Origin of the sequence: Actinomadura atramentaria DSM 43919, from assembly GCF_000381885.1 — a bacterium.
Taxonomy (GTDB): domain Bacteria; phylum Actinomycetota; class Actinomycetes; order Streptosporangiales; family Streptosporangiaceae; genus Spirillospora; species Spirillospora atramentaria.
In genome coordinates this window covers 397,617-452,125 of record NZ_KB907211.1, presented here as the reverse complement: position 1 = coordinate 452,125, position 54,509 = coordinate 397,617, and the positions used below count along the sequence as shown (strand labels likewise).

Annotated in this window: 63 protein-coding genes and 1 riboswitch (1 of these 64 only partly in view); of the genes, 34 read left to right on the top strand and 29 right to left on the bottom strand. The window is 73.6% G+C overall.

The window, feature by feature from the left end; translation table 11 throughout:
• The 9 genes in view from G339_RS0112650 to G339_RS0112610 are tightly spaced (at most 15 nt apart) and all read right to left on the bottom strand, a layout consistent with a single transcriptional unit that may run on beyond the window.
• On the bottom strand, window positions 1-311 hold the 5' portion of the coding sequence (locus tag G339_RS0112650) for an acyl-CoA dehydrogenase family protein (protein WP_019631451.1). It extends 868 nt beyond the left edge of the window; the window shows 311 of its 1,179 coding nt (coding positions 1-311); it begins with the start codon at window positions 309-311; its stop codon lies beyond the left edge, outside the window.
• On the bottom strand, window positions 308-721 hold the full coding sequence (locus tag G339_RS0112645) for a MaoC family dehydratase (protein WP_019631450.1): 414 nt from the start codon (window positions 719-721) through the stop codon (window positions 308-310). Before G339_RS0112645 ends, G339_RS0112650 begins: the two co-directional genes overlap by 4 nt.
• Complete coding sequence (locus tag G339_RS0112640) at window positions 721-1,266, bottom strand: FAS1-like dehydratase domain-containing protein (RefSeq protein WP_019631449.1); 546 nt, start codon at window positions 1,264-1,266, stop codon at window positions 721-723. The genes G339_RS0112645 and G339_RS0112640 overlap by 1 nt, the downstream gene beginning before the upstream one ends.
• Before the next feature lie 15 nt (window positions 1,267-1,281).
• Window positions 1,282-2,475, bottom strand: a complete 1,194-nt coding sequence (locus G339_RS33465; RefSeq protein WP_019631448.1) for a CaiB/BaiF CoA transferase family protein — start codon at window positions 2,473-2,475, stop codon at window positions 1,282-1,284.
• Entirely contained in the window at window positions 2,472-3,320 is an 849-nt protein-coding gene (locus G339_RS33460) for an ATP-binding cassette domain-containing protein (protein WP_019631447.1), read from the bottom strand. Before G339_RS33460 ends, G339_RS33465 begins: the two co-directional genes overlap by 4 nt.
• Window position 3,321: 1 nt before the next feature.
• Window positions 3,322-4,320, bottom strand: coding sequence for an ABC transporter ATP-binding protein (locus G339_RS0112625; RefSeq protein WP_205625532.1), 999 nt, complete (start codon window positions 4,318-4,320; stop codon window positions 3,322-3,324).
• Complete coding sequence (locus tag G339_RS0112620; RefSeq protein WP_019631445.1) at window positions 4,310-5,197, bottom strand: ABC transporter permease; 888 nt, start codon at window positions 5,195-5,197, stop codon at window positions 4,310-4,312. Before G339_RS0112620 ends, G339_RS0112625 begins: the two co-directional genes overlap by 11 nt.
• Entirely contained in the window at window positions 5,194-6,144 is a 951-nt protein-coding gene (locus G339_RS0112615) for an ABC transporter permease (RefSeq protein ID WP_019631444.1), read from the bottom strand. Before G339_RS0112615 ends, G339_RS0112620 begins: the two co-directional genes overlap by 4 nt.
• Before the next feature lie 3 nt (window positions 6,145-6,147).
• A complete protein-coding gene (locus tag G339_RS0112610) occupies window positions 6,148-7,749 on the bottom strand; it encodes an ABC transporter substrate-binding protein (protein ID WP_019631443.1) in 1,602 nt (533 codons plus the stop codon).
• Window positions 7,750-7,960: 211 nt separating this feature from the next.
• On the opposite strand from G339_RS0112610, the gene G339_RS0112605 reads away from it, so the two are divergent.
• Complete coding sequence (locus tag G339_RS0112605; RefSeq protein ID WP_019631442.1) at window positions 7,961-9,625, top strand: hypothetical protein; 1,665 nt, start codon at window positions 7,961-7,963, stop codon at window positions 9,623-9,625.
• On the opposite strand, the gene G339_RS0112600 is transcribed toward G339_RS0112605, so the two are convergent.
• Together G339_RS0112600 and G339_RS0112595 are read right to left on the bottom strand one after the other, a co-directional pair.
• Entirely contained in the window at window positions 9,609-10,787 is a 1,179-nt protein-coding gene (locus G339_RS0112600; protein ID WP_157407538.1) for a hypothetical protein, read from the bottom strand. The genes G339_RS0112605 and G339_RS0112600 overlap by 17 nt on opposite strands.
• Before the next feature lie 338 nt (window positions 10,788-11,125).
• Window positions 11,126-11,752 carry a hypothetical protein gene (locus G339_RS0112595; protein WP_019631440.1) on the bottom strand — a complete coding sequence of 209 codons (627 nt, stop codon included), beginning with the start codon at window positions 11,750-11,752 and terminating at the stop codon, window positions 11,126-11,128.
• 225 nt (window positions 11,753-11,977) lie between these two features.
• Here G339_RS0112595 and G339_RS39815 point away from each other — a divergent pair, with 225 nt between their 5' ends.
• Window positions 11,978-12,724, top strand: a complete 747-nt coding sequence (locus tag G339_RS39815) for an SDR family NAD(P)-dependent oxidoreductase (RefSeq protein WP_019631439.1) — start codon at window positions 11,978-11,980, stop codon at window positions 12,722-12,724.
• A 3-nt stretch (window positions 12,725-12,727) separates the two neighbouring features.
• On the opposite strand, the gene G339_RS0112585 is transcribed toward G339_RS39815, so the two are convergent.
• Complete coding sequence (locus tag G339_RS0112585) at window positions 12,728-13,915, bottom strand: thiolase family protein (protein ID WP_019631438.1); 1,188 nt, start codon at window positions 13,913-13,915, stop codon at window positions 12,728-12,730.
• A gap of 67 nt (window positions 13,916-13,982) precedes the next feature.
• Here G339_RS0112585 and G339_RS0112580 point away from each other — a divergent pair, with 67 nt between their 5' ends.
• Window positions 13,983-14,885, top strand: a complete 903-nt coding sequence (locus tag G339_RS0112580) for a phosphotransferase (protein WP_019631437.1) — start codon at window positions 13,983-13,985, stop codon at window positions 14,883-14,885.
• Window positions 14,886-15,033: 148 nt separating this feature from the next.
• Here G339_RS0112580 and G339_RS0112575 read toward each other — a convergent pair whose 3' ends face one another.
• Together G339_RS0112575 and G339_RS36615 are read right to left on the bottom strand one after the other, a co-directional pair.
• The gene (locus tag G339_RS0112575) at window positions 15,034-15,675 is read right to left on the bottom strand and encodes a hypothetical protein (RefSeq protein WP_019631436.1); all 642 of its coding nucleotides are present in this window, start codon (window positions 15,673-15,675) and stop codon (window positions 15,034-15,036) included.
• Window positions 15,672-16,091: an ATP-binding protein gene (locus G339_RS36615; protein ID WP_051107820.1), complete on the bottom strand. Its 420-nt coding sequence runs from the start codon at window positions 16,089-16,091 to the stop codon at window positions 15,672-15,674. Before G339_RS36615 ends, G339_RS0112575 begins: the two co-directional genes overlap by 4 nt.
• Window positions 16,092-16,580: 489 nt before the next feature.
• Here G339_RS36615 and G339_RS33450 point away from each other — a divergent pair, with 489 nt between their 5' ends.
• From G339_RS33450 to G339_RS0112495, 15 genes are all read left to right on the top strand, one after another.
• Window positions 16,581-17,525, top strand: coding sequence for a Scr1 family TA system antitoxin-like transcriptional regulator (locus G339_RS33450; RefSeq protein WP_084693217.1), 945 nt, complete (start codon window positions 16,581-16,583; stop codon window positions 17,523-17,525).
• Window positions 17,488-17,694 carry a DUF397 domain-containing protein gene (locus G339_RS0112555; protein WP_026341391.1) on the top strand — a complete coding sequence of 69 codons (207 nt, stop codon included), beginning with the start codon at window positions 17,488-17,490 and terminating at the stop codon, window positions 17,692-17,694. Before G339_RS33450 ends, G339_RS0112555 begins: the two co-directional genes overlap by 38 nt.
• Window positions 17,695-17,889: 195 nt before the next feature.
• Window positions 17,890-18,087, top strand: coding sequence for a DUF397 domain-containing protein (locus G339_RS0112550; RefSeq protein ID WP_019631432.1), 198 nt, complete (start codon window positions 17,890-17,892; stop codon window positions 18,085-18,087).
• 25 nt (window positions 18,088-18,112) lie between these two features.
• Window positions 18,113-18,304 carry a DUF397 domain-containing protein gene (locus G339_RS37690; RefSeq protein ID WP_338028923.1) on the top strand — a complete coding sequence of 64 codons (192 nt, stop codon included), beginning with the start codon at window positions 18,113-18,115 and terminating at the stop codon, window positions 18,302-18,304.
• 164 nt (window positions 18,305-18,468) lie between these two features.
• Entirely contained in the window at window positions 18,469-18,678 is a 210-nt protein-coding gene (locus tag G339_RS0112540; protein ID WP_026341389.1) for a DUF397 domain-containing protein, read from the top strand.
• Window positions 18,679-18,983: 305 nt separating this feature from the next.
• On the top strand, window positions 18,984-19,175 hold the full coding sequence (locus tag G339_RS0112530) for a DUF397 domain-containing protein (protein WP_019631429.1): 192 nt from the start codon (window positions 18,984-18,986) through the stop codon (window positions 19,173-19,175).
• A 208-nt stretch (window positions 19,176-19,383) separates the two neighbouring features.
• On the top strand, window positions 19,384-19,593 hold the full coding sequence (locus tag G339_RS37685; RefSeq protein ID WP_084693216.1) for a DUF397 domain-containing protein: 210 nt from the start codon (window positions 19,384-19,386) through the stop codon (window positions 19,591-19,593).
• A 22-nt stretch (window positions 19,594-19,615) separates the two neighbouring features.
• Entirely contained in the window at window positions 19,616-19,744 is a 129-nt protein-coding gene (locus G339_RS37675; protein WP_240489794.1) for a DUF397 domain-containing protein, read from the top strand.
• Window positions 19,741-19,809 carry a hypothetical protein gene (locus G339_RS40390; RefSeq protein ID WP_240489801.1) on the top strand — a complete coding sequence of 23 codons (69 nt, stop codon included), beginning with the start codon at window positions 19,741-19,743 and terminating at the stop codon, window positions 19,807-19,809. The genes G339_RS37675 and G339_RS40390 overlap by 4 nt, the downstream gene beginning before the upstream one ends.
• 168 nt (window positions 19,810-19,977) lie before the next feature.
• Window positions 19,978-20,187 (top strand): DUF397 domain-containing protein, encoded by a 210-nt coding sequence (locus tag G339_RS0112520; RefSeq protein ID WP_026341387.1) that lies wholly within the window; start codon window positions 19,978-19,980, stop codon window positions 20,185-20,187.
• 42 nt (window positions 20,188-20,229) lie between these two features.
• The gene (locus G339_RS0112515) at window positions 20,230-20,607 is read left to right on the top strand and encodes a nuclear transport factor 2 family protein (protein WP_019631426.1); all 378 of its coding nucleotides are present in this window, start codon (window positions 20,230-20,232) and stop codon (window positions 20,605-20,607) included.
• 84 nt (window positions 20,608-20,691) lie between these two features.
• Complete coding sequence (locus G339_RS0112510) at window positions 20,692-21,339, top strand: TetR/AcrR family transcriptional regulator (RefSeq protein WP_019631425.1); 648 nt, start codon at window positions 20,692-20,694, stop codon at window positions 21,337-21,339.
• A gap of 78 nt (window positions 21,340-21,417) precedes the next feature.
• A complete protein-coding gene (locus G339_RS0112505; protein ID WP_019631424.1) occupies window positions 21,418-22,308 on the top strand; it encodes an SDR family NAD(P)-dependent oxidoreductase in 891 nt (296 codons plus the stop codon).
• A 427-nt stretch (window positions 22,309-22,735) separates the two neighbouring features.
• Window positions 22,736-23,032: a hypothetical protein gene (locus G339_RS38745; protein ID WP_157407536.1), complete on the top strand. Its 297-nt coding sequence runs from the start codon at window positions 22,736-22,738 to the stop codon at window positions 23,030-23,032.
• A 420-nt stretch (window positions 23,033-23,452) separates the two neighbouring features.
• Window positions 23,453-24,379 (top strand): hypothetical protein, encoded by a 927-nt coding sequence (locus tag G339_RS0112495; protein ID WP_019631422.1) that lies wholly within the window; start codon window positions 23,453-23,455, stop codon window positions 24,377-24,379.
• 157 nt (window positions 24,380-24,536) lie between these two features.
• On the opposite strand, the gene G339_RS0112490 is transcribed toward G339_RS0112495, so the two are convergent.
• Window positions 24,537-25,256 (bottom strand): phytanoyl-CoA dioxygenase family protein, encoded by a 720-nt coding sequence (locus G339_RS0112490; protein ID WP_019631421.1) that lies wholly within the window; start codon window positions 25,254-25,256, stop codon window positions 24,537-24,539.
• Between the two features lie 97 nt (window positions 25,257-25,353).
• Window positions 25,354-26,223 carry an NmrA family NAD(P)-binding protein gene (locus G339_RS0112485; RefSeq protein ID WP_019631420.1) on the bottom strand — a complete coding sequence of 290 codons (870 nt, stop codon included), beginning with the start codon at window positions 26,221-26,223 and terminating at the stop codon, window positions 25,354-25,356.
• A 147-nt stretch (window positions 26,224-26,370) separates the two neighbouring features.
• Here G339_RS0112485 and G339_RS0112480 point away from each other — a divergent pair, with 147 nt between their 5' ends.
• Window positions 26,371-27,156 carry a helix-turn-helix domain-containing protein gene (locus G339_RS0112480; RefSeq protein WP_019631419.1) on the top strand — a complete coding sequence of 262 codons (786 nt, stop codon included), beginning with the start codon at window positions 26,371-26,373 and terminating at the stop codon, window positions 27,154-27,156.
• Window positions 27,153-27,533, top strand: a complete 381-nt coding sequence (locus G339_RS0112475) for a VOC family protein (RefSeq protein WP_019631418.1) — start codon at window positions 27,153-27,155, stop codon at window positions 27,531-27,533. The genes G339_RS0112480 and G339_RS0112475 overlap by 4 nt, the downstream gene beginning before the upstream one ends.
• On the opposite strand, the gene G339_RS0112470 is transcribed toward G339_RS0112475, so the two are convergent.
• Window positions 27,517-28,143 carry a TetR/AcrR family transcriptional regulator gene (locus tag G339_RS0112470; protein WP_019631417.1) on the bottom strand — a complete coding sequence of 209 codons (627 nt, stop codon included), beginning with the start codon at window positions 28,141-28,143 and terminating at the stop codon, window positions 27,517-27,519. The genes G339_RS0112475 and G339_RS0112470 overlap by 17 nt on opposite strands.
• Window positions 28,144-28,234: 91 nt before the next feature.
• Between G339_RS0112470 and G339_RS0112465 the strand changes: the two genes are divergently transcribed.
• Window positions 28,235-29,383 (top strand): acyl-CoA dehydrogenase family protein, encoded by a 1,149-nt coding sequence (locus tag G339_RS0112465; RefSeq protein WP_019631416.1) that lies wholly within the window; start codon window positions 28,235-28,237, stop codon window positions 29,381-29,383.
• A 6-nt stretch (window positions 29,384-29,389) separates the two neighbouring features.
• On the opposite strand, the gene G339_RS0112460 is transcribed toward G339_RS0112465, so the two are convergent.
• The 7 genes from G339_RS0112460 to G339_RS0112430 form a co-directional block, all read right to left on the bottom strand.
• Window positions 29,390-29,593 carry a hypothetical protein gene (locus tag G339_RS0112460; RefSeq protein ID WP_019631415.1) on the bottom strand — a complete coding sequence of 68 codons (204 nt, stop codon included), beginning with the start codon at window positions 29,591-29,593 and terminating at the stop codon, window positions 29,390-29,392.
• 142 nt (window positions 29,594-29,735) lie between these two features.
• Entirely contained in the window at window positions 29,736-31,316 is a 1,581-nt protein-coding gene (locus G339_RS0112455; RefSeq protein ID WP_019631414.1) for a fused response regulator/phosphatase, read from the bottom strand.
• Window positions 31,313-33,010 carry an ATP-binding protein gene (locus G339_RS33445; RefSeq protein WP_019631413.1) on the bottom strand — a complete coding sequence of 566 codons (1,698 nt, stop codon included), beginning with the start codon at window positions 33,008-33,010 and terminating at the stop codon, window positions 31,313-31,315. Before G339_RS33445 ends, G339_RS0112455 begins: the two co-directional genes overlap by 4 nt.
• On the bottom strand, window positions 33,007-34,035 hold the full coding sequence (locus G339_RS0112445; RefSeq protein ID WP_019631412.1) for an ATP-binding SpoIIE family protein phosphatase: 1,029 nt from the start codon (window positions 34,033-34,035) through the stop codon (window positions 33,007-33,009). Before G339_RS0112445 ends, G339_RS33445 begins: the two co-directional genes overlap by 4 nt.
• Window positions 34,023-34,448, bottom strand: a complete 426-nt coding sequence (locus tag G339_RS0112440) for an anti-sigma regulatory factor (RefSeq protein WP_019631411.1) — start codon at window positions 34,446-34,448, stop codon at window positions 34,023-34,025. Before G339_RS0112440 ends, G339_RS0112445 begins: the two co-directional genes overlap by 13 nt.
• Window positions 34,445-34,810: an STAS domain-containing protein gene (locus G339_RS0112435; protein WP_019631410.1), complete on the bottom strand. Its 366-nt coding sequence runs from the start codon at window positions 34,808-34,810 to the stop codon at window positions 34,445-34,447. Before G339_RS0112435 ends, G339_RS0112440 begins: the two co-directional genes overlap by 4 nt.
• Window positions 34,810-35,643, bottom strand: coding sequence for an STAS domain-containing protein (locus G339_RS0112430; protein WP_026341386.1), 834 nt, complete (start codon window positions 35,641-35,643; stop codon window positions 34,810-34,812). Before G339_RS0112430 ends, G339_RS0112435 begins: the two co-directional genes overlap by 1 nt.
• Before the next feature lie 202 nt (window positions 35,644-35,845).
• Here G339_RS0112430 and G339_RS0112425 point away from each other — a divergent pair, with 202 nt between their 5' ends.
• From G339_RS0112425 to G339_RS0112415, 3 genes are all read left to right on the top strand, one after another.
• Entirely contained in the window at window positions 35,846-37,399 is a 1,554-nt protein-coding gene (locus G339_RS0112425; RefSeq protein ID WP_019631408.1) for an FAD-binding oxidoreductase, read from the top strand.
• A 141-nt stretch (window positions 37,400-37,540) separates the two neighbouring features.
• Complete coding sequence (locus tag G339_RS33440) at window positions 37,541-38,059, top strand: hypothetical protein (protein WP_019631407.1); 519 nt, start codon at window positions 37,541-37,543, stop codon at window positions 38,057-38,059.
• Between the two features lie 73 nt (window positions 38,060-38,132).
• Window positions 38,133-41,024 (top strand): FAD-binding and (Fe-S)-binding domain-containing protein, encoded by a 2,892-nt coding sequence (locus G339_RS0112415; RefSeq protein ID WP_084693232.1) that lies wholly within the window; start codon window positions 38,133-38,135, stop codon window positions 41,022-41,024.
• On the opposite strand, the gene G339_RS0112410 is transcribed toward G339_RS0112415, so the two are convergent.
• A complete protein-coding gene (locus G339_RS0112410; protein WP_019631405.1) occupies window positions 41,021-41,764 on the bottom strand; it encodes an IclR family transcriptional regulator in 744 nt (247 codons plus the stop codon). The genes G339_RS0112415 and G339_RS0112410 overlap by 4 nt on opposite strands.
• A gap of 115 nt (window positions 41,765-41,879) precedes the next feature.
• On the opposite strand from G339_RS0112410, the gene G339_RS0112405 reads away from it, so the two are divergent.
• The 7 genes from G339_RS0112405 (at window position 41,880) to G339_RS33435 (ending at window position 48,269) form a co-directional block, all read left to right on the top strand.
• Complete coding sequence (locus G339_RS0112405) at window positions 41,880-42,776, top strand: acetaldehyde dehydrogenase (acetylating) (RefSeq protein ID WP_019631404.1); 897 nt, start codon at window positions 41,880-41,882, stop codon at window positions 42,774-42,776.
• Window positions 42,773-43,807, top strand: a complete 1,035-nt coding sequence (gene dmpG, locus G339_RS0112400) for a 4-hydroxy-2-oxovalerate aldolase (RefSeq protein WP_019631403.1) — start codon at window positions 42,773-42,775, stop codon at window positions 43,805-43,807. Before G339_RS0112405 ends, dmpG begins: the two co-directional genes overlap by 4 nt.
• Window positions 43,808-43,977: 170 nt before the next feature.
• Window positions 43,978-44,100, top strand: a riboswitch (cobalamin riboswitch).
• Between the two features lie 123 nt (window positions 44,101-44,223).
• Complete coding sequence (locus tag G339_RS0112395; protein WP_019631402.1) at window positions 44,224-45,210, top strand: ABC transporter substrate-binding protein; 987 nt, start codon at window positions 44,224-44,226, stop codon at window positions 45,208-45,210.
• Window positions 45,207-46,268, top strand: coding sequence for a FecCD family ABC transporter permease (locus tag G339_RS0112390; protein ID WP_019631401.1), 1,062 nt, complete (start codon window positions 45,207-45,209; stop codon window positions 46,266-46,268). Before G339_RS0112395 ends, G339_RS0112390 begins: the two co-directional genes overlap by 4 nt.
• Window positions 46,265-47,047 carry an ABC transporter ATP-binding protein gene (locus tag G339_RS0112385; RefSeq protein WP_019631400.1) on the top strand — a complete coding sequence of 261 codons (783 nt, stop codon included), beginning with the start codon at window positions 46,265-46,267 and terminating at the stop codon, window positions 47,045-47,047. Before G339_RS0112390 ends, G339_RS0112385 begins: the two co-directional genes overlap by 4 nt.
• On the top strand, window positions 47,044-47,601 hold the full coding sequence (locus tag G339_RS0112380) for a histidine phosphatase family protein (RefSeq protein ID WP_019631399.1): 558 nt from the start codon (window positions 47,044-47,046) through the stop codon (window positions 47,599-47,601). The genes G339_RS0112385 and G339_RS0112380 overlap by 4 nt, the downstream gene beginning before the upstream one ends.
• Window positions 47,598-48,269: a (2Fe-2S)-binding protein gene (locus tag G339_RS33435; RefSeq protein ID WP_019631398.1), complete on the top strand. Its 672-nt coding sequence runs from the start codon at window positions 47,598-47,600 to the stop codon at window positions 48,267-48,269. The genes G339_RS0112380 and G339_RS33435 overlap by 4 nt, the downstream gene beginning before the upstream one ends.
• Here G339_RS33435 and G339_RS33430 read toward each other — a convergent pair.
• Entirely contained in the window at window positions 48,266-49,066 is an 801-nt protein-coding gene (locus G339_RS33430) for an SAM-dependent methyltransferase (protein ID WP_033322863.1), read from the bottom strand. The genes G339_RS33435 and G339_RS33430 overlap by 4 nt on opposite strands.
• A 165-nt stretch (window positions 49,067-49,231) precedes the next feature.
• On the opposite strand from G339_RS33430, the gene G339_RS0112365 reads away from it, so the two are divergent.
• Both G339_RS0112365 and G339_RS0112360 read left to right on the top strand, forming a co-directional pair.
• Window positions 49,232-49,792, top strand: coding sequence for a DUF4262 domain-containing protein (locus G339_RS0112365; protein ID WP_033322861.1), 561 nt, complete (start codon window positions 49,232-49,234; stop codon window positions 49,790-49,792).
• Window positions 49,793-49,802: 10 nt separating this feature from the next.
• Window positions 49,803-50,315, top strand: coding sequence for a GNAT family N-acetyltransferase (locus G339_RS0112360; RefSeq protein ID WP_019631395.1), 513 nt, complete (start codon window positions 49,803-49,805; stop codon window positions 50,313-50,315).
• Between the two features lie 3 nt (window positions 50,316-50,318).
• On the opposite strand, the gene G339_RS0112355 is transcribed toward G339_RS0112360, so the two are convergent.
• Window positions 50,319-50,750 carry a hypothetical protein gene (locus tag G339_RS0112355; protein ID WP_019631394.1) on the bottom strand — a complete coding sequence of 144 codons (432 nt, stop codon included), beginning with the start codon at window positions 50,748-50,750 and terminating at the stop codon, window positions 50,319-50,321.
• Window positions 50,751-50,814: 64 nt separating this feature from the next.
• The gene (locus G339_RS0112350; protein ID WP_019631393.1) at window positions 50,815-51,513 is read right to left on the bottom strand and encodes a dihydrofolate reductase family protein; all 699 of its coding nucleotides are present in this window, start codon (window positions 51,511-51,513) and stop codon (window positions 50,815-50,817) included.
• A 64-nt stretch (window positions 51,514-51,577) separates the two neighbouring features.
• Here G339_RS0112350 and G339_RS0112345 point away from each other — a divergent pair, with 64 nt between their 5' ends.
• Window positions 51,578-52,642 carry an ATP-dependent DNA ligase gene (locus G339_RS0112345; RefSeq protein ID WP_019631392.1) on the top strand — a complete coding sequence of 355 codons (1,065 nt, stop codon included), beginning with the start codon at window positions 51,578-51,580 and terminating at the stop codon, window positions 52,640-52,642.
• Window positions 52,643-52,659: 17 nt separating this feature from the next.
• Here the strand turns inward: G339_RS0112345 and G339_RS0112340 are convergent, their stop codons facing one another.
• Window positions 52,660-54,363: an alkaline phosphatase D family protein gene (locus G339_RS0112340; RefSeq protein ID WP_019631391.1), complete on the bottom strand. Its 1,704-nt coding sequence runs from the start codon at window positions 54,361-54,363 to the stop codon at window positions 52,660-52,662.
• Window positions 54,364-54,509: the final 146 nt, after the last annotated feature.

Genomic DNA, 54,509 nt, shown 5'->3' with positions numbered 1-54,509 from the left:
TGGGCGAGGCCCGCCCCGCCGAAGACGCCGTAGCAGGGGGTGTAGAGCCCGCCCCGGTGCTGGGCCATCTCGATCGCCAGCAGCGTGCGGGTGACGGTGTCGAGGCCGGGGCCGCCGACCTCGGCGGGCGCGTCCCACGCGGTCAGCCCGAGCTGCTCGACCTTCGCGGCCAGCCGGGCGTGGTCGGCGGGCGGGAGGCTCCCGGCGTCGGGGTCGAGGTCCTGTTCGAGGGGGACGATCTCGTCCCGCACGAACCGGCGGACGGCGTCCACGAGCATCGTCTGCTCGTCGGTCGGCACGAAGTCGATCACCGGTCGGCCTCCCGCCCGGCGCGGCGGACGGTGACGGTGCCCGCCAGCCCGACCTCCCCGCCCGGATGGGTCTCGGTCAGCTCCAGGACGGCGGCGTCCCCGGCGGCCTCGCGGACCCGCGCGCCGTAGACCAGCTCGGTGCCGGGCACGACGGGCCGCCGCACCCGGTACTTCACCTCCGCGATCGTCCAGCCGGGCAGCCCCTCGGCGACGCAGCGCAGCGCGAGCGCGGCCCGCAGGTGCGAGTGGACGAGCGTCCCCGCGTGCCCCTCCGAGCGCGCGTACTCCTCCTCGAAGTGGATGCGGTGCGGGTTCCAGGTGACGGCGCTGTAGCGGAAGAGCTGCAGCCGCGTCGCGGCGTGCCGCAGCGGCGGCAGCTCGGCTCCCGGCGCGGGAAGGGCGGCGGTCATCACGGCTCCTCGTGGGGGTTGCGGCGCACGACGGTGCGGCGGTTGCGGTTGAGGACGGTCCCGTCCGGCGTGCGGAAGACGTGCAGGGCGGTGACGAACACGCACGGCCCGCCGCGGGTGTCCTTGTAGACGACGGCGTCGAGGATCTCGTCGCACAGGACGCGGGTTCCCGCGACGACGGGCGCGAGCAGCTCCATCTCCTCCCCCGCGCCCATGCCGCGCAGGCCCGCGCCGGGGTCGTCGGCGGCGGCGCGCGGGGTGCCGTCGGGGGCCAGCTCGTCCTCGGGGGTGCCCGCGCCCCACTCGAAGATCGCGGCGAGCAGGTTGGGGGGCGCGACGACGTCGGCGTACCCGGCGGCGCGGGCGGCGCCGGCGTCGTGGTGGATGGGGTCGCGCGCGCCGACCGTCAGCGCGTACCGGCGGATCGTCAGCGCGTCGAGGACGCCGAGGTCGCGGGTCTCGCGCTCGCCCTCGCGGGGCTTGGTCGCGGCGTAGTAGCGGCCGAGCGGCGTGTCCGCGACGGCCGGGGGCAGCGGGTGGCTCATCGGGGTTCCTCCTGTTCAGCGCACCGCGCCCGCGCGGTGCAGTTCGCTGATCCGGTCGGGGTCGTAGCCGCAGAGCGCGGCGAGGACGTCGTCGGTGGCGTCGCCCAGGTCGGGCGCGGGCGCGACGTCGGCGAGCGGGGAGTCGTCGAGGCGGATCGGGCAGCCGGGGACGGGCACGGAGCCGCGGCGCGGGTGCTGGACGTCGCGGATCATGCCGCGTTCGCGCAGGTGCGGGTCCTCGCTGACCTCGCGGACGGTCCGGACGGGCGCGCACGGCACGCCCTGCTCGGCGAGCGCGGCGACGGCGGCGGCGCGGTCGCGGGCGGACGTCCACCGCTCGATCTCGGCGTCCAGCGCGTCGATGTTGCGGACGCGCGCGAACCGGTCGGCGAACCGGGGGTCGTCGGGCATTTCGGGGCGTCCGATGGCCCGTGCGACGCCCGCGAAGTGCCGGTCGGAGATCGAGATGACCGCGAGCCACCCGTCCGCCGCCCGGTACACGTTGTACGGCGCGACGGCGAGCCCGGAATGCCGGTTCCCGGTGCGTTCGGGCAGCGGCCGGGACGGGTCGTTGTAGAGCCCGCCGAGCGCGGACGCCAGCATCGGGTACACGGTGTCGTGCATCGACACCTCCACGACCTGGCCGCGTCCGGTGCGCTCGCGCTGGAACAGGGCGCTGGCGATCCCGGCGAACAGGTGGACGCCGCCGGAGAAGTCGATGAACGCCGGTCCGGCCTTGGTGGGCGGGCCGTCCGGGTCGCCGGTGCAGGCGATCGCGCCGGACATCGCCTGGACGGTGATGTCCATCGCGCTCATCCCCGCGTACGGGCCGGTCAGCCCGTAGCCCTTCCCGGTCGCGTAGACCAGGCGCGGGTTGCGTTCCAGGAGCGTCGCGGCGGACAGCCCGAGGCGGCCCATCGTGCCGGGCGCGAAGTTCTCGATGAGGACGTCGGCGGTGTCGACCAGGTCGAGCAGGACGTCGCGTCCGGCGGCCGTCTTCAGGTCCAGCGCGACGCTGCGCTTGTTGGAGTTCAGCATGACGAACTCGTGCGTCTCGGCCCCTTCGACGGAGCGGAACCGCAGCGTCTCGCCGCCCGGCGGCTCGATCTTGATGACGTCCGCGCCGAGCTGGGCCAGGAGCAGCCCGCAGTAGGGGCCGTTGTAGACCTGGCCGAGTTCCAGGACGCGGACGCCGTCGAATGCGTTCACGAGGGAAGTTCCTCCGAAGGGGAGCGGCCCGCGGCGCGGCCGCGCGCGCGGGTGATGTCGGGGACCGCCGCGAGCAGCGCGCGGGTGTAGGGGTCGGCGGGCGCGCCGAGGACCCGGTCGGCGGGACCGGACTCCACGACGCGGCCCCGGTGCATGACGACGACGCGGTCCGCGATCTGGCGGACGACGCCGAGGTCGTGCGTGATGAACAGGAACGCCAGGCCCCGGTCGCGGCGCAGGTCCTGGAGCAGGTTGAGCACCTGCGCGCGGGTGGAGACGTCCAGCGCCGACACGGCCTCGTCCGCGACGACGACGCGCGGCTCGGCGGCCAGCGCGCGGGCGATCGCGATCCGCTGCCGCTGCCCGCCGGAGAACTCGTGCGGGTAGCGGTGCAGGTGCCGGGCCGGGAGGCCGACCCGCTCCAGCAGGTCCGCGACGCGGGCGTCCAGCTCCCGGCCGCGCAGCCCCGCGTGGACGGCCAGCGGCTCGCCCACGAGGTGGACGACCATCTTCGTCGGGTCGAGGGAGGCGTACGGGTCCTGGAACACCATCTGCAGGTCGCGGCGGCGGGCGCGCAGGGCCCGGCCGCGCAGCGCGGTCCAGTCCGTCCCGCAGACGGTGACGGTCCCGGCGTCGGGGTCCAGCAGCCGCGCGACGAGCCGCGCGGTGGTGGACTTGCCGGAGCCGGACTCGCCGACGAGCGCGACGGTCTCGCCCGCGCGGACGTCGAGGTCCACGCCGTCCACCGCGTCGATGTGCCGGGACGGGCGGCCGAGCAGGTCGCGGCGGGTCACGAACCGCTTGCGCAGGCCCGCGACGCGCAGCACCTCGTCGGGTTCGGCCATGTCAGACCCCTTCCAGGACGAGGTCGTCCGCCCGGACGCAGCGCCGGGCGCGGCCCGCGCCGCCCGTCAGCGGGACCGGCTCGGCGCACTCCGCGCGGCGGTGCGGGCAGCGGTCGGCGAACCGGCAGCCGGTCGGCATCAGGTGCGGGGCGGGGACGGCGCCGGGGATCGCGGCGAGCCGGTCCGCGCGGACGGTCGCGCTCGGCACGGCCGCGAGCAGCCCCGCCGTGTACGGGTGGGCGGGCGCGGTCAGCACGTCCGCGACCGGGCCGCTCTCCACGACCTGCCCCGCGTACATGACGGTGAGGTCGTCGCAGTGCTCGGCGAGCAGCCCGAGGTCGTGGGTGACGAGCAGGACGGCCATGCCGTCGTCCGCGAGGGACCGCAGCAGCGCGAGGATGCCCGCCTGCACCGTGACGTCCAGCGCGGTCGTCGGCTCGTCGGCGAGCAGGACGGCCGGTTCACAGGCGATGGCCGTCGCGATGAGGACGCGCTGGAGCATCCCGCCGCTCAGCTCGAACGGGTAGGCGTCCACGCGGCGGTCCGGCTCGGGGATGCCGACGCGGTCGAGCAGTTCGACCGCGCGGGCGCGGGCGGCGCGCCGCGACAGCCGCAGGTGGGTGCGCAGCACCTCTCCGATCGTCCGCCCGACGGTGAACGCCGGGTCGAGGCTGGTCATCGGCTCCTGGAACACCATCGACACGCGGCGGCCCCGGATCGCGCGCAGCTCGCGTTCGCCGAGCGCCAGCAGGTCGTCGCCGCCGAGCCGGGCCGTCCCCGCCTCGACGCGCAGCGCGGGCCGGGCGAGCAGGCCGAGGACGGCCAGGCCCGTCACGGTCTTGCCGGAGCCGGACTCCCCCGCCAGGCCGTGGATGCGGCCGGGCCGCAGGGCCAGCGAGACGTCGTCCACGACGGTGACGCGGCCGTGGTCGGTGGCGGCGGACACCCGCAGCCCCTCGACGGCGAGCACGGGTTCGGGCGTCACGGGTTCAGGCGTCACGGCGCAGCTCCTTTCCGAGCGAGTCGCGCATCCCGTCGCCGAGGAACTGGAACGCGAGGATCAGGACGGTGATCGCGACGCCGGGCGGCACCGACTGGAACGGCGCGGCGTAGAGGTTGTCGAAGCCGCGCCGCAGCAGCACGCCCCAGCTCGCCTCGGGCGGCTGGACGCCGATGCCGAGGAACGACAGGCCCGCCTCCATCAGCACGCCGAAGCCGAGCAGGACGGTGAACTGCACGATGATCGGCGCGGCGACGTTGGGCAGGACGTGGTGGCCGACGATGCGGCCCGTCCCGGCCCCGATCGTGCGCGCCGCGTCCACGAACACCGCGCGGCGCACGGACAGCGTCGCGCCGCGCACGACCCGGAACAGCCGGGGCGCGAACAGCACGCCGACCGCCGTCATCGCGTTCGCGGTGGACGGTCCGCGCACCGCGACGATCGCCATCGCCAGGACGATGCCGGGCAGCGCGAACAGCGCGTCCGCGACGCGGGACAGCAGCCAGTCGACGGGGCCGCCGAGGTATCCGGCCAGCAGCCCGGCGGGGACGCCGAGGACCGCGCCGACGCCGACCGCGATGACGGGCGCGAGCAGCGTGACGCGCGTCCCGTACAGCAGGCGGCTGTAGACGTCGCGGCCGAGGTCGTCGGTGCCGAACAGGTGGCCGCCCCCGGCGGGCAGGTTGCGGGCGGCGAGGTTCGTCGCGTCCGGGTCGTGCGTGGCCAGCAGCGGCGCCGCGACGGCGACGAGCACGAGCAGCACGAGCACGGCCGCCGACGCGACGGCGAGCGGCTGCCGCGCGAGCCGCGTCGCGAACCGCCGTACCGGCCCGGCCGTGGACCGTTCCGGGGCGGTCTTCTCCAGGACGGCCGTCATGCCGCGCTCCTCCGCAGCCGGGGGTCGAACCAGCCGTAGGTGAGGTCCACCAGCAGGTTCGCCACGATGATCAGGACCGCCGTGACGAGCACGATCCCCTGGATGGTCGGGATGTCGTGGGCGCGGACGGCGTCCAGCGAGAGCTGGCCGAGGCCCGGCATCGCGAACATCAGCTCGACGACGACGGCCGCGCCGAGCAGCCGCTCCACCTGGACGCCCGCGACCGTGACGATCGGGATGCCGCTGTTGCGCAGGACGTGCCGGAACGCGATCGAGCGGCGGGTGAGGCCGAGGGCGCGGCTCGTCCGGACGTGGTCGAGCCCGGCGGTGTCGGCGACGGCGGCGCGGGTCTGCCGGGCGACGTCGGCGGCGGACGCCGCGCCGATCGCCAGGCCGGGCAGCACCATCGAGCGCAGCCAGCCCGCCGGGTCGTCGGTGAGCGGGACGTAGCCGGTCGCGGGGAACAGCCGCGTCCGGACGGCGAACGCCGCGATGAGCAGCGCCGCCAGCCAGAACGCGGGGACCGCGATGCCGAGCGTGGTGATCGCGGTGACGATCCGGTCCAGCGGGCGGCCCGCGCGCAGGCCCGCCGCGAGCCCGGCGGGCACGCCGACCGCGACGGCGACGACGAGCCCGAACCCGACGAGCGACAGCGTCGTCCCGAGGCGCTCCCCGATGAGGTGGGTGACGGCGACGCCGTGCGCGGTGGACGTCCCGAAGTCGCCGTGCAGCGCGTCGCCCGCCCACCGCGCGAACTGGACGGGCGGGGACGCGTCCAGCCCGAGCCGGTGGCGGACCTCCTCGATCCGCTGGGGCGTCGCGCCCTCCCCGGCGACCGTGGCGGCCGTGTCGCCGGGGATCAGGAACGTCAGCGAGAACGTGCCGACCGCGATGACCGCGAGCAGCGGCACGGCGGCCGCGAGGCGGCGCAGCAGGTGGGCGGGCACGGGCTACTCGCCCTTCGCGACCGCGACGCCGCGGAAGTCGCGCGCGCCGCCCGCGTAGACGGCCAGGCCGCTGACGGTCGGCGCGAACGCCTCGGTGCGCTTCTGCATGCAGATCGGCGTCGCCGCGGGCGGGTGCGCGATCGTGTCCGCGAGGATCTGGTGGTAGAACGGCGCGCGCTGCGCGGGGTCGGCGGGCGCGGCGGCCTTCCCCGCCAGGTCCACCAGCGTCTTGGTCGCGAGCTTGCCGGGGTTCTGCGCGGCGGTCGGCAGCAGGAGCCGGTCCAGGACGCCCTGCGGGTCGGGCGTCGGGGAGTAGCCGAGGACGGCCGCGTCGGCGGTCTTGTCGATGGTGAACGCCTTGGCGGCCTGCGCGGCCTCCACGATCTGGAGGTCCATCTTCACGCCGACCTGCGCGAACTGCTGCTGGAGCGCTTCGGCGATGGCCGAGTAGCCGCTGATGTTCACCGCGAGCGCCTTGAAGGAGAAGCCGTTGGGGTATCCGGCCTCCGCGAGGAGGCTCTTGGCCTTGGCGGTGTCGTGCGGCCACTTGTCGAGGCCGTCGCCGACGGACTTGTCGTAGGCCCAGCTCGTCGCGGGCCACGGCTGGACCTGCGGGGTGCAGAACCCTTCGAGCAGGCCGTCGCCGATGGCCTTGCGGTCCATCGCGAGGTTGAGCGCGAGGCGGACCTTCTCGTCGTTGAACGGCTTGCTCGCCGCGTTCACCTGGAACGTGTAGAACGTCGGGCTCTCCCCGGCGAGGACCCTCATGCCCATCTGCTGCGCGGAGCCGACCTGGTTCTGGCGGATCAGCGCCATGTTCAGCTCGCCGGTGCGCAGCGCGTTCAGGCGGGTCTGGTCGTCGCCCATGACGCGGAAGACCATGCGCTTCACGCGCTGCGCGTCGGCGTCCCAGTAGCCGTCCACGCGCTCGTAGGCGACGCGGTCCCCGGCGCGGTTCTCCACGACCTTGTACGGGCCCGCGCCGACCGGCTCGGTGGCGAGCCTGCCGCCGTCGATCGCCTTCGGGCTGATGATCATCCCGGCGCGGTCGGTGAGCGAGCCGATGAGCGCGCCGATGCCGCCGGTGACGTGGAGCTTCACGGTGTGGTCGTCCACGACCTCCACGGACTTCACCATCGTCAGCTCGCCCTTGACGACGCTGTCGTCGTCGCGGGCGCGGTCGAGGCTCTTCTTGACGGCGGCGGCGTCCAGCGGCGTCCCGTCCTGGAACTTCACGTTCTCGCGGAGCTTCATGACCAGGGCGCGACCGCCGTCCGTCGTCTCCCAGGACGTCGCGAGCATCGGCTTGAGCGTGCCGTCGGCGGCGGAGTAGACGAGCCGGTCGTACACCGGGTACAGCCAGTTCTGGTCGAAGCCCGACGTGCCCCGGTGCGGGTCGAGGCTGGTCGCGCCGATGGTGTAGCCCCACGAGAACGTCGCGTCGCGGTCGGACGACGCGGCGGCCGGCACCGACTGGACCGTTCCGGTCTTGCCCTGGCCGGCGCTCGTCCCGCCCCCGCAGGCGCTCGCCAGGGCGAGGCAGGCCGCGACGGCGACGGCGGGGCGGACGGTCGAGCGGGCGGCCGGGCGGATACGAGGACGCATGGTCCCTCCTGAACGTATATGCGTACTTCGCTACGCAATTGCATATCGTGATGCGCGCCACAGGGGATGTCAAGGGGTCGTTCCGGGATGACTAGGACGAATCCGCCCCGGTCAGGGGCCGGTCACGGCGGTCCGGGGCCGTGCGCGCGGGCCGGTCGGCCGGGCGCGCTTCGCGGTAGGGTTGCCTGGTTTGTTACGGCACGGGAGGAACATGGAGCGGGACTGGCTGCGCGTGCCGATCGGCCCGCACGCCGCCCGCTGGCGGACCCGCCGCCCCGACCGGACGGTCCTCGCCGTCGTCCACAACGTGACGTCCCTGACCCGCCTGCTGGACGTCGTGGACGTCTTCTCCTCCGATCCGCGGATTCAGGTCGTGTTCACCTGGACGGGGTCGTCGCCTTTCACGCACGACGTCGCGGGATTCCTCGCGGACATCGGCGCGATGACCATTCCGTGGGACCAGGCGCTCGCCGAGGAATTCGACCTCGCGGTCACCGCGAGCTACGGCGGCGACCTGCACCGGATCAACGCGCCGATCCTTTCGGTGTCCCACGGGATCGGATACAATAAAAGGCTTTCCAAAAAAGAGGACGCAACGGAAACGAGTACGGTCTTCGGCCTTTCCTCGGATTGGCTGCTGAACGACGGCCGCCCTATCCCGTCCTCGATCGTCCTGTCGCATCCCGAGCAGCTCATCCGGCTCGAACGGGACTGCCCCGAGGCGGTGGACGCCGCCGTCGTCGCGGGAGACCCGTGTTTCGACCGAATCCTCGCGAGCCTTCCGCACCGCGCCCGGTACCGCGCGGCGCTCGGCATCCCGCCGTCGCACCGGCTCGTACTGGTCAGCTCAACATGGAATGAACGGTCGCTGTTCGGGTCACACCCGGATCTGATCGCGCGGCTGCTCGCGGAGCTGCCGATGGACGAGTACACCGTTGCGGCGGCGTTGCACCCCAACATCTGGCACGGCCACGGCCCCTGGCAGGTACGCGCCTGGCTGGCGGACGCGCGCCGAGCCGGGCTCGTGCTGCTTCCGCCCCGCGACGGATGGCGGGCGGCGCTCGCGGCCTCGGACGTGGTGGTCGGGGACCACGGCTCGGTGACGTTCTACGCGGCGGCGCTCGACCTGCCCGTCCTGCTCGGCGCGTTCCCGCAGAGCGACCTGGACCCGGCGTCGCCGGTTGCCGCGCTCGGCCGCGCCGCCCCCGCGCTGGACACCGGCCGTCCGATGCGCCCCCAGATCGAGGACGCCATCAATTCCCACGTCCTTGGCAGGTACTCAGCCGTCACGATGAGCACGACAGCGGTCCCGGGCCGGTCGGCCGCCCTGCTGCGCACCGAGATGTACCGATTGATGAACCTCCCGGAGCCCACTCGACCGCCCGTGGTACGGCGCGTGCCGGAGGTTCCGCGGTCCGAGGTCGCGACACCGGTGACGGCGGCATTGACGGCGGTCGCCTGGCAGGAGCGAACGGCCGTGCTCGACCGACTCCCAGCCGCCGTCGCGCCGGACGCTCCGGATACGACGGCGGGCCGCCATCTGGCGGTGGACCTGCGGGAGACCGACGAGCGAATGCTGAAGCTCGCCGCCGTCCTGTACGCCGGACCGAACGCACCGGACCGGCCCTCCGATGTGTTCGCGGCGTTTCCCGGTTGCTTCATCATCGCGTTGCAGGACGGTGCCGACGGTTGCGCGATCCACATCCGGGACGCGCCACCCGTCCGCTGCCGCGTCGACGCGCGAACGATCGGCGCGGCCGCGTCAGCCGTCTACACGTGGCTCGTGGACGGCCGGACCCTCGCCGAGCTCCCCGCCGACGCCACGCTGAGCATCGGCGCGGAGCGGCGCGTGGTGGCGTTCACTCCTGCACTTTGAGTTCCGCCAGCCGCGCCGCGACGGCGTCGGCACGCGGCCCGCCGAGCGGCCGCAGTAGTTCACGGGCCTCGATGAGCGCGACCACGGTGGCGGACCGGTCCTCGGCCCGTGCGGCGCGCGCGCTCAGCGTTTCCAGGACGGTGGCGCGCTCAGCGGCATGCCGGTCGGCGGGCAGAAGACCGAGGGCGGCGCGCAGCGGCTCGGCGGCGTCGGCGATACGTCCGGCCCGCAGCAGCGCCTGCCCGAAGTCAGTGAGGGTCTTTCCCTCGTTGTAGTGATCGCCGAGGTCGGCAAAGCGGTCGCGGGCGTAGCACAGGTGCCGGACGGCGTCGTCGTGCGCGCTGGTCGCCGACAGGGCGCGTCCCCGGTGCCGCCAGGCGAGCGCGACGGCGCGAGGATCCTTGGCGTCCTCGCTCATCGCGAGGTTGAGCCGCAGGTTGTCAGTGAACAGGCCGAGGGCCTTCACGGCGAGATCGGGGCGGGTGGCGGTGAGGTCCGGCAGGTTCTCGGCACCGGAACGGCGAAGGAGGACCAGACCCTTGAACTCGACATCGGTGGCCGTAGCGCGGGCGTCCCCGGCAGTGCGGTCGGCGGCGAACTCGACGGTGACCCCGTCGAAGTCCCCGAGTTCGAGCAGACCGAGCCCGTACTGGCAATGGGCGCGAGCCGCGAGTCGGCGATCGGACGCGTCCGGCGCGGCGACGATGGCATGGCGATGGATGGCGAGCCAATGCTCGTAATGCTTGAGCTGGAAGCACAGTGCCCACTGAGCCTCGGCGTGCTGGACGACCAGATCCGCCCAGCGCCGCTCCGCGGCGGCCTCGACCGCGGCGCGCAGTTCGGCGCGATGGCCTTCCAACCAGCGTATTGCCGCACCGGCGTTCGGCTCCGGCGGATGACCGCGGAGCCGTTCGTAGGCGGGGCCGTCCCTCCACCGACCGGGCATGAGCGTGTAGTCGGCCTCAGCCGCGCGGTACAGGTACCAGACGATGAGACGGCGTAGTGCGGCGTCAAACTCCGCGCGGTTCATCAGCGAGCGGCCGTGCTCGCGGACGGCATCACGCGCCCGATAGCCGTCAGCGTCACATTCAACTAAGCCGGCGCGACACAAGTCGCGCAGCAGCGCGTCAGGCCCGGTGACGTCGACGAGCGCGGCGGCCATCGGAACAGTGAACCTTTCGACGAAGAGTACGCCCAGCGTCCGGTGAAGCACCCGGGCGGGTTCCGAAAGTCCGTCGTATCCGGAGGCGAAAGAACCTGTCACAGGAGTCTGCCCTTCAGGACACGGTCAGCCGTTTGGCCTCGCCGGTGTCCGATCATCTGTTGTCACACGCATGGATTTCCGCCAGGCGAAATCCGGGAGCGTCACCGCACGAAAGCTGATCCCGAACGGCGAGTTCCCAAAGCTCTCCTGCTCGATCGACAGGCGTTCCCAGTTCCGGTGATCGAGTCGCAGGGGACTGCGTGGAACGCATCACTTCCTCTGTCATGCCAGGCCCCCTAACTCTCAGGCAGCGCGTCGCCGGACGCGGTGATCGCGCGGTCCAGGACGTGGGTGCTGCGGACGAAGTCCGCGAAGCGGATGAGGGCGAGGAGCCACATCGCCCCGGCGAACGCCGCGATCACCGTTCCGGCGGACGTGCCGACGCGGTGGTCGTGCATGGCCGCCGTGTAGAAGCCGAGCAGCCCCAGCGGGACGGCGGCGAACAGCAGCGGCACGTACCAGTCCGACCGGACGGCGCGGATCAGCCCGGCGGCGCGCGGCGCCCCCGCGCCGGACAGGGCGCGCGCCGACGCCGCGCGGCCCGACTCGACGCGCCGCAGGAACGTCTCCCAGCCGAGGACGGGCCGTCCCGCCGCCGCGCTCAGCCGCGGCGCGAGGTCCACGGCCAGGTACGCGGCGATCTTGTAGCTCGACAGGCACTGGTCCATCCACAGCAGCCACAGGAAGCTCGACACGGCCGCGAGCGCGCCGAGGACGTGGCCGGACTGGTGCAGCAGCGTCAGACCGGTGCCCGCGGCCGCCAGTTCCAGGCCGATGATCGCGTTCATGAAGCCGATGCGGGCGGTGATCTCCTGGCGGAGGGACTGGATCTCGGCGACGTCGATGTCGGGCGGTTCGGCCACGGTGTCCTCCCGGGCGGTACGACGGGTCTCCGATGGGACGCGGCCCGGTCACACTCGGGTTCATTCGGCGCATTAACGGACAAGTCGTCGCCGGGTTCGCGGGTGAGCGAATATCCTGAACGTCGTTCGGTCGACGGGACGCGGGTGTTCATCGGCGAGTCGTTGACTTTTGTTCAACCAGGCCCCACATTGGACTTGTTGTCCAATTAACGGGAGGGGCGCGGCGTGGCGACCTTCGACTCCAGGACCGTCGCGGTGCTCGGGGCGGGCGGCGGCGTCGGCCGCGCGGCGGTGCTCGCGTTCGCCGAGCGGGGCGTCCGGACCGTCGTCGCGGACCCGGACATGGCGGCCGCCGTCCGCACCGCCGCGCTCGCGGAGACGCTGGGGCCGGACGCGCACCCGTTCGCGGCGGACCCGCTGAACGCGGCGTCGATGGCGGCGCTCGCCGCCGGGGTCGCGGCGCTGGTGGGCGCGCCGGACGCCGTCGTGCTCGTCGCCGGGCGGCGCGCGGACGCGGGCGGCGTCGCGCGCGCGTGCCGGCTGTTCGGCCGCGGCGGGCGGTTCGTCGCCGTCGTGACCGGGCCGGACGCGTGCGTCGTCCCGGACCGCGCCGCCGCGCGCTCCACCGCGTCCACCGCGCGCGAGACGACCCGCACCGCGCGCGACACGTTCCCCGCCGCCCGTGCGGAGGCCCGTGCGGAGGCCCGTGCGGAAGCCCGCGCGGACACCGCGCCCGCCGTGTTCCTCGGGCTGGGCGCGGCGCTGCGCGCCGAGCTGGCCGCGCGCGGCGTGGACGTCGGCGCGGTCCGCGCCGGGCGCGGCGTCCCGCCGGGCCGGGTCGCCGCCGCCGTCGTGCGGGCCGCCGAGGACGGCGGGATCGTCGCCGCGACGCCCGACGCGCACGCCGACCACGCCCTCGCCGGGGTGTCGGCGGGGACGCTGCGGCTCATGGCCCGCGTCGCCGGGTCCTGACCGTCAGCGCTCCAGGACGAGCGCGACGCCCTGCCCGACCCCGACGCACAGCGCGGCGACGCCCGTCCCCGACCCGGCGGCCGCGAGCTGGTGCGCGACCGCGCCGGTGATCCGCGCCCCGGACGCCCCGAGCGGATGCCCGATCGCGATGGCCCCGCCGCGCGGGTTGACCAGGGCGGGGTCCAACTCGGGCCACTCGGCCAGGCAGCCGAGGGACTGCGCGGCGAACGCCTCGTTCAGCTCCAGCACCGTCAGGTCGCCGAACCCGCGCGACGCCCGCTCCAGCGCGCGCCGCACGGCCGCGACGGGCCCGAGCCCGAAGTACTGCGGCTCGATGCCCGTCACCGCCGACGCCCGGACGCGCGCCAGCGGTTCCCGCCCGGTCGCCGCCAGCCCGGCCTCGTCGGTGATCAGCAGCGCGGCCGCGCCGTCGTTGAGCGGGGACGAGTTCCCGGCGGTGACCGTCCCGCCCTCGCGGAACGCGGGCCTGAGCTTGGCGAGCGCTTCCAGGGAGGTGTTCTCCCGGACGGTCTCGTCCCGCGCCAGCGTCGTGCCCGGCACCGGGACGCTCTCGACGTCGAACAGCCCGTCCGCCCAGGCGCGCGCGGCCTTGCGGTGGCTGGCCAGCGCGAACGCGTCCTGTTCGGCGCGCGAGATCTCGTGCTTGTCCGCGACCAGCTCCGCGCCCTCGCCGAGCGCGACCGTCCATTCCGGGGCCATGCGCGGGTTCACCATCCGCCAGCCGAGCGTCGTGGAGAACATCTCCGGCGCGCCCGCCGGAAACGCCCGCTCCGGCTTGGGCACGACCCACGGCGCGCGGCTCATCGACTCCACGCCGCCCGCCACGACGACCGACGCCTCCCCGACCGCGACGGCCCGCGCCGCCTGCACGACGGCCTCCAGCCCGGACGAGCACAGCCGGTTCACCGTCGCCCCCGGCACCGATGCGGGCAGCCCCGCGAGCAGCGCCGCCATCCGGCCGACGTTGCGGTTCTCCTCCCCCGCGCCGTTGGCGTTGCCGAACACGACGTCGTCGATCCGCGCGGGGTCGAGGCCCGGCGACCGCCCGACCAGCTCCCGCACGACGTGCGCGGCGAGATCGTCCGGCCGCACGCCCGCGAGCCCGCCGCCGTACTTCCCCACCGGCGTCCGCACCGCGTCCACGACGTACACCTCACGCGGGAAACCCATGCCACCCTCCACCACTCGATGCCGGTCCGTACGTTATGCGCCGCCGGTCGGCCGGTAGGTTCGCGGGGTGGGCGCGGAGTGGGACGCCGAGATCGAGGTCGGTGCGGAAGCGGCGGCGCGGCTGATCGGCGCGCGGTGGCCGGAGCTGCGCGGCGAGGCGGTCGAGCCGCTGGGGACGGGCTGGGACAACACGGTCTTCACGGTCGGCGGCCGGGTGTTCCGCTTCCCGCGCCGCGCGGTCGCCGTCCCGCTGCTGGAACGGGAGCTCGCGGCGCTGCCCGTCCTGGCTCCCGCGCTGCCGCTGCCGGTCCCCGTACCGTCGCACGTCGCGCGGGACGGGTCGCCGGAGTTCCCCTGGCCGTTCTGGGGCGCGCCCCTGGTGCCCGGCCGCGAGCTGGCCGCCCTGCCCGACGACGCGCGGACGCGGGCGGCGGCGGACGCCGGACGGTTCCTGCGAGCCCTGCACGACCCCGCACTCGTCCCGCGCGCGGACCTCCCGCGCGACCCGAACCGCAGGGGCGACCCGCAGTACCGCGCCGACCTGGCCTCCGCCCGCCTCGACGCCCTGACGGACCAGGGCCGCTGGAACCCGGACCCCGCCGTCCACGCCCTGCTCGCCGCCGCCCGCGACGCCCCGCCGCCCGGCGGAACGGCGGTCTGCCACGGCGACCTCCACGCACGCCACCTGCTGGTCGGCCCGGACGGCGCGGCGACCGGCGTCATCGACTGGGGCGACGTGTGCCTGGCCGACCCGGCGGTCGACCTGTCGCTGGCGTACGGCGCGTTCACCGGCCCGGCCCGCGCCGCGCTGCTGGCGTCCTACGGCCGCCCGGTCCCGCCCGGCCGCGAGCTGGCCGCCCGCGTCCTGGCGGTGTTCCTCTGCGCGGCCCTCGCCGAGTACGCCGCCGACGACGGCCGTCCCGCCCTGCTGGCCGAGGCCCTGACCGGCCTCGCCCGCGCGGCGGCCTGACGCGGTCCCCGTCCGCGCCCAGCGCGGGTCGGCGGCGGGCGGACCGGTCCCGCAACAGGGCGGCGCGTTCCGGCGCAGCCAGAGAGAGCAGGCCGCCCGCGAGGACTTCCAGGCGGACGCCGCCGCCCCGCCCGACCGCCCGCGCGGTTCAGACGACCTGGTCCAGGTAACGCCCGTGGACGCTCACGTGCCGCCCGTACTCCGTCTCCCTGCCGAGCGCGCGGGCGAGCACCACGTCCATCCCGTCCGCCGCCATCGCCAGCGCCCGCGCGCCCCCGGCGCGCTCGGCCGCCCGGACGCCGTCCAGCCCATCGGCCTCGGCCGCGAAGAGCACCGACAGGTCCCCCAGGTGGCCGCGCGTGCGCGAGAGTTCCAGAACCAGGCTTTCCAGGACCGCCGCACTCCCCCGCCTCGGCGGCGCGGCGGCGAACGGTGGCAACCGCCGCCGCCACCCGAGCGGACGCGCCGTGTCCTCGACGCCGGTCAGCCCGGGATGCCCGACGCGCCACTGGTCCAGCGCCTCGAACGCCTCGGCCACGTGCTCCGCGAGGAGTTCCGCCACCGCCGCGCGCTCCCGCGCGTTCGCGCGCAGCCGCCCCGCCGCGTCCGACCGGCCGTGTTCCTCCAGTTCCGCCGCCCGTTCGGCGTCGGCCCGCGCGGACCGGACGAGCAGGGCCGACAGCGCGCCGACGACCTCGGCCACCCGCCGCCCGGCCGCGCCCCCGCCCGGCAGGACGAGCCGCAGCACCGGCGCGGCGGCCACGTCGTCGTCCATCCCGTTCGCGGTCACATCTCCACCCAGAGCAGACAGAAGCGGTCGCGCGCGGACGCGATCGTGAATCCCATGTCCCGCACGAGGTTCTTGACGATCAGCAGGCCGCGGCCCGACGTCGCGTCCCCGATCCCCCAGGACCGGACGGGAATCTCGGGTTTGGTGGCGGCGTGCCCGTCGTCCACGACGACGAGCCGCATGACGCGCGCGGCGGGGTCCACGAACAGCCGGACGTCCACGCCGCCGTCGTTGTAGCCGCTGGCCGAGTGCCGCAGCGCGTTGGTGACCAGTTCGGAGACGACGAGTTCGAGGTCGTCGGGGTCCACCCAGGCGGCGCGGTCCCGGCTCTTGCCGACGGCCCATCGCCGGGCGTCCCGCACGATGCCCGGGTGGAAGAAGCGCATCTCGCCGAACATCGTCCAGTGCGCGCTCATGCAAGGTCCAAGAGCTGACGAGCGGCCCGCCCCGGCTGCTCGACGGGAACGCGCCCCGCCCCCCAGATGAAGAGGTGCGCCCCCTGATCGCAAGAAACAAGGACGACGGGACGAGCCGCCGGGAGCAGCCCCGGATGCAGGACGGTCAGCGTGACGGCCGCCGAGTTGCCGTCCGTCGTGAGCCGACTGCCGACACCGAGTTTCCAGAGTTCCCGTCGGAGATGGACCAGCGGCACCAACCGCCGCGCGAGCAGCTCCCCGGCCGCCGCCGCCCCGACCTTGGCGGCCGGGACCGCCCGATCACGGCCGGAACCCGACCCGTCCGGCCCCCGACCAGCCCCACGAGGCACGCTCGCTCTCATCGTTCGACTCCCTACATCCGGTGAAGGCTCCCGCATTCGTTGGATCGGCGGCGCGACCGGACGAAAGACTCACAGCGACCAGTCACTCACGCTAGGGTCAGCATGGCACCGTTGCCCATGCTGGGCAATGTGTTCTCAGAAAACAATTTGCTCGAACGAGGGAGGGATCATGACAGGATCGCCGACGATGAGGAGGCGACGCCTCGCGACCGAGCTGCGGCAGCTACGGACAGCCACAGGCATGTCCGTCACGCAGGTCGCGGGGCAGCTCGGCTGGCAAGCGAGCAAGTTGTCTCGGATCGAGACACGCAAGATCGGTGTCACGACGTCCGACGTACGGCGGCTGCTCGATCTCTATGGCATGACCGACGAAGGGGAGATCGCCCGTCTCCTGGATATCGCCCGGCACGCGAAGGAAAGGGGCTGGTGGGAGTCGTACGGCGCAACACTGCCGAGCGAGACACAGACGATGATCGGCGTGGAGGCGGAAGCTTCCGACGTCCGGGTCTACTACCAGGGCCTCATACCCGGGCTGCTCCAAACTCCCGACTACGCACGCGCCGTGATCCGGGCGACGAGACCGAACGATCCAGACGACGTCATCGCTGAAAGGCTGGATGTTCGGATGGCGCGGCAGCAGGTGTTGAAGGGCCGAGAAGCCCCGCGGCTCCGGGTCGTCCTGAACGAGGGCGTCATCCACCAGCAGGTGGGCAGCCCCGAGATCATGGCCGCCCAACTACGCCATGTGGTCGCGGAGAGCGATCGGCTCGGCGCCGTCGTCCAAGTACTTCCGTTCACCGCAGGAGAGCACGCGGCGATCGTGGGCAGCTTCGTCCTGTACGACTTCCCCGCCACCGATGAGACGGGCGTGGTCTACGTCGAACTGATGAACACAGCGATCATCCTGGAAAAAGCGGATGACCTGACTACCTACCGCGACGCTTTCGAGCGGGCTTCGGCCACTGCGCTGTCACCGCGCGCGAGTAGGGATCTTATGCTGTCGGTAGCGAACGGGTGCGAAGGAGGTACGCAGGGTGGAGTTGCACAGCGTGACATCGTGGCGGAAAAGTAGTTACAGCGGTGGCACCGGGGAGTGCGTCGAAGTCGCGACAGCGCTGACGTCGGCTGCCTGGACGGCCGTCCGGGACTCCAAGGACCCGCACGGGCCGATCCTCGTCATGGACAGCAGCGTCTGGGCGATCATCGCGGGTGAGATCAAGGTCGGCGGGTACGACCTCTAATCAGAAGCTTTTCTTGACGTCGGCCCCCGGCTTCGGTCGGGGGCCTTTGCGCGCACAGGCGCGACCTCCGCAACCTTCTACTCGTTCGCGTCCGACAACGAACAAAACTACTCCGGCAGATGAGCTTGACGCCGCTTGGTCTCCGGCTTCTCCTGAAAGCGACCGTCTGGCGCATCGCGAAGGGAAGTCCGATAGATGACCTCACCGTCCGCTCACGAGTGGCGCAAGAGCACCCGCAGCAACGACGGCGGCGACTGCGTCGAGGTGCGCAACACCCAGCCGTCAGTGAACGTCCGCGACAGCAAGAACCCGGACGGCCCGATCATCACCGTCCCCCGCGCGGCCTGGAACACCCTGCACACCCACATCAACAGCGGCGCACTGGACCTCTAGCAACCACGGGAAGCGGGCAAGCATCGTGAGCCACAACCCCACCTGGCGCGTGAGCAGCCACAGCAGCGGCAACGGCGAGTGCGTCGAAGTCTGCGACGCCCCCGCGACCGTTCGCGTGCGAGACAGCAAAGACCCTGACGGTCCGATCGTGACCGTGTCTCGCGCAACGTGGAGCGCCCTACACGCCCAGATCCAACGCGGAACGCTGGACCTCTAGCAACGACCCCCCCGGGCCGTGACGGTCCGGAGTCTTCGCATGTGCGGATACTGCCCGGCCGCCCGCAACGAGCGGAAGCTTCCGGCAGGGGACTTGACGCTGTTCGGTCCCCGGCATCTCCTGAAAGCGACCGCCTGACAGCGTCGCGGAAGAGAGCCCGAGAGATGACCCAAAGACAGGACTCACCGTCCACTTACGGCTGGCGGAAGAGCACGCGGAGCAACGACGGCGGGAACTGCGTAGAACTGCGCAACACCCGGCCGTCCGTGGACGTCCGCGACAGCAAAGACCCGGACGGTCCGGTCGTGACCGTCCCGCGCGCGGCCTGGAGCGCCCTGCACACCAAGATCCAGAGCGGCGCGCTGAATCTCTAGCCTCACGAAGACCCCCGGACCGTCAAGGCCCGGGGGTCTTCGCATGTGCGGACACTGCTCCGTGCCCTGCCGCCCGGTTCCCGGCCGCCTGCAACGAGCAACAGCTTCCCGGCAAGGGACTTGACGCTGCTCGGTCCCCGGCACCTCCTGAAAGCAACCGCTGATGCGTCGAAGGAGAGCGAGATCGCCGCAGGTACCATGACGTTCGACCACTTGCGGGCCTCAGCGCTCAACACCTCAGACAGTGCTGAGCTTATTCGCGAGGTGGCAGCGCAGATGACGAGTAGGTGAGGGTGGCAGTACCGATGGTGGATGCCCAGTGGCGAGTGAGTAGCTACAGCGGAAGTGGCGGCGGGCAGTGCGTGGAGGTCGCCGGTGCCGCGGGATACCGCATGGCGCGGGACAGCAAGGACTCGGCAGGACCCGTGCTTGCCCTCCCCGCCGAGAGCTGGAAGCAGTTCACGACGGAGATCAAAGAGGGTCGTTTTGACCTGTAGAAGTTCATGACTTGCCTGCTGGACCCCCGGATGTGCCCTCGCTCCGGGGGTCTTCGCATGTGCAAGCAGCAACTCCCGCCCCGCGCACACGACTCCCACCCGCCCGCACCGAGCAAAAGCTCTCCGCCGGGCCACTTGACGCTGCCCGGTCCCCGGCTTCTCCTGGAAGCGATCGCCCAGAGCGTCACGGAGAAGGAGAGCCCGAGCCATGACCCGACAACCGGCTTCGCCGCCCAACGCCAAGTGGCGCAAGAGCACCCGAAGCAACAACGGCGGCGACTGCGTCGAACTACGCAACACCCAGCCTGCCGTGGACATCCGCGACAGCAAGGACTCGGACGGCCCGACCATCGCTCTTCCCCGCTCGGCCTGGATCATCCTGCACACCCACATCAGCAGCGGAGCACTGGACCTCTAGCAACGCGGGAGAAGAAGGCACCGTGAGCGGCGAAACCACCTGGCGCGTAAGCAGCCACAGCAGCGGCAATGGCGCGTGCGTCGAGGTCCGCGACGATCCCGCAACCGTTCGCGTGCGCGAGACAGCAAAGACCCTGGCGGCCCGATCGTGACCGTGCCCCGCGAGGCATGGAGCGCCCTGCACACCCAGATCCAGAGCGGCGCACTGGACCTCTAGCCACAACGAAGACCCCCGGGCCGTGACGATCCGGGGGTCTTCGCATGTGCGGACACTGCCCGGCCGCCCGCAACGAGCGGAAGCTTTTCGGCAGGGGACTTGACGCTGTCCGGTCCCCGGCATCTCCTGAAAGCGACCACCTGACAGCGTCGCGAAAGAGAGCCCGAGATGACCCAACGACAGGACTCACCGTCCACTCACGGCTGGCGCAAGAGCGCTCGAAGCAACAACGGCGGTGCCTGCGTCGAGGTACGCAACACGCAACCAGCCGTGAACGTCCGCGACAGCAAGGACCCGGACGGCCCGATCATCACCGTCCCCCGCGCGGCCTGGAACGCCCTGCACGCCCACGTCAACAGCGGCGCACTGGACCTCTAGGTCCACCGTGATCGGAACGCGGCTCGCTGGTATTACTGGGGCATGCAGGAAGAGGCGGCGCGCTCCGCGATCGACATGTTCATCTCCGCGTTCAACGCCTCGAACGACGGCTACGTGGCCGCCCTGCTCTCCCAGGCCGTGACCTCGGACGTGGTGTTCTGGGGGCCGTTGGGGCGCAGCGAAGGAATCGCGGCGGTTGAACGGTTCTTGCTCGACATCCGGCACCACCCGGCGGGGACTGGCACGATGGCCCGCTGCTCGGCGGTGGACATGCCCGACGAGTGGGCCCGGTACCAATGGACCTTCACCACGCCGGACGGAGGCCCCCGCCTGGCGGGAACGGACGTCGTCCATCTGCGGCGGAACCTCATCGACCAGGTCATCGTCTTCGCGGGGGATATCGAGCCGTCCGCGTCCTGAGTCGTCCTTCCGTCGCTGTCCTTCTCGTGAATCCGTCCCTTTCGGGGACCGAGACGGACCCGTCAACCCACCTGGACTCTCCACATGGCGTCGACCAGCAAAAACCGTACGCGCCCCGGCCGCACGGACCGCCGTGGGCTGCTCATCGAGGCGGCCGCGGAACTGTTCACCGAGCGCCCGTACGACGAGGTCACCACGACCGAGATCTCCCGGCGCGCCGGGGTCGCGTACGGGTTGATCGCCCACCATTTCACCAACAAGCGCGGCCTTTACCTCGCGACCGTGCGGGCCGCCGCCGAACGTCTGCAGGCCGTCCACGAAACGCCGCCCGCGGGCGAGACGGTCGCCGCCAGATTGCGTGACGCCCTCGTCCGCCACATCGCCCACATCGAGGCGAACGCGACGGGATTCCTCGCGCTCATGCACAGCGCGCAGGGATCGGACGCCGAAGTGCGCGCCATCATCGGCGAATACCGCTGGAAAGGTGCGATGCGCCTGCTCGGCGCGGCCGGGGTCACCGAACCGGTCCGGCCCGCCCTGCGGACCACCATGCGCGGCTGGATCGGATACCTGGACGAGGTGACCATCGACCACCTGCAGCACCGCGAGCTGAGCCGGGACGACCTCGCCGAACTCGCCACCGCCACGCTCGCCGCGGCCCTGCGCGCCGCGCACTCCGTCGACCCCGCCATCGGCGTCGACCCCGGCCTCATCGACCAGCTCCACCCTTGAGCCACCGGGCCCCATTGACAGTCCGGAGCGCCCGCCCGTAGTCTCGACTGACTGATAATCAGTCAGTCTGGAGGGTCCATGTCGAGATGGAGCACCGCCGACGCCCGCGTCCCGGCGGCCCCGGCCCGGCGCGGGGCACGGCGCGAGGCGGCCGGACGCCGGGAGCCGCTGCGGGACAAGCGCGTCGTCCTCACCGGCGCGTCCAGCGGAATCGGCCGCGCGCTCGCCCTCACCCTCGCCGGGCGGGGGGCGCGGCTCGCGGTGGTCGCCCGGCGCGAGGAACTCCTGCGCGAACTCGCCGCCGAGATCACCGACGCGGGCGGCCCCGCGCCCGAGGTGCTGACGGCCGACCTCTCCCGCCCGGGCGCGGCCGCCGACCTGGCGGCCCGGTCCGCCACGGCCCTGGGCGGCGTCGACGTCCTGATCAACAACGCCGGCGTCGGCTCCATCGGGGGCCTGGCCGTCCACGGCGACGACATCGAGGCCCGCGCCTGGTTCGAGACGAACTTCTGGTCGCCGCTGGCGCTGACCACGGCACTCCTGCCGACCCTGCTGCGGTCGACGCGCGGGACCGTCGTCAACGTCACCTCCACCGTCCAGGCCGTCCCGCTCCCCCTGCTCGGCTACTACGGCGCCGCCAAGGCCGCCCTCGCGCAGGCCACCCGCTCCCTCCGGCACGAACTGCGCCGCACGCCGATCAGGGTCGTCGAGGTCGTGCCGGGTTCGACGGACACGGCACTGCGCGACATCGACCAGTTGCCCTGGCGCGGCGGAAAGCCACCGCGCACGTTCCCGCCCGTACCGCCCGAGTCGGTCGCCGCCGCCGTGGCGCGCGCCCTGGAATCGGGCCGCACCCGCGTCGTCCACCCCGCGTACTCGCTGCTGCCACTCGAACTCCCGGCGATCGGCCGCACCATCGCCGCACTCGCCGCCCGCCGCATCGAAACTTTCCAGCCCCCGAACCTGTAAGAGACTCTGGGCGACAGACGAGGCCAGACGATCACCGGATACCGGCCAACGTCAGCCAGGTCGTCAAGTCAGCGCGACGGGCAGTTGAAGCCCCCAGAAACGCCAAGCTAATGACCACCCGGCCTCCGGCCCACCGTCACCGCGTAGTGGCAAACGACCGGTAGCCCCGGCCGCCTCCGAAACTACGCGAAGGCTTCAACTACGCCGCCAGGCTCGCGACCCTAACAGTGATCCTTCTGGGCTCATGTATCCGGACGGCGGCCGGGGAATTCGCAACGACAAACGATTTATCTGCGATCGCAACGGAGTCTGCTCCGAACGGCATCCCGGGCAAAGTTACCGGTATAACCCCGATGGAAGTGGCGGACCCGCGTACTCCGGCGGGATCGGGTCGCCGACTACGTCCAGAGTCACGACGAAGTCGTTCATGGGGCCGCGGCACGACAGTGCCGCTGTCATCTTCGCCAACTACATCAAGATATTCCCGCTGCTCATGACGCCAGACGGCGACGGGCCGGTGGACATCTCGATCGGCGTTCCCGAATTCGACCCGACAGGAAAGAAACGCAATGCGATCCCGGGCGGATCTTCCGAGAATCCCGGGATTAATTACGGATATGCGGACGTCATCGTGTGGGGTAAGAACGCCGTCTGGGTTTGGGAGGTCAGGCCGCGGGCGGACAAGCCGAGCTGGCGGGGCCGCCGCAGCTTCAAAACTACATAGTTCATCTCCAGAAGAAGCTGGAAGCGAAGGGCGATAAGCGCCATGTCGTCGCCGGGGACTCGGGCGTCTTCGCCATGGAGGGGCCGAACCTGTGGTATCCGAGCGACAGAGTGAGGGTCTGGTCGGCACCGGAGCGGGAACGCCAAAGCATCGTCCTTTACGAAGGGCTTAGCAATAAGACGACAAGAAATCCCAGGCCGACGCCGTTCAGGATTCCGGTAAGGCATGCCCTTGAAGCCACGGCGACAGGACTCGCCGGTGCGGCGATCGTCGTAGGAGGATTCTTGGTCGGTGCGGCGACACTTGGCGCCGCGACACCATAGTGTATGGTATATAATTTCGCTACGATATGCGGCCTTGCGTCGCACACGCCCGACCGCTTCGTTCTTACCGCTTTATGGCCGATGTTAGGTTTCGACCGTGATCGATGAGTTCCGTGTCGAGATAGACGTTCCCGTACCTGAAGGGGAAACGGAGCGCGCGCGCGTCTACCGACGCTGGTTGCAGGACGGCCTCGATCATCTGGCCGGGGACCTGCTAGACAGGTTGCGTGCCGGACCGCCGCTGGTGAAGTCCGGGAAGTATCGGGTCGACGGCGAGCCCGCCGACGGGCCCCCGGGCTCGGCGTGGGGTGCGTTGACGATGACGGATTTCACCGCGTCCGGTAAGCGTCGGGAATCTCGCCGGGTCTGGTCACCGAAGAACCAGGACTGGTTCTTCGATCAGTTGTCCGATACAACGTCCCGCGCACAGGTCTATCTCACCGAGTTGAATGAAAGGGGCCTTCCGGCACTCCGGAAGGTCAACTTCATCGCCGAACGACCCATGTACGCACCGGACTGGCTGGTGCTCACGATGACGAGCAACTTCGGCCGACCGACCGATCCGTCCCTGCTCCAGGAAGTTGCAAATGAGATGTGCTCGATCCTCGGGGCCTGGGGTGATTCCGTGGACACTTTTCGATTCGGATGCGTTTGCACCGATATTGGCTCGGTGCTCGGCCAGACGCCACTTGAGGACGCACTTCATATCAACCGGGACAAGAACCTCTCCGGCGATCGCACGCAACTGCGTGGTTACAGTTGGGTGACGTTGTGCCCGAAGGAAGTGGTCGACCGACTCGGCGGTGCGGGTCGGATGACGGCGTCCGGGGCGTTCTTCTCAGTGGAGGGCCTCGCCAATGGCGCGGTCCTCGCCCGCGCCACGGAGAACATCGACGAGTACCGCGGTGACGCGGTCGGGCGCGTATTCAGGGCGTTGGCGCCGGCACTCCCGGCGGGCCTCCCGTCCCCAAGTCGCACGCGTGGTTATCTGCTTGCCCATGAGGACGCCGACGAGTATCGATAAGCGCTGTGCGGGTCCGGATTCGTCGGCTACGGCACACTATCCACCGGCACCACGTCAACGATAGTCGCGCTACAGAACCCGGAGATCAACGTGCGTTGAAGAAGGGTCCGTGTGGCCCGGCCGCTCCGCCTGTCGTCGCTCATGTCGCATCGGTGGGTCAGGTGATCGGGGTGTAGTCGAGCCAGGGGGCTTGTAGGGAATCGGCGCGGTGGGTGGGGTGGGCGTGGGTGCTGAGGCGGTAGTAGAGGGCGCGGCGGGTTTTGTTCGGGGTGTCGTTGCCTCCGATGTTGTGGCCCAAGAGGTAGTGCGCCAGGAATAGGTCTCCGGCTCGGCCTTTGATCTGCTCCGGTTCTGGGAGGTCTATCGGGGGGTAGGCGCAGTGTTGGTGGGGGCCGTTCGTGCGGAAGTACTCCGCGTGGGTCAGGTGGGTTCCGGGCCAGATCCAGAGGTTGCCGGAGTTCTCGGTTCGCTGATCGGTCATCAGGATTCCGGCCAGGAGGGTGAAGGTGCCGCGGATCGGGCCGTTGGTGGGTTCGGGGTTGGCGGCGTCGATGTGGGGGCGGCCGGGGCGGTGCGGGTACGGCGGGATGTTCAGGGCCACCTGGACCTGCCACGGGTAGGGCAGTGTTCCGGGGCCGGTCAGTTGTTCGGCGAGCTTGAAGGCGGGGGTTCGGGTCAGCGGGGCTCTCAGCGCCGGCTCGTCCTTGGTCGGCAGGAAATAGAAGTGCGGGCCGCGGGTGCCGGCGGGGGGCGGGTCGGTGGCCACCAGGTCGTCTATTCGGTCGGCTGCCCGGGCCAGGACGTCGTCCGCTACCACCTGCGGGATCAGGAGGAAGCCTCGCTCGGCGAACTCGTTGATCTGCGCGTCACTCAGCATCTGACCGACCGTAGGCGGCGGCGTCCGTGGTGGCCACGGGTTTTTCGGGTGGGACCGGTCGGCTGCCGGGACGCCGGGGGCTTCGTACGGCCGCAGGTCAGAGCGTTGGCTTGAAGTCGGTGTGGAGCCAGGACGCCAGTGGCGTCGGGGTCGTGGTGATGGGTGAGCGTCGTTGTTCGGGGGTGAAGCCGTCGCGGAGGCCCGTGGACATGCCGAGGACGGCTTCCGCCAAGGCGGACGGCATTCCGGCCTTGAGGTATTGGGCGAACATCTCTCCGTCGCCGATTCGGACGGCCGCCACGTCCCTTCCCAGTTCGGCGGTGAGGATGGCGGCCACGTCGTTCCACGTCAGGTCTTCGGGGCCGTGGACCGCTTGGACGCGGCGGCCGTGCCAGTCGCGGTTCAACAACAGCGCCGCCGCCACCTCGGCTATGTCTCGGGGCGCCACCCAGGCCATCGGCGCGTCCAGCGGGAGGACCACCGGGATCGTTCCCGCGCGTACGGCTTCCGCCTGGAGTTGCAGATTGGTGAAGAAGTAGCCGCAGCGGAGGTGGGTCACGTCGATGTCGAGCGCGTCCAGGGCGAGTTCTATTCGGGCCAGGCCGTCGATTTCACCTGCGCCGTGGCGTTTCTCCGCGCCGACGCTGCTCTGGAAGACGACCCGCGCGATTCCGTTCCGGGTGACGGCCTCGGATACCGCGTCGGCGGCACGGGAGTAGTCGCCCAAGGGGTCTTCGCCGGTGGGAGTCGGGGCGACCCAGTAGAGGGCGTCCACGTCCTTCGTCGCGGCGGCGACCTCGGCCGCGTTCCACGAGTCGGCCTCGGCCGCTTCCACGAAGCCGCGCAGTTCCGCGTCCACGCGTCCGATGTCGCGGGTCAGCAGCAGCGGTCGGACGCCCGCCCGGACGAGCGCGCGCGTCAGGGGGCGGCCCACATGGCCGTTCGGAGTGGTGACGGCGATCCTCATCAGGGGATCTCCTTTCCTCGTCGGGAGCGATCCGAACCTAGAGGCAGTTGTGGTCAGTTCCCGGCCACATCAGAGAACCACCGGATATCGGCACCGCCCGCCCAGGACGCGGAGCACGCGACCGCCGCTCCTACTGTGGTGGGTGTGATGTCCGCTCTCACCCCGTTCGTCGCGACGCTGAGCGCGTACGACCTCGGCGGCGCGGTCCACCGGGGCCTGCCGTCGTCCACGGTGTCGATCACGATCCCCGAGGACGCGATCGACGTCGCCTGGCTCGGGCGGCCCGGCTCGCGGCGGCGGTTCCGGGCCGTCGTCGCCGGTCTCCACATGGACGCGGCCGAGTTGACACAGACGGAAAGTCCGCGAGGCGTCTGGCTGACGCTCCACCCGCTGGGCGCGAGCGCCCTGCTGGGCGTTCCGGCGGCGGCGCTGGCCGGGCACGTCGCGGATCTCGCGGACGTGTCCCCGGCGCTGGCCGCGCTGCCCGAACGGCTCGCGGCCCGAAGGACGTGGCCGGAGCGCCGCGCCGTCGTCGAGGAAGCCCTGGCCGCCGCGCTGGCCCGGCACGGCGACGGCGCCGGACGGCTGCGCCCCATGCTGGACGGGCTGGCCGGCGCCGCCCGGGTCCAGGACGCGGCCGAACGCCTCGGCTGCTCCCGGCGCCACCTCGGCGCCGCCGTGCGCGCGGAGCTGGGCGTCACGCCGAAGGAGTACCAGCGGCTCCTGCGCTTCGAGGCCGCCCGGCGCGGGCTCGCCGCCGGAGGCGCCGACCTCGCCCGGGTCGCCGCCGAAGCCGGGTTCGCCGACCAGGCGCACTTCACCCGCGAATGGCGTGCCATGTCCGGCTGTACGCCCGCCGCGTGGCTGCGCGCGGAGGGCCGTTCCCGAACGTTCAAGACCCCGCCGCCCCCGGAGGCGACGATCGGGCCATGACGTTCTTCCCTCGCCTGATCGTGCCCGACCCGGACCTCGCGTCCGCCTTCTACCAGGACGCCCTCGGCGCGCGGCGGGTGTTCCGCGCCCCGTCCGGCGACGACGGACGGCCGGCCGTCATCGACCACCGGCTGGGCGACGCGTTCTTCCGCGTCTCCCCGGCGGTGCGGGCGTGGGGCTGGCTGTCCCCCGCCGACCTCGGCGGCACCCCCGTCCTCCTGGAGATCGAGACCGAGACCCCGGACGACCTCGGCGAACGCCTGACCGCGCACGGCGCGCAGCTCGTCGTCCCGATCGAGGACCGCCCCTACGGCAAGCGCTCCGGCCGCGTCCAAGACCCGTTCGGCCACCTGTGGATCGTCACCGGCACCGCGTGAGGCGCAGCTCCAGGCCGTCGAGCAGCGCCTCAAGGCCCGTCGTGAAGGCGCTCTCGTCGATCTCCTGCTGGCGTTCGGCGAGCAGGTGCGCCTCGCTCAGGTGCGGGTAGTCGGCCGCGTAGACCGTCGCGTCGGCCGGGAAGCTCGCAGCGAAGGAGCCGAGCGCGGACCCGGTGATGAAGTACCGCATCAGCGCGCCGACGCGGGTCGCCTCGCGGCGCGGCCAGCCCGCCGAGACGAGGCCGCCGAACACCGCGTCCGCGAGGCGCAGCGCGTTCGGCCGGTGCCCGCGGCTCTGCGCGAGCGCGGGGACGATCCGCGGGTGCGCGGCGAGCGCGGCCCGGTAGGACCGCGCCCACGCCGCGAGCGCCGCCCGCCAGTCCGGGTCGGGGAACATCGACAGGTCGACCTCGCCGAGGACGGCGTCCACGACCGCGTCGATCAGCTCGTCCTTGGTGGCGACGTGGTTGTAGAGGGACGGCCCGCTCACGCCGAGCGCGGCGGCGAGCCGCCGGGTGGAGACGGCCTCCAGCCCCTCGGCGTCCACGAGCGCGAGCGCGGCGGCGACGATGCGGTCGCGGTTGAGCAGCGGCGTGCGCGGCCGGGCCACGGGCGTCCCCTCCCGGAAAGAGAAACTTGCGCCGCTAGTTTAAGCCGGGCTAGCCTCGACAAAACTTGCAACGCTAGTTTTGGGGTGCCCGGTGAATCTGGAGCTGTCGGAGGAGCAGGACGCGCTGCGGCGCACGGCCGCCGAGTTCGTGGACCGCGAGATCGTCCCGCACGCCGCCGCGTGGGACCGCGCCGAGGAGATCGACCGCTCGGTCATCGGCCGCCTCGGCGACCTGGGCTTCCTCGGCATGACGCTGCCGGAGGAGTACGGCGGCTCCGAGGGCGACCACCTGGCGTACTGCCTGGTCCTGGAGGAACTGGGCCGGGGTGACTCGGCGGTGCGCGGCGTGGTGTCGGTGTCGCTGGGCCTGGTCGGCAAGTCGATCGCCTCCTACGGCACCGACGAGCAGAAGCGCGCCTGGCTGCCGCGCATCGCGTCCGGCGCGTCCATCGCGTGCTTCGCGCTGACCGAGCCCGGCACCGGTTCGGACGCCGCGAACCTCACCACCCGCGCCGTCCGCGACGGGGATGACTGGATCATCACCGGCAACAAGATGTTCATCACGAACGGGACGTGGGCCGACGTCGCACTGGTGTTCGCCCGCAGCGGCGGCGAAGGCCACCGGGGCATTTCGGCGTTCCTGGTCCCCACCGACGAGCCCGGTTTCGAGGCCCGCGTCATCCACGGCAAGCTCGGCCTGCGCGGGCAGGCGACGGCGGAACTCGTGCTGGACGGCGTCCGCGTCCCGGACTCGGCGCGCCTCGCGCCGGAGGGCAAGGGCTTCTCCGTCGCGATGGCCGCGCTCGCCAAGGGCCGCATGTCGGTCGCGGCGGGCTGCGTCGGCATCGCGCAGGGCTGCCTGGACGCGGCCGTCGGGTACGCGAAGGAGCGCGAGCAGTTCGGGAAGCCGATCGCCTCGCGCCAGCTCGTCCAGGAACTGCTGGCCGGGATCAGCCTGGACGTGGACGCCGCGCGGCTGCTGACGTGGCGCGTCGCGGACCTCATCGACCGGGGCCTGCCGTTCGCGACCGAGTCGTCCAAGGCGAAGCTGTTCGCCAGCGAGGCGGCGGTGCGGGCCGCCAACGACGCGCTCCAGGTGTTCGGCGGCTACGGCTACATCGACGAGTACCCGGTCGGCAAGTACCTGCGGGACGCGCGGGTGATGACGCTGTACGAGGGCACGAGCCAGATCCACAAACTGCTGATCGGCCGCGCGCTGACCGGCGTCAACGCGTTCTGACGGCGGTCAGCTCCCCGCCCAGCGCAGCACGACGAACGGGTCGCGGCAGGACGGGTGGTGGACCCGCTCCCGGGTGATGCGGTACCGCGCGGGGCGGTCCCGCCCGGCCGGGTCCTCGACCTCCACGGCCCCGACGTCCTGCTCCACGCGGACCAGCGCCCCCCGGAACGGGCCGTCGAGGCAGAGGGCGTTCACCCGGGCCGCGATCACGTGGCGCACCCACCGGGACGAAAGGGGGAAAGGGCGTCCATAACCCCAATTTACCGGGCCGCGCCTGCGAGGGGACGGCCGGGTAATGCCTGGCGGACGCGAGCGTTTCCGCGCGCTTTCCCCCGCATTCTCTGAACGAGATTCAGCGCGCGTCGCGGCGCAGCACGACGAGCGCGACGTCGTCCTCCCGGTGCCCGAACTCGGCGATGACGCGGTCGCAGAAACGTTCCAGGTCGTCGTCCACCCGCGCCGCGACGACCCGCAGCCGCTCCAGGTTGTCCGCGAGCGGGACGCCGCGGTCCTCGATCAGCCCGTCCGTGATCAGCACGACGGTCCCGCCGGGCGGCACGACGGTCATCTCGATCCCGGCCTTCTCGACGGGGAAGCCGAGCAGCACCCCGCCGCCCGCGCCGTACCGGGCACCCTCGGCGTCCAGGAACAGCGGCGGCAGGTGCCCGGCGTTGGCGACGCGCAGCGCGCCGGTCTCCGGCTCCAGCGTCATCAGGCAGACGGTCGCGGTCTGGTCGTCGTGGTAGCGCAGCAGGACGCCGTTGAGCAGCCGCAGGATCGTCTCGGCGTCGTGGCCCTCGCCGGCGAAGGCGCGCAGCGCGTGCCGGATCTCGGCCATCACCGTCGCCGCGTGCAGCGAGTGGCCCTGCACGTCCCCGATGGCCACCAGGACGTGGTCGCCGCGGTCCAGCACCTCGTAGAAGTCCCCGCCGACCTCGGCCTGGTCGCTGGCGGGCTCGTAGCGGGCCGCGAACGTCCAGCCGGGCACGGCCGGGACGGCGGCGGGCAGCAGGCTGCGCTGCAGCGTCAGCGAGATCAGGTGCTGCTCGGTGTAGGACCGCATCGCCTCCATCGCGAGCGCGAGCGTCTGCCCGAGCTGGCGCAGCAGGTCGCGGTCCTCGCCGCCGGGCGCGCCCGCCACGTGGACGGCCACGCAGATCGGCGGGCGGCCCCGGTTGACCCGCGACAGCACCAGCGCGACGTCCCCGTCCACGACCGTGTCGGGGACCAGCGCCCGCCACCGCGCGGCGGGCAGCGTCAGCACCTCGGTGCCGGTGTCGTCGCCGAGGACGGTCAGGTCGGCCAGCGCCGCGAACTGCTCCGGCGTGGACGCGCGGCGCTCGGTGCCGTCCGGCCGCCCCACGGCGCGGCGCGGCCGCCCGTCCGGCGGCAGCAGGAACACCGACACCGGCACCCCGAAGATCTCCACCGCGCCCGCCGCCGCGACGTCCGCGAGCCGGTCGAAGGTGACCGCCGCGTTCACCGCCAGCGACATGCGGGTGAGCGCCGCCATCCGGTCGGCCATCCGCTCCGCGCGCCGCCGCGCCCGGTAGTAGCGCAGCACGGCGTCCACGGTCGCCAGGAACTCGCCCGGGTCGATCGGGTCGACCAGGTAGGCGTCCGCGCCGCGCCGCAGGCCCTGCGTGCGGTCCGCGACGTCCACCGCCGTCGCGGAGATGTGGACGACGGGCAGCGCGGCCGTCGCCGGGTCGGCCTTGATCCGCTCGCAGACCTCGACGCCGCTGAGGTCGGGCAGCCGGACGTCCAGGACCACCAGGTCCACCCCGCCCTCGCCCAGCCGCCGCCACGTCTGCGCCGCCGACGCCGCCTCCACGACGGTGTGCCCGGCGCGGCGCAGCCAGCTCCCGATGATGTACCGCTTGGTGTCGTTGTCGTCGACGACCAGCGCGGTGATGGGCTCCTCGGCGCTCACGGCGTCCCCCTCTCCCGGCGGTCCAGCGCGCGGCGGACGGCGTCCGCGAGCGTCGCCGGGCCGAGCCGGTCCTTCTCCAGCACGGCGGCCCGGTCCAGCCGGGGGTCCGCCGCGTCCCGCAGGTCCGCCGAGGTGACGAGCACGACGGGCACGTCCGGCGGCAGCTCCGCCAGCACCGCGAGCCCGTCCAGGCCCGGCATCCGCAGGTCGAGCAGCACCAGGTCGGGCGGGTCGGCGGCGGCGAGCGCCAGCGCGGCGGCGCCGTCGGCGGCCTCGCCGATCCGCGCGGCGGCGGGCTCGACCAGGCCGCGCATGACGCGGCGGGCGGCCGGGTCGTCGTCCACGACCAGGACGTGCCCGAGGCCGAGCGCGGCCAGGTCGCGGGGCGCGGGCAGCCGCAGCGTCACCGTCGTGCCCGTCCCGACGACGCTGTCGAGCAGCAGGTCGCCGCCGAGCGCGCGGGCGAGCCGCCGCGCGTACGGCAGGCCGAGCCCGGACCCGCCGACGCCCGTGCCGGGCACCCGGTAGAACTCCTCGAAGACCCGTTCCCGCTCGTCCTCGGGGATGCCGGGGCCGGTGTCGGCGACGGCGAACACGACCTCGCCGTCCGCCGCGCGGACGGTCAGCCGCACCTCGCCCGCGGCGGTGAACTTCAGCCCGTTGGCCAGGACGTTGCGCAGGACGCGGGTCAGCATGACCTCGTCCGCGACGAGTTCGGGCGGTGCGCCGGAGGCGTCCACGACGAGCGCGACGCCGCTCTCGCGGGCGGTCGGCTCCAGTTGCGCGGCGAGCCCGGCCAGCAGCGCGGGGACGGCGACGGGCGCGAGGTCGGGCACCAGCGCGCCGCGTTCGGCGCGGGCCATGTCCAGCAGTTCGTTGACCAGGGACAGCAGCGTCCCGCCCGCGTCCGCGACGAGCGACACCTGGTGCCGCTGGTCGGCGGTGAGCGGGTCGGCGGCCGGGTCGAGCAGCAGCCGCGCGAGCCCGATGATCCCGTTGACGGGCGTGCGCAGCTCGTGGCTGACCGTCGCCCAGAACCGCTTGCGCGTCTCGCCCGCCTCGACGAGCTGGTCGGACTTCTCCTCCAGCTCGGCGTACAGCGCGACGACGCCCCGGTTGGTCTCCTCCAGCTCCGCCGAGATCTCGTTGTAGAGCGCCATGACGCCCCGGTTGGTCTCCTCGAGTTCGGCGTTGAGCGCGCGCAGCTCCTCGCGCTGCCGCCGGACCTCGTCCAGCGCGTCGACCAGTTCGGCGTTCTGGGTGCGCAGCTCCTCCAGCGCGGGCGTCGGGACGAGGTGCGCGAGTCCGCGGCGCAGCGCGTCGGCGTCCGGCGGGCGGACGTGCGGCGGCAGGTTCTTCGCGATGCGCACGACGCGCTCGTCCCCGCTCGTCTCCTGCGTGACGGCGTCCATGAGGCGGGACGCGGCGCGCAGGCCGGGGGTCTCCCACGGGTCGTCCGAGCCGGGCGGGAAGGCCAGTTCGACGGTCAGCGCCGCCACCGCGACGCGGAACACCACCGTCACGCGGCCCCCGGCCGTATACAGCTCGCGGCCCAGCTCGCTGAGCGCGGTCGCGGTCCGGACCTGGTCCTGCGGGTCGAGGCCCACGGCGGCGGCGACCTCGCGGCCCGCCTGGCGGACGGCGAAGACGCCGTCCTCGTCGCGGACGTCCACGCGCAGCAGCTCGCCGGTCACGGCCGGTCCCCGGGGCCGACGACCAGGACGGCCCGGTCGTCGTGCCGCGTCCCGGCGTCGCGGATGAGGACCCCGGCGAGCAGCAGCGGGTCGCGGCCGAGCACGCCGGGCCGGTCCGACAGGTCCCAGCGGTCGGTGAGCCCGTCGGAGTGCAGCACGACCGACGCCCCGGCGGGCAGCTCGTACTCGTACTCGCGGACGGTCCGGGACCGCTCCCCCGCGATGCCCGGCGTGGACACCAGGCCCTGGCGGCCGCCGGGCGCGACGATCCACCCGGCGACGTTGCCGATCCCGGCGAACCGGACGGTCCGGTCGTCGAGGTCGACGGTCGCGACGGCGACCGCGCCGCCGCGCGTGGCGGTCAGCCGCCGGTGGACGAGGTCCAGCAGGTCGCGGGGCCGGATCGGCGCGGTCAGCTCGCGGACCGCCCGCACCGCCTCCGCCGACGCGCGCGCCGCCAGCGGCCCGTGCCCGAGCCCGTCGCACAGCAGCGCGTGGACGGCGCGGCCGAAGACGCGGACGGCGTAGGCGTCCCCGCACTCGCGCTCGCCGTCGATCGGCCGGGTCAGCCCGGCGAACGGCGGGTCGCCCGCGGGCGAGCCCGGCTGCCGGAACCGCGCGAACAGCACGGTCCCGCCGCCCGGGTGCGAGTACAGGCCGCTGCGGTCGGCGAGGCGGCCGATGGCGCCGAGGCCGACGCCGAGCGATCCGGCGGTGGAGAACCCGTCCAGCAGCGACAGCGGCACGTCGGCGATGCCGGGGCCGCGGTCGAGGCAGACGATCTCGACCTCGGCGCGGTCGCCGTCGCGGACGATCCGGACCAGCATCTCGCCGCGCTCGGCGTGCTTGACGAGGTTGGTGGCCGCCTCGGTCGCGGCGAGCTGCACCTGCCCGAGGCGTTCGGCGTCGAAGCCGAGGCGTTCGGCGAGCGCGGTGACGCGCCGCCGGACGCCCGCGGGCGCGCTCGGCTCCTCGACGCGCAGCCAGTCGGCCTCGTCCGGCGGCGGGCTGGTCATCGGCACCATTTGGTCACCGTGACGGTCGTGCCCCGGCCGGGCTCGGTGTCCAGGTCGAACTCGTCCACCAGGCGGCGCGCGCCGGGCAGGCCGAGGCCGAGCCCGCCGCCGCTGGTCCAGCCCTCGGCGAGGGCCTGGTCGACGTCGGGGATGCCGGGCCCGTCGTCGCTGAACACGATGCGGACGCCCGCGCGGGCGCCCGCCCGGGGGCTCGGCCGCTCGACGCGCTCGACGCGCGCCGTCCCGCCGCCGCCGTAGACGAGCGTGTTGCGGGCCAGCTCGCTCGCCGCGGTGACGATCTTGGTCTGGTCGACCAGCGACATCCCCGCCGCGGCGGCCAGCGAGCGGGCGAGCTGCCGCACCCGGACGACGTCGTCGTGGGAGGCGATGGGCAGTTCCCCGCCCGCGGGCTCTCGGCTCACGAGACGCCGGGGACCGGCGCCCCGAGCAGGCGCATCCCCTTCTCCAGGTCCAGCGCGGTGCGCACGCCGCCCAGCGACAGGCCCAGCTCGACCAGCGTGATCGCCACGGCGGGCCGCATCCCGACCACGACGGTCTCGGCGTCCATCAGCTTCGACATGGACGCGATCGTCGCGAACATGCGGCCGATGAAGGAGTCCACGATGTCCACGGCGGTGATGTCGATGACGACGCCGCGCGCGCCGGTCCGCACGATCCGGTCGGCCAGGTCCTCCTGGAGCGCCAGGACCGTCTGGTCCTGGAGGTCGACCTGGATCGACACCAGCAGCACCGACCCGATCTTCAGGATGGGCACCCGGTCCATCAGACCGCCTTCACGACGGACACGCCGCTGCGGTCCAGCGCGTACGCCAGCGCGTCGGCCAGCGTCGCCTTGGTGACGATGTCGCCGAACTCGATGCCGAGCCCGACGATCGTCTGCGCGATCTGCGGGCGGATGCCGGAGATCACGCAGTCGGTGCCCATCAGCCGGGCCGCCATCACCGTCTTGAGCAGGTGCTGGGCGACCTCGGTGTCCACGGCGGGCACGCCGGTGATGTCGATCACGGCGTGCTCCGAGCCCGTCTCGACGAGCATCTGCAGCAGCGACTCCATGACGATCTGCGTGCGCGCCGAGTCCAGCGTCCCGACCAGCGGCACGCCGAGGATGCCGTCCCACAGCTTCACGACCGGCGTGGACAGCTCCAGGAGCTGCTCGGCCTGGTCGGCGATGACCTGCTCGCGCTCGGCGGCGTAGGTCTCGAACGTCACCAGCCCGAGGTCGTCCACGAACGCCGAGAACCGCGCGAACTCGCGGTACGCCTCGGTGTCGCCGGACTCCTCGACGGCCTCGAGCACGGCCTGCTTGACGGCGAACACGCCGACCGCCGTCTCGCTCGGGCTGAAGCCCTGCCGCGCGCGGCTGCGCGACATCTCGGCCAGCGCGGCGCGCAGTTCGCCGCGGACCGTCCCGTCGGCGTCGTCGTGGACGCGCGCCAGCAGCCCGTACAGCTCGGTCAGCTCGGCGCGCAGCTCGCGCTCCGTCAGGCGGCCCCGCACGTTCTCGGCGACCAGCGCGGTCCAGCGGTCCAGGACCGCCTCCTCGCGGGACCCCAGCAACGCCGCGATGCGGCCCTCGCCGCCCGCTCCACCGCTCATCAACCAGGCTCCCCACATGCGTCAACGGCCTCAACAGTGCTGTTCCACCCGGAAGAGTAGCGCCATGTCGGACATGCGTTCGAAGGACCAAGGTCCCTTGCGGACGGCTACCGCGTGTGCCCGGCCGCCGGACGACCGATTACGCATCGTCATGGCCGGGCATGAACCCCGCGGCCCCGTCCCCCGCAGCGAAGGTGCAGCCGTGAACGCAAGCGACCCCCTTAACCCCGCCGCCGCGGTCGTGCGGCCGGGCGACAAGCGCTACCCCGCGCTGAGCCGCGGCTTCAACCAGCGCTGGATCGCCGAGCCCGAGTACGTGCGGCTCGTCCGGTCGCCGGAGGAGGCGCGCGCGGCGCTCGGCCGGGCGGTGCGGGAGGAGCCCGCCGACCCGCGCCGGACCCGGATCACCGTCCGGTCGGGCGGGCACTGCTACGAGGACTTCGTGTGCGGGGACGACGTCCGGGTCATCCTGGACGTCTCGCCGATGTGCGCAATCTCCTACGACGCGGAACTGGCCGCGCACCGCGTCGAGGCGGGCGCGACGAACTGGCACGTCTACAGCCACCTGTACCCGCTGTACGGCGTCGCGCTGCCCGGCGGGTCCTGCTACTCGGTGGGCCTCGGCGGGCACATCACCGGCGGCGGGTTCGGGCTGCTGTCGCGCCGCGACGGCCTCACCGTCGACTACCTGTACGCCGTCGAGGTCGCGGTCGTGCGCGAGGACGGCGAGGCCGAGCTGGTCGTCGCCACCCGCGACGACGACGGCGACCTCGGCGACCTGTTCTGGGCGCACACCGGGGGCGGCGGCGGGAACTTCGGGGTGATCACCCGGTTCTGGTTCCGGGACCTGCCCGAACCGCCCGAACGCGTCCTGCTGACGGGCCTGGCCTGGGAGTGGGACGACTTCGCCCGCGAGGACTTCGCCGACCTGGTCACCGCGTTCGGCGAGTACTTCCGCGACCGCCAGGACCCGGCGACGGCGGCGGGCGGCCTGTTCGCGATGCTCAAGCTCACCCACGTCAGCAACGGCCAGATCGGGCTGCTCGCGCAGGTCGAGCTGGACGACGACGGCGCGGGCGAGGAGGCGATGGCCGAGTTCCTGGCGGCCGTGGACGGCCGCATCCGCCCCGAGTCCGGCCCGATGTTCGCGCCGATGGGCGAGCACGCCGCCCTCGCGCCCGCCGCGTCGGCCGCGCTGCCGCGCGTGATGCCGTGGCTGACGGCGACGCAGGCGCTCAACGCCAGCGGCGAGAACCGGTGCGGCAAGTACAAGTCCGCGTACCTGCGCCGCCCGTTCGACCGCGACCAGATCGACGCGATGTGGGCCTACCTCGGCAACGAGGAGTTCACCTCGTACGAGAACAAGGAGGCGCTGATCCAGATCGACTCCTACGGCTCGGCGATCAACCGGCCCCCGTTCGACACCGCCGTCCGGCAGCGCGACTCGATCATGAAGATGCAGTACCAGGTGTACTGGACGCGCCACGACCCCGACGAGCCCGCGCACATCGCGTGGCTGCGCGAGACCTACCGGGCGACGTTCGCGGCGACCGGCGGCGTCCCGGTCGTCGGCGACCGGACGGACGGCTGCTACGTCTCCTATCCCGACGCCGACCTGTCCGACCCGGAGTGGAACGCCTCCGCGCAGTCCTGGGCGACGCTGTACTACAAGGACGCCTACGAGCGGCTGCGCCGCGTCAAGCGCCGCTGGGACCCGCTGAACGTCTTCCGCCACCACCAGTCCGTCGAGCCCTGACCGTCCCGCCACACCTCCTTCACCTCGCGGCGTGGCGCGGTGGCGTCACGGTCCGCGTTCGTGCGGACACGGATGGGAAGGAATGGTGAGCCGTCGGCGCGGACGCCGGCAGCTCACGACACACGGGAACGAGAACAACCCATGCACATCACCAAGAAGGCGCTGGCCTGCGCGCTGACCGGCGCCCTCGCCCTCCCCCTCGCCGCCGTCCCGGCGTCCGCCGGGACCGGCGCGACGCTCACCGCCGCCAAGCCCGACCGGCTCACCTCGCACGGCTACGGCCCCCTGAAGATCGGCGCCTCCGAGCGCGACGCGCTGCGCACCGGGCTGCTGGTTCGCAAGTCCCGGGGCCGCTGGTGCGACGGCTTCGACATCAAGGGGCACCCCACCGGCCACGACGACCTGGCGGTCTACATCTCCAAGAAGTACGGCGTCGCGATGATCCAGCCGCCGCGCGGCACCCGCACCCCGCAGGGCGTCCACGTCGGCTCCACGCTCCACGAGCTGCGGCGCGCCTACCCGGGCATCCGGCAGGACGTCCACAAGTTCTGGACGATCACCGCGCCCCGGAACAACCGGGCGTACTACCAGTTCGAGGTGCGGCGCGACCGCGTCACGATGATGGCGCTGGACCTCAAGGTCCAGGACTGCTTCAACTGACGTGAACCGGGCCGCGCCGTCCGCCGGGCGGCGCGGCCCGACCCCCCGGCCGGCGCGCGGCCGGGCGCGCCGTATGATCGCCGCCATCGACGAGTACACCGCCGGTGCCGCCGTCCCCCACCACCCCGCCGGGGAGGGCGCCGTGACCGGCTCCGAGCTGGCGGGCGCGCTGCGCCGCGCCGGGCTGGCGGGCGTGGACGAGACCGCGTTGGCACGGTCCATGTACGCCTCGGACGCCTCCCTCTACCGCGTCGAGCCGCGCATCGTCGTCACGCCCCGCGACGCCGCCGAACTGCCCGCCGCGCTCGCGGTCTGCCGCGAGTACGGGGTGCCGCTGACGCTGCGCGGCGCGGGCACGTCGCTGGCGGGCAACGCGGTCGGGCCCGGCGTCGTCGCGGACGTGTCGCGCCACCTGAACCGCGTGCTGGAGATCGACCCCGACGCCGGGACCGCGCTCGTCGAACCCGGCCTGGTGCAGGCCGCCCTGCACACCGCGCTCGCGCCGCACGGGCTGCGGTTCGGCCCCGATCCGTCCACCCGCACCCGCGCCACGCTCGGCGGGATGATCGGCAACAACGCGTGCGGGTCGCGGGCGCTCGGCTACGGGCGGACCAGCGACAACGTCCTCGGCCTCGACGCCGTCACCGGCGGCGGGGAGCGGCTGCGGCTCGGCGACGTGCCCGGTGCCGCGCCGAGCCCGGTTCTGGACCGGCTCCGCGACCTCACCGCCGCGCACCTGGCCGTGATCCGCACCGAGTTCGGACGGTTCGGGCGGCAGGTGTCGGGCTACTCGCTGGAGCACCTGCTGCCGGAGAACGGCTTCGACGTCGCGCGGACGCTCGTCGGCAGCGAGGGCACCCTGGCCGTGACGCTCGCGGCGCGGCTCCGGCTCGTCCGCGAGCCCGCGCACCGGCTGCTGACCGTCCTCGGCTACGGGTCGATGGCCGAGGCCGCCGACGCCGTCCCCGCGCTGCTCCCCCACCGGCCCGTCGCCTGCGAGGGCCTGGACGCGCGGATCACCGGCGTCGTCGCCGCCCGGCGCGGGCCGGGCGCGGTGCCGCCGCTGCCGCGCGGCTCGGGCTGGCTGCTGCTCGAACTCGCCGGGGACGACCCCGCCGAGCTGCGGTCCCGCGCCGCCCGCGCCATCGCGGACTCGGCGTGCGTGGACTCCCTCGTCGTCCCCGATCCGGCGCTGGCGGACGCGCTGTGGCGCATCCGCGAGGACGGCGCGGGCCTGGTCGCCCGCACCGACGGCGGCGAGCCCGCGCACGCGGGCTGGGAGGACGCGGCCGTCCCGCCCGACCGGCTCGGCCCGTACCTGCGCGAGTTCGAGGAACTGCTGGCCGCGCACGGCCTGACCGGCGTCCCGTACGGGCACTTCGGGGACGGCTGCGTCCACGTCCGCATCGACTTCCCCCTCGCCGCGCCCGGCGGCACCGGCGTGTTCCGGAATTTCCTCCAGGACGCGGCAGCGCTCGCCGCCCGGCACGGCGGCACCATGTCCGGCGAGCACGGCGACGGCCGGGCGCGCGGCGAGCTGCTGCCGCACATGTACTCGCCCGAGGCGCTGGCCCTGCACGCCGCCGTCAAGCACGTGTTCGACCCCGGTGACCTGCTCAATCCCGGCGTCATCGTCGCGCCCGCGCCACTGGACGCCGACCTGCGCGCCCCCGCCGCCGGAACCCTCACGCGCGGCCTCGCGCTGGCCTACCGCGACGACCGGGGCGACCTGTCGCGGGCCGTCCACCGCTGCACCGGCGTCGGCAAGTGCCGCGCGGACAACACCGGGACGGGCGGCGTCATGTGCCCGTCCTACCTGGCGACCCGCGAGGAGAAGGACTCCACGCGGGGCCGCGCGCGCGTGCTCCAGGACGTCGTCGCGGGCCGCCTGGACTGGCGCTCCCCTGCCGTCCACGACGCGCTCGACCTGTGCCTGTCCTGCAAGGGCTGCGCCGCCGACTGCCCGACCGGCGTGGACATGGCGAGCTACAAGGCCGAGGCGCTGCACCAGAAGTACAAGGGGCGGCCCCGGCCGCGCGCCCACTACGCGCTCGGGCTGGTGCCCCGCTGGACGCGGCTCGTCGGCCGGTCCCCGCTGCTCGCCCGCGCCGCCAACGCCGCGCTGCGCGCCCGCGCGCTGCGGCCCGTCCTGGCCCGCGCCGCCGGGATCGACGCCCGGCGCGGGCTGCCCGCCTTCGCGCCGACGACGTTCCGCCGCTGGTTCGCCGCGCGCCGACCGCCGCCCGCCGGGGAGCGCGGCGAGGTCGTGCTGTTCGCCGACACCTTCACCGACGCGTTCTCGCCCGACGTGGGCCGCGCCGCCGTCGCCGTCCTGGAGGACGCCGGATACCGCGTCACCCTCACCGGCCGCGCCGTGTGCTGCGGCATCACCTGGATCTCCACCGGGCAGCTCGACGGGGCGCGCGCGCAGGTCCGCCGGACGGTCGCCGAACTGCTCCCGCACGTGCGGCGCGGCGCGCTGGTCGTCGGGCTGGAACCGTCCTGCACCGCCGTGCTGCGCTCGGACGCGGCCGAACTGCTCACCGGCCGCGAGGCCGACGCGGCGCACGAGGTCGCCGCCGCCGTCCGCACCCTCGCCGAGTTGCTCACCGCGACCGAGGGCTGGACGCCGCCGGACCTGACCGGCGTCCGCGCCGTCGCGCAGCCGCACTGCCACCACCACGCCGTCCTCGGCTGGGACGCCGACGCCGCGCTGCTGCGCGCCGCCGGGGCCGACGTCGAGCGCGTCGGCGGCTGCTGCGGGCTGGCGGGCAACTTCGGCGTCGAGGCCGGGCACGCGGAGGTGTCGGCGGCCGTCGCCGGGCACCGGCTGCTGCCCGCGCTGGCCGCCGCGCCCGACGACGCCGTCCTCGCGGACGGGTTCAGTTGCCGGACGCAGATCAGCGACCTGGCGTCCCGCGAGGGCGAGCACCTGGCGCAGTTGCTCGCGCGGCACCTCCGCTAGCGCTCGCTGAGCGTCCGCGACAACGCGAGGGCCGCCGTGTGGACGGCCGGGGCCACCACCGTCGGCCGCAGCCGCCCCGACCACCCCGACACCGACAGCGCGCCCAGCACCTCGCCGCCCGCGCCCCGCACCGGACTCGCCGCGCACACGATGCCGTTGCCCGATTCCTCCCGGTCGTAGGCGACGCCCGCCTCCCGGATCGCCGCCAGCTCCCGCGCGAGCAGGCCGGGCGCGACGACGCTGCGGTCCGCCGCGCGCACCAGCCCCGCGTCCAGCACGGCCCGCACCTGCTCGGGCGGCGCGAACGCCAGGATCGCCTTCCCGACCCCGGTGACGTGCGCGGGCAGCCGCCCGCCGACCCGCGACGGCAGCGGCGGCCCGCCCGCCGAGCCCAGGATCTCCACGTACACGACCTCCGCGCCCTCCAGCACGGCCAGGTGGACGGTCTGCCGCGTCGCCTCCCGCAGGTCCGACATGACGGGCAGCGCCGCGTCGCGCAGCACCCGCTGGCGCGGCACCCGCTGCCCGATCTCGAACAGCTTCAGGCCGAGCCGCAGCCGCCCGTCCCGCCGCTCCAGCAGCCCCTCCTCGGCGAGGTCGAGGGCGATGCGGTGCGCGGTGGAGCGCGGCAGGCCGCTGCGCCGGGCGAGTTCGGCGGCCCCGAGGCCGTCGTCGTCGGGGCGGAACGCGTCCAGCACGGCCAGGACGCGCTGCAGATAGGACCCCTCGGACGCCGACATGACCCCATTTTACGGACGCGTCCCACGTGGCGGGACGGTTCCGTTGTCCCCGCCGGACACCGGGAGGCACGCTCCTACCAGCGGAAACCGTCACCGCCCACCCCGGAGATCACTCATGACCAAGCTCACGGCCGCGATCGTCGGCCCCGGCAACATCGGCACCGACCTGCTGGTCAAGCTGCTGCGCAGCGAGCACGTCGAGGTCCACTCGATGGTCGGCGTGGACCCCGCGTCGGACGGGCTCGCGCGCGCCCGCGACCTCGGCGTCCCGGCGTCCGCCGGGGGCGTGGACTGGCTGCTCGCGCAGGACGACCGGCCCGACCTGGTGTTCGAGGCGACGTCCGCCAAGGCCCACCTCGCCAACGCGCCCCGCTACGCCGAGGCCGGGATCACCGCGATCGACCTCACCCCGGCCGCGGTCGGGCCGTTCGTGTGCCCGCCGGTGAACCTCGACACGCTGTCGGACGCCGCGAACCTCAACATGATCACCTGCGGCGGGCAGGCGACGATCCCGATCGTCCACGCCGTGTCGTCGGTCGTGCCGGTCGCGTACGCGGAGATCGTCGCGTCCATCGCGTCCCGGTCCGCCGGTCCCGGCACCCGCGCCAACATCGACGAGTTCACCCAGACCACCGCGCGCGCCATCGAGCGGGTCGGCGGCGCGGCGCGCGGCAAGGCGATCATCATCCTCAACCCGGTGAAGCCGCCGATGATCATGCGGGACACGGTGTTCTGCGCGATCCCGCCGGACTCCGACACCGACGCGATCACCGCGTCCGTCCACCGGATGGCCGCCGAGGTGGCGGCCTACGTCCCCGGCTACACCCTGCGCGCCGAGCCGCAGTTCGACGGCCCGCGCGACATCTGGAACGGCATGGCCCGCGTCGCGGTCTTCCTCGAAGTGCGCGGCAACGGCGACTTCCTCCCGCCCTGGGCGGGCAACCTCGACATCATGACCGCCGCCGCCGCCCGCGTGGGCGAGCGCCTCGCGCTCCGGAAGGTGACCGCGTGAACATCCCCGCCGGCAAGATCAGGATCACCGACTCCACGCTGCGCGACGGCAGCCACGCGATGGCCCACCGGTTCACCGAGGGCCAGGTGCGCGGCGTCGTCCACGCCCTGGACCGGGCGGGCGTCGAGGTCATCGAGGTCAGCCACGGCGACGGCCTCGGCGGCTCGTCGTTCAACTACGGGTTCTCGCTGGAGGACGACGTCAAACTCGTCGCCGCCGCTGTGGACGAGGCCGAGCGCGCCAAGATCGCCGTCCTGCTGCTGCCGGGCCTCGGCACCGTCGAGGACCTGAAGGCCGCGCACGGCGCGGGCGCGTCCGTCGCCCGCATCGCGACGCACTGCACCGAGGCGGACGTCTCCCTCCAGCACTTCGCCGCCGCCCGCGACCTCGGCATGGAGACGGTCGGGTTCCTCATGCTGTCGCACCGCGTCGGCCCCGAGGAGCTGGCCCGCCAGGCGCGGATCATGGTGGACGGCGGCGCGCAGTGCGTCTACGTCGTGGACTCGGCGGGCGCGCTCGTCCTCGGGGACGCCCAGGCCCGCATCACCGCGCTCGTCGACGAGATCGGCGGCGAGGCGCAGGTCGGGTTCCACGGCCACCAGAACCTCTCCCTCGGCGTCGCCAACTCCGTGCTCGCCGCGCAGAACGGCGCGCTCCAGGTGGACGGGGCGCTGTGCGCGCTCGGCGCGGGCGCGGGCAACTCCCCCACCGAGGTGCTGGTCGCGACGTTCGAGCGGCTCGGCATCCCGACCGGCGTGGACGTGCAGGGCGCGCTCGCCGCCGCCGACGACGTCGTCAAGCCGTTCCTGCACCGGCTGCCGTTCGCGGACCGGGGCGCGATCACGCAGGGGTACGCGGGCGTGTACTCCAGCTTCCTGCTGCACGCCGAGCGGGCGGCGGAACGGTACGGCGTCCCGGCGCACGAGATCCTGCAGCGCGTCGGCGAGGCCGGGTACGTCGGCGGCCAAGAGGACATGATCATCGACGTGGCGCTCCAGCTCGTCGCGGAACGCGACCGCGCGGGCGTCTGACCCGCGGGCGGGGGCGGCGGGGTCCGACGGCCCACCGCCCCCGCCTGTGCTCTTTCTCTGTGATGAACCGCGTCCGGGCGCGGGCCTTGACGTAGTAAGGTCACGCCCGGCCCGGTCATACCCGGCCTTTCCGGGCGTGCCATGATGTGCGGACACGGCGACGGCGGACGAGGAAGCCGGTGGAAATCCGGCGCGGTCCCGCCACTGTGATCGGCGAGCGGAGCCCGAACGACGCCACCGTCCCCCCGGGGCGGGAAGGCCGGGCCGAGCGGTGAACCGAGAGCCAGGAGACTCACGCGGTCGCCACCTCGACGGACCTGGGGCGGATCTCCCCAGAGAGGACGGCTGCCATGCGCGTTTCCGGCGTTCCGCCGCGATCTTCCCCCGGGTCCTCTCGCGCCGAGAGGAACGCTCCGATGAACCCCAGATTCCCCCGTTTCCTGCGCGCGGCCGCGCCGCTGGCGGCCGCGCTGCTGCTCGCGTCCGCGTGCGGCTCGGGCACCGAGAAGAAGGCCGACGCCGCGCCCGCGCGGGGTTTCCCGGTGACGATCGACAACTGCGGCGTGAAGACCGTCTATCAGCGACCGCCGAAACACGCCGTCACGCTCAACCAGCACGCGACCGAGATCATGCTGGCGCTCGGGCTCCAGTCGTCGATGGCGGGCACCGCGTATTTGGACGACGCGGTGCAGCCGAAGTACGAGGCCGCGTACAAGGGCGTCAAGGTGCTCGCCGAGGAGTACCCGTCCTACGAGACGCTGCTCGCGGCCGAGCCCGACTTCGTCTACGGCGGCTTCGCCAGCGCGTTCGCCGACAAGGAAGGACGTGGCCGTGCCGCGCTGAAGTCCGCCGGGATCGACACCCGGCTGAACCTGGAGAACTGCGCGAAACCCGTCACGACCGCGACGCTCGACACCGAGATCCGCGAGGTCGGGAAGACGTTCGGCGTCGCGAACCGCGCCGAGCGGGAGATCTCCGGCCTGCACGAAACGCTCGACGGCGTCCGCGCGAAACTCGGGAACGTCGCGCCGGTGAAGGTCGCCGTCTACGACAGCGGCGAGAAGACCGCGTTCACGGCGGGCGGCGCGGGCATCGGCAACGAGATGATCCGCCTCGCGGGCGCGACGAACGTCTTCGGCGATCTGGACAAGACGTTCGGCGACGTGTCCTTCGAGCAGTTCGCCGAGCGCGCACCCGACGCGATCGTGATCTACGACTACGGCGACCAGAGCGTCGAGGACAAGAAGCGGTTCCTGCTGTCCAACCCGGCGCTGAAGGACGTCCCGGCGATCAGGAACAGGCGGTTCGCGGTGCTGCCGCTGTCGTCCACCGTCCTCGGCGTCCGCGTCCCCGCCGCCGTGGAGTCCCTGGCCCGCGCCCTGCACCCCGACCGCTTCGCGTGACCGCCGACGCTCCGGCGCGGCCCGCCGTCCGGCGGCGCCGCGCCCCCTACCCGGTCGTGCTGGCGCTGCTCGCCGCGCTGGTGCTGGCCGCCGCGACGGCGGGCGTGATGGCGGGGTCCGTGCCGATCCCGGCGGGCGAGGCGTGGCGGATCGTGCTGCACCGGCTCGTCCCGCCGCTGACGGGCGCGGACTGGCAGCCCGTCCGGGAGACGATCGTGCTGGACGTGCGGCTGCCGCGCGTCGTGCTGTGCGGCGTCGTCGGCGCGGGCCTGGCCGTGTGCGGGACGGCGCTGCAGGCGCTCGTCCGCAACCCGCTGGCCGACCCGATGCTGCTCGGGGTGTCGTCGGGCGCGACGGTCGGCGCGGTGCTGGTCGTCGTCGCGCACGTCGCGGTCGCGGGCGTGTTCTCGCTGCCCGTCGCGGCGTTCGCCGGGGCGCTGCTGGCGCTGCTGCTGGTGTTCTTCCTGGCCAGGACGGGCGGGCGGACGACGACCGTGCGGCTCGTGCTGTCCGGCGTCGCGACGGCCGAGGTGCTGTCGGCCGTCGCGAGCTACCTCGTCGTCACCTCCGACGACCCGCACGCCGCGGACTCGGCGCTGCGCTGGATGCTGGGCGGCCTCGCCGGGACGACGTGGACGCTCGTCCCGGTCCCGGCCGCCGTCGTCCTCGCCGGGACGGCCGTGCTGCTCGGCGTCTCGCGCTCGCTGGACCTGCTGCTGGCGGGCGAGGAGGCCGCGTCGTCGCTCGGCCTGGACGTCCACCGGTTCCGGCTGGCGATGTTCGTCGTCGTCGCGCTGATGGTCGGCGCGATCGTCGCGGTCAGCGGGTCGATCGGCTTCGTCGGGCTGATGATGCCGCACGTCGTGCGGCTGCTGACCGGCGCGGGCCACCGCCGCGCGCTGCCCGCCGCCGCGCTGCTCGGCGCGGCGTTCCTCATCGCCGCCGACCTCGCCGCACGGACGCTCATCGCGCCGGAGGAGATCCCGGTCGGCATCCTGACGGCGCTCGTCGGCGGGCCGTTCTTCCTGTGGCTGATGCGGCGGAAGGCGGCCCGGTGAGCGGCGAGCTGCGCGCCGAGGGCGTCACCGTCGTCGCGGGCCGCCGGACGCTGCTCGACGACGTGTCGCTGCACGCCGCGCCCGGCCAGGTCGTCGGGCTCGTCGGCCCGAACGGCGCGGGCAAGTCCACCTTGCTGCGGACGTTCTACCGGGTGCTGCGGCCGACGCGCGGCCGCGTCCTGGTGGACGGCGACGACGTGCGGCGGCTCCCCGGCCGGACGCTCGCCCGCCGCCTGGCCGCCGTCCCGCAGGACTCCCCCGGCGAGTTCGAGCTGACCGCCCGCGACGTCGTCGCGATGGGCCGCACCCCGCACAAGCGCGCGTTCGCGGGCGACGGCGCGGCGGACCGGGCGATCGTCGCCGAGGCGCTGGCCGACCTCGGCGTCGCCGGCCTCGCGGACGCGCCGTTCGACCGGCTGTCGGGCGGCGAGCGGCAGCGCGTCCTCATCGCGCGGGCGCTCGCGCAGCGCACCGGCGCGCTGGTGCTGGACGAGCCGACCAACCACCTCGACCCCCGGCACCGGCTGGACGTGCTGCGGCTCGTCCGGCGGCGCGGCGCGACCGCGCTCGTCGCGCTGCACGACCTGAACCTCGCGGCGGCGTTCTGCGACCGCGTCCACGTCCTGCGCGGCGGGCGGACGGTCGCGGCGGGGCCGCCCGGCGACGTCCTCACGCCCGACCTCATCGCGGACGTCTACGGTGTCGGGGCGGACGTCGCCCGGCGCGCGGACGGGACGCTCCGCGTGGACCTGCTGCCCGGCCCGAAGGAGACGCGATGACGCTCCGGCTGTTCCTGGTCGCGCACGCCGCGACCGCCGCGACCCGCGCGGCGCGGTTCCCCGCCGACGAGCCGCCCGACCTCCCCGGCTCGGTGGGCGCGCTGCGCCGGATCGACGTCGCGGCGTGCGGTCCCGAGGCGCGCTGCCGCGCGACCGCCGCCGCGCTCGGCCTCGACGCGTCCCCCGACGCGCGGCTGGCCGACCTCGACGTCGGCGCGTGGCGGGGCCTTGCGACCGACGACGTGCCGCCCGCGGACCTGCTCGCCTGGCTGACCGACCCGGCCGCCGCGCCGCACGGCGGGGAGCCGCTGACCGGCGTCCTCGCCCGCGCGGCGGACTGGCTGGCCGCGCTGCCCGCCACGCCGGCGCGCGTCGCGGCCGTCGTCGCGCCCGCGCTGGTGCGGGCCGCCGTGCTGCGCGTCCTGGCCGCGCCGCCGACGGCGTTCTGGGCGCTGGACGTCGCGCCGCTGACCGTCACCGAGCTGTCGCGCGGCGGCGGCCGGTGGCGGGTGCGCGCGGTCGGCCGCCCGCTGGCCGCCGGGGAGGCGGCGTGACCGGGGACGTCGCGCGGACGCTGACCGGACTGGCCGAGTTCGGCGCGTTCTTCACCGTCGAGGTCGCGGAGCCGGGGCCGGGCTGGCGTTCCCTGGCCGACGTCCTGGCCGACGACGCCGACGTGGCGGACCGCGTCGCCCGCACCGCCGACCGCCTCGGCACGGACCAGTCGCGCCCCGCCGCGTCGATCTGGCACCTGGGGATCGCGGCGCGGCTGTGGTCGCCGCTCGTCGGCGCGCTGCTGACGGACGGCGTCGTGCCGGACCTGTCCCCCGGCCGCGTCTTCTGGGCGCCCGCCGCCGCGACGACGCCGCCCATGCGCGTCCCGTCGCCCACGGCCCGCGCGGACGGCGACGTCGCCGCAGCCGCCGCCGCGTTCCTCGACCCGCTGGCCGCCGCGACCCGCCGCGCCGTCAAGATCGCGCCGGGGCTGCTGCGCGGCAACGCGGCGTCCGCGCTGGCCGGGGCGCTCCAGATGCTCGTCACGGCCCGGCCCGCGCTGCGCCCCGCCGCGCTCGCGCTCGGCGCGCGGCTGCTCGACGGCCCGCTCGCCGGGACGGGCACGCTCGCCGCGCCCGGCCGCCCGTTCTTCGTCCGCCGGAGCTGCTGCCTGTACTACCGGCTGCCGACCGGCGCCCCCTGCGGCGACTGCCCGTTCGCGGGCTAGGGGCGGCGGCCGACGCCCGCCAGCAGCCGCACCGGCCCCGCCGCCGGACGCGGCGACGCGGGCGCGTCCGGCCAGTCCCGCACCTCCACCAGGCCGGGCGCGAGCAGCGGGAACCCGGCGAAGAACGCCTCGATCCGCGCCTGGTCGCGCAGGCCGCCGACGCCCGTCCCCGACCCCTTGTAGGCGTCGGCCATCCGCTCGGTGTCGGCGGGCGCGTCCGTGCCGGACGCGACGGTCAGCGCGAGATGGCTCCCCGACGCCATGCGCCCGGTGAACGCGCCGATGATGCCCGCCGGGTCGTCGGCGTCGTCGATGAAGTGCAGCACCGAGATCAGCAGCAGCCCGACCGGCCGGTCCCAGTCGATGAGCCGCGCGACCTGCGGGTCGTCCAGGACGTCCGCCGGGCGGCGGATGTCGGCGTGGACGACGGCCGTCGCGTCGTCGGGCAGCAGCGCCCGCGCGTGCGCGCACGCGACCGGGTCGATGTCGACGTACACCACGCGCGTCCCCGACTGCAGCGGCCGCGCGACCTCGTGGACGTGGCCCTGCGTCGGCAGCCCCGCGCCGAGGTCCACGAACTGGTCCACCCCGTTCCGCGCCATCGTGCGGACGGCCGCGCCGAGGAACGCCCGGTTCGCGCGGGCGGCCTCGCGCGCCCCGGGGAACGCCGCGATGACCTGCTCCGCGCGCTCCCGGTCGACCCGGTAGTTGTTCTTGCCGCCCAGGTAGTAGTCGTACATCCGGGCCGTTGAGGGGACGTCCGGGTCCACCCCGGGCGGAAGCTGCTCGCTGGTCACGGTCAACGATCTTCGCAGCGCGGCGGACGGCCGGCCGGATGCGTGGCCGGATCAGGCCATCCGCCCTTATCCGGCGTTCCCGGACGAACGCGGAATTCGCCCTATCACGGGGCGTACCGGCTCCCGGCGGGACGGGCTTTCCGCCCGAACCGTAAGCTGACCGTCATGTCCCCCCGCCCGCCCTGTCACTGCGTGCTCTGCCGCGACTACGGCGACCGGCGGCGACTCGACCACTTCCTGCTCCGCACGATCGTCCACATCACCGAATACGGGTGGAGCACCGTGCTCGTCCAGCCCGAGGGCGGCCTGCCCGGCTGGGCTTACACCATCGGCCTGTGGCACAGCCACCGCGCGCCCGAGCTGGCGATGTTCGGGGCGGACGTCTACGAGACCGAGGAGATCCTGAACGCCCTCGGCCGCCGCACCGCCGCCGGGACCGGGCCGGACGACGGCGAGCGCCGCCCCGCCGCCGTCCGCGGGCGGCCCGCCGAGTTCCGCGCCGCCGACGTCCGCTGGTACGCGGCGCTGCTCCCCGGCGCGGTCTCCTTCTACCGGCGGCCGCCGCTGCCGTTCCTCCAGGTCGTCTGGGCGGACGAGGCGGGCCTCCCGCCGTGGGACGCCGCCGCCGCGCCGGACTTCCGCGCCGTCCAGCCGTGGCTGTGGCTCGACCCCGAACGCCACCCCTCCGGCCCGTGGACCCGCCGCCTCCGCGCCCCGGGCCCCTAAGCTCGACGGCGTGACCGACGCCCTCGCCGCCCCGCTGCGGACCGCGCGCCTGGACCTGGAGCCGCTGGCCGAGCACCACGCCGACGAGATGGCGGCCGTCCTGGACGACGAGCGCCTGCACGTCCACATCGGCGGCGCGCCGCTGCCGCCCGCCGAGCTGCGCGCCCGCTACGCCCGGCTCGCCGCCGGTCCCGCGCCGTTCCACCGGCAGGTCTGGCTGAACTGGATCATGCGGCGGCGGCGCGACGGCCGCGCGATCGGCCACGTCCAGGCGACCGTGACCCCGGGCGAGGACGGCCCGGGCGCGGCCGTCGCGTGGACGGTCGGCATGCCCTACCAAGGCTTCGGCTTCGCCACCGAGGCCGCGGCGGCGGTCATCGACCGGCTCCGCGCGCACGGCGCCGCGCGGATCACCGCGAACATCCACCCCGCCAACACCGCGTCCGCCCGCGTCGCCGCCCGCTGCGGCCTCCACCCCACCACCGCCCGCGAGGACGGCGAAACCGTCTGGGCCCTCGACTGACCGTCAGGCGTGCAGGGCGACGGTCAGGACGAGGACGAGGGTCAGCGCCGCGAACAGGCCGTGGGCGAGCAGGGCGCGGGCGGGGAGGGGGCCGGACGCGCCGCGCGCGTGGCGGCCGCCGCGTCCGACGAGCCAGCGGGTGAACAGCAGGAACCCCTCGACGGCCGCGACGAGCAGCACCGCGAACGCCGCCCACGCGCAGCGCCGGTCACCGGTGGCCAGGAACGCGATCCACAGCGCGAGCCCCGCGACGGACGTCGCCGGGTGCCCGCCGAGCAGCAGCATCGGGAACCGCGTCACCTTCGTCGCCCGCAGCCGCGCGCCCCCGCCCCGGCACAGCCGCGCCAGCAGGTGGACGCCCACCGCGGCCCCCGCCACCCACGCGACCAGCGCGACGACGTCCACGTCCACCCCCTCGTCCGGCCCCTCGTCCACAGCGTGGCCCTCAGTGTGACAAGCGGGTACAGGCCCATACCGGCGTTCCGGAGAACTCGCGGGGTCAGCGCAGGCGGTACCGCAGGAAGAGGACGCCGTCGTCTTCGAGAACGGCGGACGGCCGCAGCGGGATCTCCGCGGGCAGTTCCCCGACGAGCGGCGTGCGGTGGGCCGCGCCGAGGAGGGTCGGGGCGAGGCTGAGGCACAGTTCGTCGGCCAGGCCCAGCCGGATCAGGGACGTCGCGAGCGCCGGGCCGCCCTCGCACAGCAGCCGGTCCAGCCCGTGGTCGGCGCGCAGCGCGGCGAGCGCGGCGGGCAGGTCGATCCGGTCGCCGCCCGCGACGACGAGCGGGACGGGCGGCGGCGTCCGGCCGCGCAGCGCCGCCGCGCACGTCACGACGAGCGTCGGCGTCTCGGCGGCGGTGAACAGCGGCAGCGCGAAGTCCAGGTCGAGGGTGCCGCTGACGACGACGATCGGCGCGGGCGGCCCGCCCCGCGCGGCGCGCAGCGCGGGCGACAGTTTCGCCGGGCCGAGCCGCCCGGTGCGGACGGTGCCCGCGCCGACCAGAATCCCGTCGGCGAGCGCCCGCAGCGCCCGGAAGACGCGGAAGTCGGCGTCGCCGCCGAGCCCGTCCGTCCAGCCCTCGGCGTCGGTGACGGACCCGTCCACGCTGGCGACCATCCCGATCCGCAGCGGCGGCGCGTCCGCGTAGGCGTCGAGCGGGTCGGCGTCGGCGGCGGGTTCGGGGAGGAGACGGCGCATGACCTGCAAGGTTAGCCGAGCCCCGGTGGCCTGTTCTGTCGGTGGCGGGGCGCAGGATGGGGGCATGGACCTGCCGATCAGCCCACCGCTGGAACCGATGCTGGCCAAGGCGGTCGCCGCGATGCCGCGCGGCGACGTGCTGTACGAGCCCAAGTGGGACGGCTTCCGCTGCATCGTCTTCCGCGACGGCGACGACGTGGAGCTGGCGAGCCGGGGCCGCAAGCCGCTGACCCGCTACTTCCCCGAGGTGGTGGAGGCCGCGCGCCGCGAGTTGCCGGAGCGCTGCGCGGTGGACGGCGAGATCGTCCTGCGGCACGGCTCCCGGCTCGACTTCGACCGGCTCCAGCAGCGCATCCACCCGGCGGCGTCGCGGGTGAAGCTGCTGGCGGCCGAGACGCCCGCGTCGTTCGTCGCGTTCGACCTGCTCGCCCTGGGCAGCGAGTCGCTGCTGGACGTCCCGTTCGGGGAGCGCCGCGACCGGCTCGTCGCCGCGCTGGCGGACGCGCGCGCCCCCGTCCACGTGACGCCCGCGTCCGACTCGTACGCGCAGGCGCTCCAGTGGTTCGAGACGTTCGAGGGCGCGGGCCTCGACGGCGTGGTCGCCAAGCGCCGCGACGGCGTGTACCAGCCGGGCAAGCGCACGATGTTCAAGATCAAGCACGAGCGCACGGCCGACTGCGTCGTCGCCGGGTTCCGCTGGCACAAGTCCGGCCCGATCGTCGGATCGCTGCTGCTCGGCCTCTACGACGACGACGGCCGCCTCCAGCACGTCGGCGTCGCCGCGTCGTTCACGATGAAGCGCCGCGCCGAACTGGTGGACGAGCTGGCCCCGTACCGGATGGACGACCTCGACGGCCACCCGTGGGCGGAGTGGGCGCGGCAGTCCGAGAGCACCGCCGACCGGATGCCCGGCGCGGTGTCGCGCTGGTCCGGCGGCAAGAACCTGGAGTGGGTGGCGCTGCGGCCCGAGATCGTCGTCGAGGTCGCCTACGACGCGATGGAGGGCGACCGGTTCCGGCACACGGCCCGGTTCCGCCGCTGGCGGCCGGACCGCGCGCCGGAGTCCTGCACCTACGAGCAACTGGAGGTGCCGGTCGCCTACGACCTCGACGCGATCCTCGGCGACTGATGGCCGTCAGCCCCGCGTCAGGACGGCTCGGTCTCGTTGCGGACCGTCTCGTCGATGATCGACGCGTCCGACCGGCGCGCCGCCGCGAACGTCGTCGGCAGCGGGCGCAGGTACGTCTGCTGCACACCGGGCACGCGGTCCTGGATGACGAACGTCGCCTTGGTGGAGACGGGCGCGCCGGGCGTGCGGACGGTCGGGAGCGTGCGGAAGTCGGCGCGCATCTCGTCCTTGCCGATCTTGGTCAGGACGTAGCCGCGCTGGTTGTTGTAGAACTTCAGGTGCGGGTTGATCTTGAGGTACGGGTGCTTGGCGGGGTCGGAGTCCGCGCCGTCGCCCGTCGTGGAGATCGACGTGCAGACCAGCTCGGAGCCGACGGTCTTCCCCGTCGGGTCGTCGTAGTCGAGCTTGAGGTCGCTCGCCCAGTGCGCGTGGACGTCGCCGGTGAGCACGACGGCGTTGCGGACCTTCGCGTCCACCCAGCCCTTGGTGATGCGGGAGCGGGACGCGACGTAGCCGTCCCAGGCGTCCATGCTGGTGATCTTGGCGGGCCCGGCGTTGTTGTCGCGCTGCGCGAAGAACACCTGCTGGCCGAGGACGTCCCAGCGCGCGTGCGACCGGCGGAACCCGTCGATCAGCCACTTCTCCTGCCGGTCGCCGGTGATGCTGCGCGCGGTGTCGGACGCGGCCGCGCAGTCGCGGTAGCCGTCGCCGCACGCCTGGTCGTCGCGGAACTGGCGGGTGTCGAGCATGTGGAAGTTGGCGAGGCGGCCCCAGGCGACCCGGCGGAAGAGCTGCATGTCCGGCCCGCGCGGGATCGACGTGCGGCGCAGCGGCATGTTCTCGTAGTACGCCTGGAACGCGGCGGCCCGGCGGCGCGCGAAGTCGGCGCGGTCGGGGGTGTCGGAGCCGTCCTCGGGCACGTAGCCCGCCCAGTTGTTCTCGACCTCGTGGTCGTCGAACACCACGAGCCACGGCGCGGCGGCGTGCGCGGCCTGGAGGTCGGGGTCGGCCTTGTACTGGGCGTGGCGCTGCCGGTAGTTGGCGAGCGTGACGGTCTCGGGGCCCGCGTGGTCGCGGATGTTGCCGCCCGGGATCGTGTAGACGTCCTTCTTGTACTCGTACTGGTAGTCGCCGAGGTGGAGCACCAGGTCGGGGTGGTCCTCGGCGAGCCGCCGGTAGGACGAGAAGTAGCCGTGCTCGTACTGGGCGCACGACACGAACGCCATCGCCAGCTCGGGCCCGAACGTGTCGGCGCGCGGCGCGGTGCGGGTCAGGCCGACCGGCGACACGTACCGGTCGGTGCGGAACCGGTACCAGTACTCGCGGCCGGGGCGCAGGCCGCGGACCTCGACGTGGACGCTGTGCGCGGCCTTCGGCGACGCGGCGGCGACGCCGCGCCGGACGATCCGGCGGAACCGGGCGTCCTCCGCGATCTGCCATTCGACGGGCAGGGTCCGCGCCGGCATGCCGCCGAGGCCGTCGTCGGCGGCGGGATCGAGCGCGAGGCGCGTCCACAGGACGAAGCCGTCGGGCGCGGGGTCGCCGGACGCGACGCCGAGCGTGAACGGGTCGTGCTTCAGCGCGCGGCCGGGCGTGGCGGCGTGCGCGGCGGCGCCGGGCAGGACGGCCGCGCCGGCGGCCCCGGCGGCGAGACCCGTGGTGGCGAGACCGGTGGTGAGCAGGAAGGAGCGGCGGTGGAGCGCCGGAGTGGCGTCGGCCATGTGGGAGACCCTTCGGGACGTTTCCGGGGTTGATCACCCGAAAGCCTCACCGCGGCGGGTGGCCGGAACGTTCCCGCGAGGTGTCCGCCGTGCGGCGGACGATGATCGAAAGCGGGGCCCGCATGGTACGCTGGAAATTCGCGTCA

Bases quoted from the DNA above. Each gene is read 5' to 3' on its own strand.
- G339_RS0112350 (WP_019631393.1), bottom strand. From the start codon at position 51,513: ATGCGCCGTCTCCTCCCCGAACCCGCCGCCGACGCCGACCCGCTCGAC.
- G339_RS0112405 (WP_019631404.1), top strand. From the start codon at position 41,880: ATGACCAAGCTCACGGCCGCGATCGTCGGCCCCGGCAACATCGGCACC.
- G339_RS37685 (WP_084693216.1), top strand. From the start codon at position 19,384: ATGACCCGACAACCGGCTTCGCCGCCCAACGCCAAGTGGCGCAAGAGC.
- G339_RS0112480 (WP_019631419.1), top strand. From the start codon at position 26,371: ATGTCCGCTCTCACCCCGTTCGTCGCGACGCTGAGCGCGTACGACCTC.
- G339_RS0112510 (WP_019631425.1), top strand. From the start codon at position 20,692: ATGGCGTCGACCAGCAAAAACCGTACGCGCCCCGGCCGCACGGACCGC.
- G339_RS0112600 (WP_157407538.1), bottom strand. From the start codon at position 10,787: ATGGCCGCCGCGCTCGTCGACGTCACCGGGCCTGACGCGCTGCTGCGC.
- G339_RS0112645 (WP_019631450.1), bottom strand. From the start codon at position 721: ATGACCGCCGCCCTTCCCGCGCCGGGAGCCGAGCTGCCGCCGCTGCGG.
- G339_RS0112340 (WP_019631391.1), bottom strand. From the start codon at position 54,363: ATGGCCGACGCCACTCCGGCGCTCCACCGCCGCTCCTTCCTGCTCACC.
- G339_RS0112530 (WP_019631429.1), top strand. From the start codon at position 18,984: ATGGTGGATGCCCAGTGGCGAGTGAGTAGCTACAGCGGAAGTGGCGGC.
- G339_RS0112475 (WP_019631418.1), top strand. From the start codon at position 27,153: ATGACGTTCTTCCCTCGCCTGATCGTGCCCGACCCGGACCTCGCGTCC.
- G339_RS38745 (WP_157407536.1), top strand. From the start codon at position 22,736: ATGGGGCCGCGGCACGACAGTGCCGCTGTCATCTTCGCCAACTACATC.
- G339_RS0112550 (WP_019631432.1), top strand. From the start codon at position 17,890: ATGACCTCACCGTCCGCTCACGAGTGGCGCAAGAGCACCCGCAGCAAC.
- G339_RS0112605 (WP_019631442.1), top strand. From the start codon at position 7,961: ATGGAGCGGGACTGGCTGCGCGTGCCGATCGGCCCGCACGCCGCCCGC.
- G339_RS0112620 (WP_019631445.1), bottom strand. From the start codon at position 5,197: ATGACGGCCGTCCTGGAGAAGACCGCCCCGGAACGGTCCACGGCCGGG.
- G339_RS33440 (WP_019631407.1), top strand. From the start codon at position 37,541: ATGCACATCACCAAGAAGGCGCTGGCCTGCGCGCTGACCGGCGCCCTC.
- G339_RS0112345 (WP_019631392.1), top strand. From the start codon at position 51,578: ATGGACCTGCCGATCAGCCCACCGCTGGAACCGATGCTGGCCAAGGCG.
- G339_RS33460 (WP_019631447.1), bottom strand. From the start codon at position 3,320: ATGGCCGAACCCGACGAGGTGCTGCGCGTCGCGGGCCTGCGCAAGCGG.
- G339_RS0112395 (WP_019631402.1), top strand. From the start codon at position 44,224: ATGAACCCCAGATTCCCCCGTTTCCTGCGCGCGGCCGCGCCGCTGGCG.
- G339_RS0112515 (WP_019631426.1), top strand. From the start codon at position 20,230: ATGCAGGAAGAGGCGGCGCGCTCCGCGATCGACATGTTCATCTCCGCG.
- G339_RS0112610 (WP_019631443.1), bottom strand. From the start codon at position 7,749: ATGCGTCCTCGTATCCGCCCGGCCGCCCGCTCGACCGTCCGCCCCGCC.
- G339_RS0112435 (WP_019631410.1), bottom strand. From the start codon at position 34,810: ATGGACCGGGTGCCCATCCTGAAGATCGGGTCGGTGCTGCTGGTGTCG.
- G339_RS36615 (WP_051107820.1), bottom strand. From the start codon at position 16,091: ATGAGCGCGCACTGGACGATGTTCGGCGAGATGCGCTTCTTCCACCCG.
- G339_RS0112640 (WP_019631449.1), bottom strand. From the start codon at position 1,266: ATGAGCCACCCGCTGCCCCCGGCCGTCGCGGACACGCCGCTCGGCCGC.
- G339_RS0112365 (WP_033322861.1), top strand. From the start codon at position 49,232: ATGTCCCCCCGCCCGCCCTGTCACTGCGTGCTCTGCCGCGACTACGGC.
- G339_RS33450 (WP_084693217.1), top strand. From the start codon at position 16,581: ATGTGTTCTCAGAAAACAATTTGCTCGAACGAGGGAGGGATCATGACA.
- G339_RS0112410 (WP_019631405.1), bottom strand. From the start codon at position 41,764: ATGTCGGCGTCCGAGGGGTCCTATCTGCAGCGCGTCCTGGCCGTGCTG.
- G339_RS0112490 (WP_019631421.1), bottom strand. From the start codon at position 25,256: ATGCTGAGTGACGCGCAGATCAACGAGTTCGCCGAGCGAGGCTTCCTC.
- G339_RS0112485 (WP_019631420.1), bottom strand. From the start codon at position 26,223: ATGAGGATCGCCGTCACCACTCCGAACGGCCATGTGGGCCGCCCCCTG.
- G339_RS0112540 (WP_026341389.1), top strand. From the start codon at position 18,469: ATGACCCAAAGACAGGACTCACCGTCCACTTACGGCTGGCGGAAGAGC.
- G339_RS0112380 (WP_019631399.1), top strand. From the start codon at position 47,044: ATGACGCTCCGGCTGTTCCTGGTCGCGCACGCCGCGACCGCCGCGACC.
- G339_RS0112585 (WP_019631438.1), bottom strand. From the start codon at position 13,915: ATGGGTTTCCCGCGTGAGGTGTACGTCGTGGACGCGGTGCGGACGCCG.
- G339_RS0112445 (WP_019631412.1), bottom strand. From the start codon at position 34,035: ATGGTGCCGATGACCAGCCCGCCGCCGGACGAGGCCGACTGGCTGCGC.
- G339_RS0112430 (WP_026341386.1), bottom strand. From the start codon at position 35,643: ATGAGCGGTGGAGCGGGCGGCGAGGGCCGCATCGCGGCGTTGCTGGGG.
- G339_RS0112415 (WP_084693232.1), top strand. From the start codon at position 38,133: ATGATCGCCGCCATCGACGAGTACACCGCCGGTGCCGCCGTCCCCCAC.
- G339_RS0112520 (WP_026341387.1), top strand. From the start codon at position 19,978: ATGACCCAACGACAGGACTCACCGTCCACTCACGGCTGGCGCAAGAGC.
- G339_RS0112505 (WP_019631424.1), top strand. From the start codon at position 21,418: ATGTCGAGATGGAGCACCGCCGACGCCCGCGTCCCGGCGGCCCCGGCC.